The 57,671-nt window shown below is 53.8% G+C and carries 47 protein-coding genes, 1 other RNA gene and 1 other annotated feature (1 of these 49 running past the window's edge); of the genes, 27 read left to right on the forward strand and 21 right to left on the reverse strand.

Translation table 11 applies throughout. The annotated features are described in order from the left end of the window. Positions 1–249: 249 nt before the first annotated feature. From clpB to rluD, 3 genes are all read right to left on the reverse strand, one after another. Positions 250–2,823, reverse strand: a complete 2,574-nt coding sequence (clpB, locus tag OSH03_RS20485; RefSeq protein WP_041908644.1) for an ATP-dependent chaperone ClpB — start codon at positions 2,821–2,823, stop codon at positions 250–252. A gap of 129 nt (positions 2,824–2,952) precedes the next feature. Then, positions 2,953–3,684 carry a purine nucleoside phosphorylase YfiH gene (gene yfiH / locus OSH03_RS20490; protein WP_266179954.1) on the reverse strand — a complete coding sequence of 244 codons (732 nt, stop codon included), beginning with the start codon at positions 3,682–3,684 and terminating at the stop codon, positions 2,953–2,955. Then, on the reverse strand, positions 3,681–4,661 hold the full coding sequence (rluD, locus tag OSH03_RS20495; RefSeq protein ID WP_028014116.1) for a 23S rRNA pseudouridine(1911/1915/1917) synthase RluD: 981 nt from the start codon (positions 4,659–4,661) through the stop codon (positions 3,681–3,683). Before rluD ends, yfiH begins: the two co-directional genes overlap by 4 nt. A gap of 131 nt (positions 4,662–4,792) precedes the next feature. Between rluD and bamD the strand changes: the two genes are divergently transcribed. From bamD to pheA, 4 genes are all read left to right on the forward strand, one after another. After that, positions 4,793–5,530 (forward strand): outer membrane protein assembly factor BamD, encoded by a 738-nt coding sequence (gene bamD / locus OSH03_RS20500; protein WP_023308867.1) that lies wholly within the window; start codon positions 4,793–4,795, stop codon positions 5,528–5,530. Between the two features lie 268 nt (positions 5,531–5,798). Further along, positions 5,799–6,140, forward strand: coding sequence for a ribosome-associated translation inhibitor RaiA (gene raiA / locus OSH03_RS20505; protein ID WP_008502470.1), 342 nt, complete (start codon positions 5,799–5,801; stop codon positions 6,138–6,140). A gap of 103 nt (positions 6,141–6,243) precedes the next feature. Further along, positions 6,244–6,369, forward strand: a sequence feature (Phe leader region). Further along, the gene (pheL, locus tag OSH03_RS20510) at positions 6,245–6,292 is read left to right on the forward strand and encodes a pheA operon leader peptide PheL (RefSeq protein WP_100249759.1); all 48 of its coding nucleotides are present in this window, start codon (positions 6,245–6,247) and stop codon (positions 6,290–6,292) included. (Overlaps the previous feature by 48 nt.) Before the next feature lie 30 nt (positions 6,370–6,399). Beyond that, positions 6,400–7,560, forward strand: a complete 1,161-nt coding sequence (gene pheA / locus OSH03_RS20515) for a bifunctional chorismate mutase/prephenate dehydratase (RefSeq protein WP_061097350.1) — start codon at positions 6,400–6,402, stop codon at positions 7,558–7,560. On the opposite strand, the gene OSH03_RS20520 is transcribed toward pheA, so the two are convergent. From OSH03_RS20520 to aroF, 3 genes are read right to left on the reverse strand one after another with little or no spacing between them, the layout of a single operon-like run. Continuing rightward, the gene (locus OSH03_RS20520; protein ID WP_266179955.1) at positions 7,557–8,429 is read right to left on the reverse strand and encodes an SMP-30/gluconolactonase/LRE family protein; all 873 of its coding nucleotides are present in this window, start codon (positions 8,427–8,429) and stop codon (positions 7,557–7,559) included. The two genes, pheA and OSH03_RS20520, sit on opposite strands and share 4 nt — an antisense overlap. A gap of 60 nt (positions 8,430–8,489) precedes the next feature. Further along, positions 8,490–9,611: a bifunctional chorismate mutase/prephenate dehydrogenase gene (tyrA, locus tag OSH03_RS20525; RefSeq protein WP_028014119.1), complete on the reverse strand. Its 1,122-nt coding sequence runs from the start codon at positions 9,609–9,611 to the stop codon at positions 8,490–8,492. 10 nt (positions 9,612–9,621) lie between these two features. Further along, positions 9,622–10,692: a 3-deoxy-7-phosphoheptulonate synthase AroF gene (gene aroF, locus OSH03_RS20530; protein ID WP_266179956.1), complete on the reverse strand. Its 1,071-nt coding sequence runs from the start codon at positions 10,690–10,692 to the stop codon at positions 9,622–9,624. 213 nt (positions 10,693–10,905) lie between these two features. Here aroF and OSH03_RS20535 point away from each other — a divergent pair, with 213 nt between their 5' ends. The 4 genes from OSH03_RS20535 to OSH03_RS20550 all read left to right on the forward strand — a co-directional run bounded on the left by OSH03_RS20535 (position 10,906) and on the right by OSH03_RS20550 (position 13,681). Further along, on the forward strand, positions 10,906–11,280 hold the full coding sequence (locus OSH03_RS20535; protein ID WP_061097347.1) for a DUF2799 domain-containing protein: 375 nt from the start codon (positions 10,906–10,908) through the stop codon (positions 11,278–11,280). A gap of 228 nt (positions 11,281–11,508) precedes the next feature. Then, positions 11,509–11,970 carry a regulatory sequestration protein YfiR gene (yfiR, locus tag OSH03_RS20540; RefSeq protein WP_420909761.1) on the forward strand — a complete coding sequence of 154 codons (462 nt, stop codon included), beginning with the start codon at positions 11,509–11,511 and terminating at the stop codon, positions 11,968–11,970. Then, positions 11,963–13,183, forward strand: coding sequence for a diguanylate cyclase DgcN/YfiN (gene dgcN, locus OSH03_RS20545; protein WP_266179957.1), 1,221 nt, complete (start codon positions 11,963–11,965; stop codon positions 13,181–13,183). Before yfiR ends, dgcN begins: the two co-directional genes overlap by 8 nt. A 12-nt stretch (positions 13,184–13,195) precedes the next feature. After that, on the forward strand, positions 13,196–13,681 hold the full coding sequence (locus tag OSH03_RS20550) for an OmpA family protein (RefSeq protein WP_266179958.1): 486 nt from the start codon (positions 13,196–13,198) through the stop codon (positions 13,679–13,681). Between the two features lie 2 nt (positions 13,682–13,683). On the opposite strand, the gene OSH03_RS20555 is transcribed toward OSH03_RS20550, so the two are convergent. The 7 genes from OSH03_RS20555 to ffh all read right to left on the reverse strand — a co-directional run bounded on the left by OSH03_RS20555 (position 13,684) and on the right by ffh (position 19,102). Then, the gene (locus OSH03_RS20555) at positions 13,684–15,054 is read right to left on the reverse strand and encodes a PepSY-associated TM helix domain-containing protein (protein WP_266179959.1); all 1,371 of its coding nucleotides are present in this window, start codon (positions 15,052–15,054) and stop codon (positions 13,684–13,686) included. Between the two features lie 39 nt (positions 15,055–15,093). Further along, positions 15,094–15,498 (reverse strand): DUF2946 domain-containing protein, encoded by a 405-nt coding sequence (locus tag OSH03_RS20560; RefSeq protein ID WP_266179960.1) that lies wholly within the window; start codon positions 15,496–15,498, stop codon positions 15,094–15,096. 132 nt (positions 15,499–15,630) lie between these two features. Continuing rightward, on the reverse strand, positions 15,631–15,978 hold the full coding sequence (rplS, locus tag OSH03_RS20565; RefSeq protein WP_002914145.1) for a 50S ribosomal protein L19: 348 nt from the start codon (positions 15,976–15,978) through the stop codon (positions 15,631–15,633). A 43-nt stretch (positions 15,979–16,021) separates the two neighbouring features. Continuing rightward, positions 16,022–16,789 carry a tRNA (guanosine(37)-N1)-methyltransferase TrmD gene (gene trmD / locus OSH03_RS20570; RefSeq protein ID WP_014832949.1) on the reverse strand — a complete coding sequence of 256 codons (768 nt, stop codon included), beginning with the start codon at positions 16,787–16,789 and terminating at the stop codon, positions 16,022–16,024. Positions 16,790–16,820: 31 nt separating this feature from the next. Next, entirely contained in the window at positions 16,821–17,360 is a 540-nt protein-coding gene (gene rimM / locus OSH03_RS20575) for a ribosome maturation factor RimM (RefSeq protein ID WP_003863136.1), read from the reverse strand. 15 nt (positions 17,361–17,375) lie between these two features. Next, positions 17,376–17,624, reverse strand: a complete 249-nt coding sequence (gene rpsP, locus OSH03_RS20580; RefSeq protein WP_022649067.1) for a 30S ribosomal protein S16 — start codon at positions 17,622–17,624, stop codon at positions 17,376–17,378. 116 nt (positions 17,625–17,740) lie between these two features. After that, complete coding sequence (gene ffh, locus OSH03_RS20585; protein ID WP_003863132.1) at positions 17,741–19,102, reverse strand: signal recognition particle protein; 1,362 nt, start codon at positions 19,100–19,102, stop codon at positions 17,741–17,743. A gap of 166 nt (positions 19,103–19,268) precedes the next feature. On the opposite strand from ffh, the gene OSH03_RS20590 reads away from it, so the two are divergent. Further along, positions 19,269–20,060, forward strand: coding sequence for a cytochrome C assembly family protein (locus tag OSH03_RS20590; protein ID WP_061099630.1), 792 nt, complete (start codon positions 19,269–19,271; stop codon positions 20,058–20,060). A 19-nt stretch (positions 20,061–20,079) separates the two neighbouring features. Further along, the gene (locus tag OSH03_RS20595; protein ID WP_266180007.1) at positions 20,080–21,366 is read left to right on the forward strand and encodes an HlyC/CorC family transporter; all 1,287 of its coding nucleotides are present in this window, start codon (positions 20,080–20,082) and stop codon (positions 21,364–21,366) included. A 51-nt stretch (positions 21,367–21,417) separates the two neighbouring features. Here the strand turns inward: OSH03_RS20595 and grpE are convergent, their stop codons facing one another. Then, a complete protein-coding gene (gene grpE / locus OSH03_RS20600) occupies positions 21,418–22,011 on the reverse strand; it encodes a nucleotide exchange factor GrpE (RefSeq protein WP_032644906.1) in 594 nt (197 codons plus the stop codon). Between the two features lie 122 nt (positions 22,012–22,133). Here grpE and nadK point away from each other — a divergent pair, with 122 nt between their 5' ends. From nadK to bamE, 3 genes are all read left to right on the forward strand, one after another. Next, on the forward strand, positions 22,134–23,012 hold the full coding sequence (nadK, locus tag OSH03_RS20605) for an NAD(+) kinase (protein WP_008502500.1): 879 nt from the start codon (positions 22,134–22,136) through the stop codon (positions 23,010–23,012). 85 nt (positions 23,013–23,097) lie between these two features. Further along, on the forward strand, positions 23,098–24,759 hold the full coding sequence (gene recN, locus OSH03_RS20610; RefSeq protein WP_266179961.1) for a DNA repair protein RecN: 1,662 nt from the start codon (positions 23,098–23,100) through the stop codon (positions 24,757–24,759). Positions 24,760–24,897: 138 nt separating this feature from the next. Continuing rightward, positions 24,898–25,236: an outer membrane protein assembly factor BamE gene (gene bamE, locus OSH03_RS20615; RefSeq protein ID WP_028014132.1), complete on the forward strand. Its 339-nt coding sequence runs from the start codon at positions 24,898–24,900 to the stop codon at positions 25,234–25,236. A 102-nt stretch (positions 25,237–25,338) separates the two neighbouring features. On the opposite strand, the gene OSH03_RS20620 is transcribed toward bamE, so the two are convergent. Together OSH03_RS20620 and OSH03_RS20625 are read right to left on the reverse strand one after the other, a co-directional pair. Beyond that, complete coding sequence (locus OSH03_RS20620; protein WP_061097338.1) at positions 25,339–25,626, reverse strand: RnfH family protein; 288 nt, start codon at positions 25,624–25,626, stop codon at positions 25,339–25,341. Then, the gene (locus OSH03_RS20625; protein ID WP_008502504.1) at positions 25,616–26,053 is read right to left on the reverse strand and encodes a type II toxin-antitoxin system RatA family toxin; all 438 of its coding nucleotides are present in this window, start codon (positions 26,051–26,053) and stop codon (positions 25,616–25,618) included. The genes OSH03_RS20620 and OSH03_RS20625 overlap by 11 nt, the downstream gene beginning before the upstream one ends. A 156-nt stretch (positions 26,054–26,209) precedes the next feature. Between OSH03_RS20625 and smpB the strand changes: the two genes are divergently transcribed. From smpB to OSH03_RS20640, 3 genes are all read left to right on the forward strand, one after another. Further along, positions 26,210–26,692 carry an SsrA-binding protein SmpB gene (gene smpB / locus OSH03_RS20630; RefSeq protein WP_008502505.1) on the forward strand — a complete coding sequence of 161 codons (483 nt, stop codon included), beginning with the start codon at positions 26,210–26,212 and terminating at the stop codon, positions 26,690–26,692. 89 nt (positions 26,693–26,781) lie between these two features. Continuing rightward, positions 26,782–27,145: a transfer-messenger RNA gene (gene ssrA, locus OSH03_RS20635) on the forward strand. 202 nt (positions 27,146–27,347) lie between these two features. Further along, complete coding sequence (locus tag OSH03_RS20640) at positions 27,348–28,547, forward strand: integrase domain-containing protein (RefSeq protein WP_266179962.1); 1,200 nt, start codon at positions 27,348–27,350, stop codon at positions 28,545–28,547. On the opposite strand, the gene OSH03_RS20645 is transcribed toward OSH03_RS20640, so the two are convergent. Continuing rightward, positions 28,522–29,696 (reverse strand): IS3 family transposase gene (locus OSH03_RS20645; RefSeq protein ID WP_266179963.1). Its coding sequence is split into 2 segments (ribosomal slippage): positions 28,522–29,429 and positions 29,429–29,696, totalling 1,176 coding nucleotides; the frame shifts between segments, so codons are not numbered across the junction. The genes OSH03_RS20640 and OSH03_RS20645 overlap by 26 nt on opposite strands. Positions 29,697–30,091: 395 nt before the next feature. Here OSH03_RS20645 and OSH03_RS20650 point away from each other — a divergent pair. The 3 genes from OSH03_RS20650 to OSH03_RS20660 are packed head-to-tail and all read left to right on the forward strand — an operon-like array spanning position 30,092 to position 34,999. Further along, on the forward strand, positions 30,092–33,355 hold the full coding sequence (locus OSH03_RS20650) for an ATP-binding protein (RefSeq protein ID WP_266179964.1): 3,264 nt from the start codon (positions 30,092–30,094) through the stop codon (positions 33,353–33,355). Then, complete coding sequence (locus OSH03_RS20655; protein WP_115808112.1) at positions 33,348–33,818, forward strand: PleD family two-component system response regulator; 471 nt, start codon at positions 33,348–33,350, stop codon at positions 33,816–33,818. Before OSH03_RS20650 ends, OSH03_RS20655 begins: the two co-directional genes overlap by 8 nt. 8 nt (positions 33,819–33,826) lie before the next feature. Further along, positions 33,827–34,999, forward strand: a complete 1,173-nt coding sequence (locus OSH03_RS20660) for a response regulator (RefSeq protein ID WP_266179965.1) — start codon at positions 33,827–33,829, stop codon at positions 34,997–34,999. 385 nt (positions 35,000–35,384) lie between these two features. Here the strand turns inward: OSH03_RS20660 and OSH03_RS20665 are convergent, their stop codons facing one another. The 3 genes from OSH03_RS20665 to OSH03_RS20675 form a co-directional block, all read right to left on the reverse strand. Continuing rightward, positions 35,385–36,431 (reverse strand): bifunctional transcriptional activator/DNA repair enzyme AdaA, encoded by a 1,047-nt coding sequence (locus tag OSH03_RS20665; RefSeq protein ID WP_266179966.1) that lies wholly within the window; start codon positions 36,429–36,431, stop codon positions 35,385–35,387. Continuing rightward, complete coding sequence (locus tag OSH03_RS20670) at positions 36,415–37,191, reverse strand: isocitrate lyase/PEP mutase family protein (protein ID WP_266179967.1); 777 nt, start codon at positions 37,189–37,191, stop codon at positions 36,415–36,417. The genes OSH03_RS20665 and OSH03_RS20670 overlap by 17 nt, the downstream gene beginning before the upstream one ends. 111 nt (positions 37,192–37,302) lie before the next feature. Then, positions 37,303–38,208 carry a LysR family transcriptional regulator gene (locus tag OSH03_RS20675; protein ID WP_338148600.1) on the reverse strand — a complete coding sequence of 302 codons (906 nt, stop codon included), beginning with the start codon at positions 38,206–38,208 and terminating at the stop codon, positions 37,303–37,305. A 59-nt stretch (positions 38,209–38,267) separates the two neighbouring features. On the opposite strand from OSH03_RS20675, the gene OSH03_RS20680 reads away from it, so the two are divergent. From OSH03_RS20680 to OSH03_RS20690, 3 genes are all read left to right on the forward strand, one after another. Beyond that, entirely contained in the window at positions 38,268–38,933 is a 666-nt protein-coding gene (locus OSH03_RS20680) for an NADPH-dependent F420 reductase (RefSeq protein WP_266180008.1), read from the forward strand. A gap of 18 nt (positions 38,934–38,951) precedes the next feature. Continuing rightward, positions 38,952–39,833 (forward strand): helix-turn-helix domain-containing protein, encoded by an 882-nt coding sequence (locus OSH03_RS20685; RefSeq protein WP_061097332.1) that lies wholly within the window; start codon positions 38,952–38,954, stop codon positions 39,831–39,833. 101 nt (positions 39,834–39,934) lie between these two features. Further along, on the forward strand, positions 39,935–40,681 hold the full coding sequence (locus tag OSH03_RS20690; protein WP_266179969.1) for an SDR family oxidoreductase: 747 nt from the start codon (positions 39,935–39,937) through the stop codon (positions 40,679–40,681). 52 nt (positions 40,682–40,733) lie between these two features. Here OSH03_RS20690 and OSH03_RS20695 read toward each other — a convergent pair whose 3' ends face one another. Then, the gene (locus OSH03_RS20695) at positions 40,734–41,456 is read right to left on the reverse strand and encodes an SDR family oxidoreductase (protein WP_266179970.1); all 723 of its coding nucleotides are present in this window, start codon (positions 41,454–41,456) and stop codon (positions 40,734–40,736) included. 98 nt (positions 41,457–41,554) lie between these two features. Here OSH03_RS20695 and OSH03_RS20700 point away from each other — a divergent pair, with 98 nt between their 5' ends. The 5 genes from OSH03_RS20700 to OSH03_RS20720 all read left to right on the forward strand — a co-directional run. After that, entirely contained in the window at positions 41,555–42,472 is a 918-nt protein-coding gene (locus OSH03_RS20700; RefSeq protein ID WP_266179971.1) for a LysR family transcriptional regulator, read from the forward strand. A 404-nt stretch (positions 42,473–42,876) separates the two neighbouring features. Further along, positions 42,877–43,233, forward strand: coding sequence for a hypothetical protein (locus OSH03_RS20705; RefSeq protein ID WP_028014145.1), 357 nt, complete (start codon positions 42,877–42,879; stop codon positions 43,231–43,233). A 766-nt stretch (positions 43,234–43,999) separates the two neighbouring features. After that, the gene (locus OSH03_RS20710) at positions 44,000–54,106 is read left to right on the forward strand and encodes a BapA/Bap/LapF family large adhesin (RefSeq protein WP_266179972.1); all 10,107 of its coding nucleotides are present in this window, start codon (positions 44,000–44,002) and stop codon (positions 54,104–54,106) included. A gap of 82 nt (positions 54,107–54,188) precedes the next feature. After that, a complete protein-coding gene (locus tag OSH03_RS20715) occupies positions 54,189–55,592 on the forward strand; it encodes a TolC family outer membrane protein (RefSeq protein WP_266179973.1) in 1,404 nt (467 codons plus the stop codon). Continuing rightward, on the forward strand, positions 55,589–57,671 hold the 5' portion of the coding sequence (locus OSH03_RS20720; RefSeq protein ID WP_266179974.1) for a type I secretion system permease/ATPase. It continues 113 nt past the right edge of the window; only the first 2,083 of its 2,196 coding nucleotides appear in the window; the start codon lies at positions 55,589–55,591; its stop codon lies beyond the right edge, outside the window. The genes OSH03_RS20715 and OSH03_RS20720 overlap by 4 nt, the downstream gene beginning before the upstream one ends.

Genomic DNA, 57,671 nt, shown 5'->3' on the forward strand with positions numbered 1-57,671 from the left:
GCATATTACGCCTTCCCGCTTCAGAGTCAAGCGTTTATTTTGCTTTTCTCTGCTAACCCGGCGGCGCGTGTGCCGTTGTTCCGTGTCAGTGGAGGCGCATTATAGGGAGTAATTCCGAAGCTGCAAGGATAAAGTGAAAATTATTTACTGACTGCTCACTTTCCAGGCAAAATGCATCCCAGACCTCAATTCTCGCCTGGTTTTTAAACAAAAACGAGCCGCAAGCGGCTCGTTTTTGCGTTTTGTGACTTACTGCACTGCCACAATGCGATCGTCGTTGGCTTCCAGACGGATAACTTTGCCCGGAATAAGCTCACCGGAGAGGATCTGCTGCGCCAGCGGGTTTTCGATCTGCTGCTGGATAGCACGTTTCAGTGGACGCGCACCGTAAACCGGATCGTAACCATTCTCGCTCAGTAGCTTCAGCGCATCGTCGGAGATGTGAATTTCATATCCACGCTCTTCCAGACGTTTGTACAGACGCTGCAGCTGGATTTGCGCAATCGACGCAATGTGTTTCTCACCCAGAGGATGGAATACCACCACTTCGTCAATACGGTTAATGAACTCCGGACGGAAGTTATGGCTCACCACACCGAGCACCAGATCCTTCATATGGCTATAGTCCAGTTCACCGAAACGTTCCTGAATCAAATCGGAACCCAGGTTCGAGGTCATGATGACGACCGTATTACGGAAATCGACCGTTCTCCCCTGCCCGTCGGTCAGACGACCATCATCCAGCACCTGAAGCAGGATGTTGAACACATCCGGATGCGCTTTTTCTACCTCATCCAGCAGGATGACCGAATAAGGACGACGGCGCACCGCTTCGGTCAGGTAACCGCCCTCTTCATAACCAACATATCCCGGAGGCGCACCGACCAGACGCGAGACGGAGTGTTTCTCCATAAACTCGGACATGTCGATACGCACCATCGCATCGTCGCTGTCGAACATAAAGTTAGCCAGCGCTTTACACAGTTCGGTTTTACCGACACCGGTCGGCCCCAGGAACAGGAACGAACCGATCGGGCGATTCGGATCGGAAAGCCCAGCACGGCTACGGCGAATAGCGTTGGAGACCGCTTCAACCGCCTCGTCCTGACCAATCACGCGCTGATGCAGATCCTGCTCCATACGCAGCAGCTTATCGCGTTCGCTTTCCATCATCCGCGCTACCGGGATGCCGGTCCAGCGAGCAAGCACTTCGGCAATTTCTGCATCGGTCACTTTATTACGTAACAGACGCATGGTTTTGCCTTCAGACTGCGTGGCTATCTCAAGCTGTTTCTCCAGCTCAGGAATTTTGCCGTACTGCAGTTCAGACATACGTGCCAGGTCGCCCACACGGCGAGCCTGCTCAATGGCAATTTTGGCCTGTTCAAGTTCTGCTTTAATGGTTTGCGTGCCAGAGAGGGAGGCTTTCTCGGCTTTCCACTCTTCTTCCAGCTCGGAATACTGGCGCTCTTTATCGTCCAGCTCTTCATTGAGCATATCCAGGCGTTTCTTACTGGCTTCATCAGACTCTTTTTTCAGCGCCTGCTGTTCCAGCTTGAGCTGAATAATGCGGCGGTCGAGTCGGTCCAGTTCTTCCGGCTTCGAGTCAATCTGCATACGAATGCTCGACGCAGCTTCATCGATCAGGTCAATTGCTTTATCCGGCAACTGACGATCGGCGATATACCGATGCGAAAGCGTCGCCGCCGCAACGATGGCTGGGTCAGTAATCTGCACGTGGTGGTGCAGCTCATAGCGCTCTTTCAGACCACGCAGGATCGCGATGGTATCTTCAACGCTTGGCTCGGCAACAAACACTTTCTGGAAGCGACGTTCCAGAGCGGCATCTTTCTCAATGTACTGACGATACTCATCAAGCGTAGTGGCACCGACGCAGTGAAGTTCACCGCGCGCCAGCGCAGGTTTCAGCATATTCCCGGCATCCATCGCGCCGTCGGCCTTACCGGCACCTACCATGGTGTGCAGTTCGTCGATGAACAGAATGACGTTGCCTTCCTGTTTCGCCAGGTCGTTAAGCACGCCTTTCAAACGCTCTTCAAATTCACCGCGGTATTTCGCACCGGCCACCAGCGCGCCCATATCCAGCGCCAGCACGCGGCGGCCTTTCAACCCTTCCGGCACTTCACCGTTTACGATACGCTGCGCAAGCCCTTCAACGATGGCGGTTTTACCAACACCAGGCTCACCAATCAGCACCGGGTTGTTTTTGGTACGGCGTTGCAGTACCTGAATCGTACGGCGGATCTCTTCGTCACGGCCGATAACCGGGTCAAGTTTGCCCTGCTCGGCACGTTCGGTCAGATCGACCGTAAATTTCTTCAAAGCCTGACGCTGGTCTTCGGCTCCCTGATCGTTCACGCTTTCACCTCCGCGCATTTTCTCAATCGCCTGAGTCACATTGGCGGTGGTTGCACCGGCAGATTTCAGCAGGTCGGTCAAGGTACCGCGTGATTCAAGCGCCGCCAGAACAAACAGCTCCGACGAAATAAAGTTGTCCCCACGTTTTTGCGCCAGCTTGTCGCAAAGGTTCAGCACGCGCACCAGATCCTGAGACGGCTGCACGTCGCCGCCGGTACCTTCTACCTGCGGTAAACGGCTCAGCGCCTGATCGATAGCGGTGCGTAACTGGCCAGCATTAATGCCAGCGGACGTTAATAAAGGACGTACCGATCCCCCTTCCTGATTCAGCAAGGCGCTCATTAAATGAAGAGGTTCGATGAATTGGTTGTCGTGCCCCAGTGCGAGAGACTGGGCATCGGCGAGAGCAAGCTGGAATTTATTAGTAAGACGATCCAGACGCATAACTCCTCCCATAACAGGTCAAATTTGCTACTGGAGATTAAATGAGGTCATCCCTCAATTATTCAAGGTTAATGACCTGAATTATGTGAAAAGAAAACGGCACGTGCCGGATCGTCTTGATTCTTTAGGTTATATCAGCCAAATGAAACTTGCCATACGACCCGTCGTCTTGTCGCGGCGATAGGAGAAAAAATCACCCTTTTCGGTGAACGTACAGCGATCGCCGCCGAAGATCTGCGTTATGCCAATATTATTCAGGCGCTGGCGGGCGAGCTGGTAAATATCCGCCAGATATTTTTCCCCGGCAGGCAGGAAGGCCTCAATGGCTTGCGGATCTTTTTCCATAAAGGCTTCGCGAACCTCTGGCCCCACTTCAAAAGCGCGAGGGCCAATCGCCGGACCAAGCCAGGCCATGATATTAGCGGGATCATCATTAAAGCAGGCGACGGTCTCTTCCAGCACGCCCTCGCACAGGCCACGCCAGCCCGCATGCGCGGCAGCCACTTCAGTGCCCGCGCGGTTACAGAACAGAACCGGAAGACAATCGGCAGTCATTACGGCACAAACCGTGCCCGGCGTATTACTGTAAGAGGCATCGGCGCGTTTAGAAGCGTAAGGTTCTCCCGTCAGCTTCAGTACCGCTTTACCGTGAACCTGCTCCAGCCAGACCGGTTTCGAGGGCAGATTTCCCGCAGCAAACAGGCGCGTGCGGTTCTCTTCAACATGTTCCAGGTTGTCGCCGCAGTGCGCGCCGAGATTTAAAGACTCCCACGCGCCCTGGCTCACGCCGCCAATACGGGTCGAACTACAGGCGGCCACGCCTGCAGGCAGCGGCCACTCCGGGACAATCAGTTTGGTCATAACCAGTCCACTTGATCCTTATGTTCTTCGAAATCGGCACGCATGGCGTCAATAAGTTCCACCATATCCTGTGGGATAGGCGCATGCCATTCCATCTGGATACCGCTGATGGGGTGATAAAGACGCAGCATGGTCGCGTGCAGCGCCTGACGATCGAATTTACGCAATACGCTGATGAACTCATCCGATGCGCCTTTCGGCGGACGCGGACGACCTCCGTACACCTGATCCCCCACCAGCGGATGGGTAATGTGCGCCATATGTACGCGGATCTGGTGAGTACGGCCGGTTTCCAGGCGCAGGCGCAGGCGCGTATGAATACGGAAGTGCTCCATAATGCGATAGTGCGTCACCGCCGGTTTACCCATCGGATGCACCGACATATGGGTACGTTTCGTCGGGTGACGGCTGATCGGCTCTTCTACCGTGCCGCCAGCGGTCATGTGCCCAATGGCTACCGCTTCATATTCGCGGGTGATTTCACGCAGCTGCAGCGATTCCACCAGACGGGTTTGAGCGGGAACGGTCTTCGCCACCACCATCAACCCGGTGGTGTCTTTATCCAGACGGTGAACGATGCCCGCACGTGGGACATCCGCAATCGGCGGATAATAATGAAGAAGTGCGTTAAGTACCGTACCGTCAGGATTACCCGCGCCCGGATGAACAACCAGGTCGCGCGGCTTGTTGATCACCAGAATGTCATCATCTTCATAGACGATGTCCAGTGGGATATCCTGCGGCTCGAAGCGGATTTCCTCTTCGATTTCAGCATTGATGGCAACAGCTTCCCCACCAAACACTTTCTCTTTTGGTTTGTCCCAGATCTTGCCGTTTACCAGCACGCGCTGGTCAAGGATCCATTCTTTTATGCGTGAACGCGAATAATCAGGGAACAATTCGGCCAAAGCCTGATCTAAGCGTTGACCGAGCTGATTTTCGGAGACTGTTGCGGTGAGTTCTACTCGTTGTGCCATAAACTGCTTCTTTGTTTAACGTTGGGTTTTACGGCTTTGCCGTTTAATATAGTGTGCTATTGTAGCTGGTCTTAATCGGGAGCAGGAACAGAGTTTCTCCCGGACAAACATTTGAGGAAAGTCAAAACGTCATGACGCGCATGAAATATCTGGTGGCAGCGGCCACGTTGAGCCTGGCTTTGGTGGGCTGCTCCGGTTCGAATGAACAGGTCCCTGACAATCCGCCGAATGAAATCTATGCGACTGCACAACAAAAGTTGCAGGACGGTAACTGGAAACAGGCGATAACGCAACTGGAAGCGTTGGATAATCGCTATCCATTTGGTCCGTATTCGCAGCAGGTACAGTTGGATCTTATCTACGCCTACTACAAAAATGCCGATCTGCCGCTGGCTCAGGCAACTATCGATCGTTTCATGCGTCTGAACCCGACTCATCCTAACATCGATTACGTTATGTACATGCGCGGTCTGACCAACATGGCGCTGGACGACAGTGCTCTGCAGGGCTTCTTTGGCGTAGATCGCTCCGACCGTGATCCGCAGCATGCGCGCGATGCCTTCAATGACTTCTCCAAGCTGGTGCGCGGCTATCCGAACAGTCAGTACGTCACAGACGCGACCAAACGTCTGGTGTTCCTGAAAGATCGTCTGGCGAAGTATGAATACTCCGTTGCGGAATACTATACCCGCCGTGGCGCATGGGTTGCTGTGGTTAACCGCGTAGAAGGTATGCTGCGTGATTATCCGGATACTCAGGCAACGCGTGACGGCCTGAAGCTGATGGAAAATGCTTACCGTCAGATGCAGATGACCGCTCAGGCTGAAAAAGTGGCGAAAATCATCGCCGCGAACAGCAGCAACACCTGATATCGCTTTAATGCAAAACGGCAGCCCGAAGGCTGCCGTTGTTTTATTCATTTCAGACATCCGCTGAAGCGCTTTAGCCCCAACACATCCCGTCAACTATGACCGCAATTCGAGCCTTCCACAAGGTAAATCTCACCTCTTCCTGCCCTGCCTCACAAAAAAGATTCCCTGACAAAAACCGACAAAATAACGTGATCTAAATCACACATTTTGACATTAGGTCGGGTATGCTGGAATCACCAAGACGGAAAGACAAGAGGTAAAATTTATGACAATGAACATTACCAGTAAACAAATGGAAATTACTCCGGCAATTCGCCAGCACGTCGCAGACCGTCTCGCCAAATTGGATAAATGGCAAACACACTTGATTAATCCACATATCATCCTGTCCAAGGAGCCCCAGGGTTTCATCGCTGACGCAACTATCAATACTCCAAACGGCCATCTGGTCGCCAGCGCAAAACATGAGGATATGTACACCGCAATTAACGATTTGATCAACAAGCTGGAACGGCAGCTCAATAAAGTGCAACACAAAGGTGAAGCCCGTCGCGCCACAACATCGGTGAAAGACGCCAGCTTCGCGGAAGAAGTTGAAGAAGAGTAATCCTTTAAATTGAGTGTACCGCCAACGCGCCTTCGGGCGCGTTTTTTATTGACAGGGTGAAAACAGTACGGGTACTTTAACGGTATCAATCACAGGATGACTTTATGAAACTTACGCCGTTCTTCTTCGCATTCTTTTTTACCTTCCCCTAAACGGGAGGCGTTTCGTCGTGTGATAAAGAATGCGAAGACGAACAACAAGGCCTCCCACACCGGGGGGCCTTTTTTATTGATAACGATAAAATGAGACAGGCAACACTATGACACCGGAAAACCCGTTACTGGATCTGCGAGTAAAAATCAGCGCGCTGGATGAAAAATTACTGGCGCTGCTGGCCGAACGCCGCGCGCTCGCCATTGAAGTGGGCAAAGCCAAGCTGGACTCCCATCGCCCGGTGCGTGATATCGACCGCGAGCGCGATCTGCTGGAGCGTCTGATCCAGCTCGGTAAAGCGCATCACCTCGATGCCCATTACATCACCCGGCTGTTCCAGCTCATCATTGAAGACTCTGTACTCACCCAGCAAGCGTTACTCCAGCAGCATCTGAACAAAACCAACCCGCACTCGGCGCGCATCGCCTTCCTCGGGCCTAAAGGCTCCTACTCTCACCTGGCCGCACGTCAGTATGCCGCGCGCCATTTCGAAGAGTTTATTGAAAGCGGCTGCGCAAAATTCGCCGATATTTTTAACCAGGTTGAGACCGGCCAGGCGGATTACGCCGTCGTGCCGATTGAAAACACGAGCTCCGGTGCCATTAACGACGTCTATGATTTGCTGCAGCATACCAGCCTGTCTCTGGTCGGCGAACTGACGATCCCTATCGATCACTGCGTGCTGGTCTCCGGCTCAACCGACCTGAGCACGATCGAAACCGTGTACAGCCATCCGCAACCGTTCCAGCAGTGCAGCCAGTTCCTGAACCGCTATCCGAACTGGAAAATCGAGTACACCGAAAGCACCTCGGCGGCAATGGAAAAAGTGGCGCAGGCCAACTCCCCAACCGTTGCGGCGCTCGGCAGCGAAGCGGGCGGCGCGCTGTATGGCTTACAGGTTCTGGAACGCAATCTTGCTAACCAGACGCAAAACATCACCCGCTTCGTGGTGCTGGCCCGCAAGGCAATCAACGTATCAGACCAGGTGCCGGCGAAAACCACGCTGCTGATGGCGACCGGCCAGCAGGCGGGCGCGCTGGTAGAAGCCCTGCTGGTGCTGCGCAACCATAATCTGATCATGACCAGGCTTGAATCACGCCCAATCCACGGTAATCCATGGGAAGAGATGTTTTACCTCGATATCCAGGCCAACCTGGAATCTGCATCCATGCAGAAAGCCCTGCGCGAACTGGGTGAAATTACCCGTTCAATGAAAGTGCTGGGCTGCTATCCGAGCGAAAACGTCGTGCCGGTCGATCCAAGCTAGCATTCAATAAAACGGCTTTTCTTCATCCCTGCCACATTAACCGGCAGGGTGAAGACGGCACCGGAAAGCGGGTACTTCGCCACCTCCTCCGCATCCATATTTTCCCGCGTGGTGGTAATAAACAGCGTTTTCATGTCATCGCCGCCAAAGCAGACCATCGTCGGGCAACGCACCGGCATGCGGTATTCTTCCAGTTGCTCCCCCTGCGGTGAAAAACGCGCGATACGCCAGCCGTCAAACAGCGCGCTCCAGTAGCAGCCTTCCACATCCATCGCCGCGCCGTCGGGTATCCCTTCTCCCGCTTTAAACTGACGAAACACCTCGCGCCTGCCGGGTTCACCCTTTTCATCAACTGGCGTGCGGTATATAACGCCGTTTGGCGTATCAGAGGTAAACATCCATCGCTTATCCGGGCTAAACGCTAAGCCGTTATGCCCGTGAATATCACACTGGATCACTTTCGGCGTCAGGTTGTTGTCGATGCGCATCAGCAGCGCGCCGTTGTAATCTCCCGGCCCCCAAAACGTGCCCGCATAGAAGCGTCCCTGATGGTCAGTACCCCCATCATTAAAACGCGCGAGCTGCGGGTTTGAGGGGTTATCGCACACCTTGCGCTGCAGGAGCCCATGCTTATCGGCAAGCCAGATGCCGTTGCGCATAGCGACGATAAAGCCGCCTCGCTTGCGCAGGGCAAAGCAGCCCACCTCTTCATGGAAGGAAAGCACGGTATGTTCCGCCGTCGGCAGATGGTAGCGGTGGATCTCCCCTTCCAGAATATCCGCCCAGTAAAGCGCATTTTCTTCTGCGCTCCACGTCGGGCATTCGGGCAGATGCCCGGTGTAGTTCAACAGCAGCTGCGGTTCAGCCATGACAGTTCCCCAAAATGAAAAAAGCCAGCAATGCTGGCTTTCAGTATATACATCATTGGATTACTGGCGACTGTCATTTGCCTGGCGCAACAGCGTGCGGCTTTCACTCTGGAAACGCGTAGCGTAATCGCCGAACCAGTGCTCCACTTTGCGGAAGCTGTCGATAAACGCCTGCTTGTCTCCGTGCTCCAGCAGCGTAATGGCTTCGCCAAAGCGCTGATAGTAGCGCTTGATCAGCGCCAGGTTATTTTCAGACGACATAATGATGTCGGCGTAAAGCTGGGGATCCTGCGCAAACAGACGCCCGACCATCGCCAGCTCAAGACGATAGATTGGTGAAGAGAGCGCCAGCAGCTGTTCAAGCTGCACATTCTCTTCCGCCAGATGCAGGCCATAGGCAAAGGTCGCAAAGTGGCGCAGCGCCTGAATGAACGCCATGTTCTGATCGTGCTCGACCGCGCTGATGCGGTGCAGCCTCGCACCCCAGACCTGAATCTGTTCCAGGAACCACTGGTAGGCTTCCGGCTGGCGGCCGTCGCAGTAAACCACCACCTGCTTCGCCAGGCTGCCGCTGTCCGGGCCAAACATCGGGTGCAGGCCCAGCACCGGGCCCGTATGCGCAGCCAGCATCGCCTGCAGCGGACCGTTTTTAACGGAGGCGAGATCCACCAGAATGCAATCTTTCGGTAAAGGCGGAAGCTTCCCGATGATCTGCTCCGTCACGTGGATCGGCACGCTGACGATAACCATTCCGGCATCTTTCATCAGTTCCGGTGCTTGCGCCCAGTCCTCTTTTTCCAGAATGCGCACCTGATAGCCAGAAAGCGTCAGCATTTTCTCGAACAGACGCCCCATCTGTCCTGCTCCGCCAACAATCACCACCGGACGCAGGGACGGACAGAGGGTTTTAAAGCCCTTGTCGTTTTCGCTGGAGTAGGATTCCCGCATCACGCGGCGCAGAACATCTTCAATCAAATCCGGCGAAACGCCCAGCGCCTGGGCCTCTTTACGACGGGAGGCCAGCATTGAGGCTTCGCGCTCCGGGACGTAAATTGGCAGGCCGTATTTGCTTTTCACCTCACCGACTTCGGCAACCAGCGCCATGCGGCGCGCCAGCAGGTCCAGCAGCGCCTTATCCACTTCATCAATTTGATCGCGCAGTGCGGTCAATTCAGCAACCATAACTACCCTCTTAAGCCAGACGCGTCGCCAGCTGGCCGCTTAAATCTTTATGGATCTCACGCAGCAGCGTATCAGTGGTTTCCCAGCTGATACAGGCATCCGTCACGGAGACGCCGTGCTTCATCGCGCTGCGCGGCTGTTCTGATGACTGATTGCCTTCATGAATGTTGCTCTCAATCATCAGGCCGATAATTGAACGGTTTCCGTCTTTAATCTGTGCGACCACGGATTCCGCAACCGCTGGCTGGCGACGGTAATCTTTATTCGAATTACCATGACTGCAATCTACCATCAGTGCCGGACGCAGTCCCGCCTGTTCCATCTCTTTTTCACACTGCGCCACGTCCGCCGGGCTGTAGTTTGGCGCTTTACCGCCGCGCAGGATCACATGGCCGTCCGGGTTGCCCTGCGTTTGCAGCAGGCACACCTGGCCCGCCTGGTTGATACCGACAAAGCGGTGCGGCATGGCGGCAGCGCGCATGGCGTTGATCGCCGTCGCCAGGCTGCCATCGGTACCGTTTTTAAAGCCAACCGGCATCGACAGGCCAGACGCCATCTCGCGGTGGGTTTGCGATTCCGTCGTACGCGCACCAATCGCGGACCAGCTGAACAGATCGCCCAGGTATTGCGGGCTGTTCGGATCCAGCGCTTCGGTTGCCAGAGGCAGCCCCATGCTGACCAGCTCCACCAGCAGGCGACGCGCAATCTTCAGGCCTGCTTCCACATCAAACGAGCCATCCATGTGCGGATCGTTAATCAACCCTTTCCAGCCGACGGTCGTACGTGGCTTCTCAAAATAGACGCGCATTACCAGATAGAGGCTATCGCTGACCTCCTCCGCTAATGCTTTAAATCGACGAGCATACTCAATGGCGGTTTCAGGATCGTGAATAGAGCAAGGACCACATACCACCAGCAGGCGCGGATCGCGGCCGGCGATAATGTCAGAAATGGTCTGGCGAGAATGCTCGATCTGAGCCTCCTGCGCGGCGCTCAGCGGAAACTCCGCTTTCAGTTGATCCGGGGTAATCAAAACCTGTTCGTCAGTGATATGTACGTTGTTCAGCGCGTCTTTTTGCATGATAGCGATCCTGTAAAGCTCGTTTGCGATAGTTGTTTTCCTCAGTGAGGTGAAACCACGATACCATAAAAAGTAAACATTTCAATCCAAAATACGTACACAATAGTTTACACAGTCGAATTAAATGCAAAAATAAGCCATCAAAACCGTAAAGTTTAAATTACACACTAATTTTCTCCCGCCAGGCTATGCTGAAGAAAAAGGAGAAGGATTATGCGATCGATTGCTTTCGTCCTGCTGTCGCTGTTTTTATCGGGCTGCCAGATTAATCCTTACACTTTCCAGCCCAACTGGACGAGCCCGGACTGGTTCACTGCGGGTAAAGAAGACGCCATGAATGGCCTGCCGGTTAAAGATAACCAGACCCTGGCCGATAGTCTTAACGACCCCAACATCGATCGGAGTGAATATCTTCGTGGCTATGCTGATGGTCAGAAGAAAGTATGCGAAGAAGGCTTTATTCATGCCTGGGGATTAGCGGGCAAATCTTATCCAGCCAGTTGTGATACCGTTGAAAATGCAGCGAAACTGCATGCGTCATGGCAAAAAGGAATGGATGAAAGTATGCGTTCCAGCAGGCTTAATTAAGTCTGCTTTTATTCTTTGAAAAATAAACAACTGTAGGATTTAGCTTAGGTCAGCCATGGGCTATTTCTGACATAATGACGGTTCTGATAAACAATGGTATTCTGCCCGCAACTCTTAAGGACATCTATTTCCGGAGCGGTACGGCGGATTCTGGTGAGAAATTTATACTTGAACTCTTTGTTCCGACTCACTCTGGTGCTAATGCTGTTCCTTATGGTGGGCCCGGCGATGGCAGGCGCGCTCACGGAGACAGATAAATCGGTACGTTCTATTGTCTCAGGCATAGTGAGCTATACGCGATGGCCGTCGCTTTCCGGTCAGCCTAAACTCTGCATCTATGCCACTTCTCACTATAAGCACGCGCTCAGCGGAGACCAGGGGCATAACGAGTTACCCTATACCCCCGTTATTGTACGTAACGATCGGGAAGCCCTGGCCGCGACATGCGATGCTGTTTATTTCGGGACTGAACCACCTGCGAAACAACTTGAATTAATAAGTCAATATCAGGGCAGAGCATTGCTATTAATCTCAGAGCAAAATCCGGAATGTGTTATTGGCAGTGCTTTTTGCCTGATAATCGATCGTGGCCAGGTGCGGTTTTCCGTCAATCTGGATGCGTTGACGCGCAGTGGCGTCAGGGTCAGCCCGGATGTATTAATGCTTGCACGGAATAAGCAGCATGGATAAAGATTTCACCTCGACGCCGCGTCCGACGTTTAAAAGAACGCTGAGGCGAAACAGCATGATAAGCGTCATCATCACGATGACGTTAATATGGCTGTTGCTCTGTTTTGCCTCGGTCGTAACATTAAAACAATACGCGCAAAAAAATCTTGAATTAACCGGCGCCACAATGAGCCACAGCCTTGAAGCCTCGCTGGTTTTCAACGATTCACTAGCAGCCAACGAAACGCTTGCTGCGCTGGGTAAGCAGGGGCAGTTTGCCGTTGCAGAAGTCATCAACGGGCATAAAAAGCGCTTTGCCTACTGGTCCTGGAACCCAAAGGATAATAACGACACGCTGGGTGCGCTGGTGAGCCGCTGGCTTTTCCCCGTTCCAGTTGCGCAGCCAATCATGCATAACGGCGCGGCAATCGGCGAAATTCGCCTTACCGCGCGTGACAGTCTTATCAGTCATTTCATCTGGATGTCGTTTGCCGTCCTCACCGGCTGTATTCTTTTTGCAACCGTCGTCGCGCTCACCATTACCCACTCTCTGCACCGCGGCATGGTAACGGCGCTGCAAAATATCACCGACGTTGTGCATGACGTGCGCACAAACCGCAACTTCTCCCGCCGGGTGAAAGATGGCCGTATCGAAGAATTCCATCAGTTTGGTGAAGACTTCAACTGCCTGCTGGATGAGATGGAAGAGTGGCAGCTTAAGCTCCAGGCGAAAAACGCTCAGCTGCTGCGTACCGCCATGCACGACCCGCTTACCGGTCTTGCCAACCGCGCGGCGTTCCGTAACAGCATTGCGGCGTTAATGAATGACCCTTCCGCAAGAACAAACTCGGCCCTGCTCTTCCTCGACGGTGACAATTTTAAGTTTATCAACGACACCTGGGGTCACGCGGCAGGAGACTGCGTGCTGATTGAAGTCGCCAGCAGGATGATGGAGTTTGGCGATAAACGCCATCAGTCCTACCGCCTTGGCGGTGACGAATTTGCCATGGTGCTCTACGGCGTGCATTCTGAGACTGAGGTTCAACACATTTGTGCTGCGCTAGCGCAGCAGTTTATCCGTCCGTTTGATCTGCATAACGGACTAAAAGCATCGATGTCACTCAGCATTGGCTTTGCTCTGGCGTGGGAAAATGCGTCCGTTGAAGCATTACTGGAGAAAGCCGACCGCAATATGTACCAGGTTAAAAACCAGCGTACAAAAACAATAAGTTAGAAAGGAAATTCTATGTTAAAACGATACTTCGCGCCGTTAGTTATGGCCTCACTGGTTCTGGCTGGCTGCCAGTCGCCGCCCCAGGGCAAATTCACACCTGAGCAAATCGCGGCGATGAAGTCTTACGGTTTTAACGAACTGAACGGCGACTGGTCTCTGGGGCTGTCGGATACCATCCTCTTTGATAAGAATGACGCCAGACTGCGCCCGGAAAGTGAAACCCAGATCCAATCCATGGCCTCTCGTCTGGCGAAAACTGGCCTGAATCACGCGCGAATGGACGGTCATACGGATAACTACGGTGAAGAAAGTTACAACGAAGCCCTGTCGTTAAAACGCGCCGATGCCGTTGCCGACGCGTGGGCGAAGGGCGCGAATATCCCGCGCACTAATCTCACCACCCGGGGATTAGGAAAAAAATACCCGATTGCAAGCAACAGCACTGCGCAAGGGCGCGCTGAAAACCGCCGGGTGTCAGTGGTTATCAGCACGCCATAGGATTATTTAGCGGATGATTCGGTGAGCGACACGCCTGTTGCCGCTCGCCAGCGCAGCCAGTCAATCAGGACAAACAGCGCCAGACTCACGCCCATCACCGGCAAAGCCAGCCCCAGCAGCGCGCTGATGATCACAGTAACTCCTCTTCCCCACCCTGACAGCGCCAGCCAGCTCTGAGAAAGCGTCTGCACCGGATTCATTGCCGACTGTGCCGGACGACGCATCCACCACATCCGGTATCCCCAGATGATAAGCACGCACAGGGCAAGGCCGAAGGCAACGAGCAGCAGCTGATTCACCAGCCCGAATAAGATCCCCATATGGAAATCCACGCCCCAGCGGGTCAGTTTTGCCATGAGCGGGAAATCCTCGAATCGGGTTCTGTCCAGGATCTGCATCGTACCGGGATCAACCGCAACGGCGTCCACCTGAGTGGGCCAGCTGCGGTCGATTTCCGTCACTGTCCATGCGCGATCCATCGTTTTTGCCGGGCGGATCTCCAGCCTGTTGGCATCAATCCCCGCCTTACGCGCCGCGCTTAACACGCCATCAAACTGCGTCAGATCCATCGCCATTTCCGGCATCACCATTCCGCCATGATGGCCACGGTGTTCGACGTGCTCATCCACGCTCTCCGCCACGCCGGAGAGCGTCGTGTTCACCTGCGGGGTGAGCCAGTTCATCTCAGCGCGCAGCTTATCAACGTTCCCCCCCGCCCACTGGGACCAGGTCAGGCCGGTTGCAGAGAAGAGCAGCATGCCCCCCAGTAATAACCAGCCGAGCGTCACATGCACCCGACGACGGTTCTGGAAGCGATTGTTAATCCGCCGTTTTGGTCGGGTATAAAACCACAGGGCAATCCCTCCCAACGCGGCCACCCACATCCAGGAAGCGGCCAGTTCGCTATAGAGCCGCCCGATATCGCCCAGCATCAGAGAGGTATGCAGATAATCAATGGTCTGACGCAGCGGTAAAATCCCGCTGGTGCCGTACACCGTCATATCCCCGAGCACCGCCAGGCTTACCGGATCGATAAAGATCGCCCGGTTTTCCGATGGGCCAAGCGCAGGGTCAGCAAACATCACGCGGGTGGTTTCACCCTCAACCAGCCCCGGACGAACGGCGTGTAAACGCAAATCTGAGCCAACGGCTTTTTCCGCCATGGCGATTTGTTCCGCCAGCGGCTTCGGCTCGCCCACGGAATCCGTATGGAGCGCGTGCCGGTAGAGCGCATTCTCGAGCTGCGGGGTCGCCACGTACAGCGTGCCGGTCAGCGCGGCGAAGAAGATAAACGGGCCGACAAACAGCCCGACGTAGAAATGGAGGCGACGCAGCAGGTTTCCCCATGCCGCGCGCGGCGTGCAGGTAGTCATACTTTTCCTTTTTAAGGCAAAAAGTTATCGATTTAGTTTTTAAAGGGAAAAAGCAGACTGCCGCGGCGGCGCGCGGGTATCGGGGTAAAGCCAGGGGAAAAAGTGCCAGTAGCTGACCGCCTGACGCGGCGGCTTCACGCGCTGCCTTTGCAGCACGATACTGAGCAGCACAATCAGCGCGAGCATCACGCCCGGCACGTGGGCTAACAGCACGCAGTAGCCGCACGCTTCCGCATGGTCGACAGGCATGGAATGCGGCATATCGCTATGATGCTCGTCCATCGACATCATGCTCATGTCATGATGCATACCCGGCATGGCGCTCATAGGGTCTTTCTGCAGCGAGACGGAGATAAGCGGCGCAATCACGATCAGCAGGATCGCAAACAGCGCGGTCAATGCCGCTGCGCGTTTCCGTTTAGGCTGATGCAGTACGTTATCCACTTACCCTCCACCGAAGAGGCAAGCATTGTAAATGATTTATGACGAAAGGGTTAACGCGAGAGGTGCGATGGGATAAAAAAAGGGCCAGCCTTTCGGCCAGCCCTTTCTAACAGGATGTCGCTTAAGCGAATCTTAGTTCAGACGCTCTTTAATACGAGCAGACTTACCAGTACGCTCACGCAGGTAGTACAGTTTAGCTTTACGTACAGCACCACGACGTTTAACAGCAATGCTGTCAACTACCGGAGAGTGAGTCTGGAAGACACGCTCAACGCCTTCGCCGTTGGAAATTTTACGAACAGTGAATGCAGAGTGCAGACCGCGGTTACGAATAGCGATAACCACGCCCTCGAATGCCTGCAGACGTTTTTTGGAACCTTCAACAACCCATACTTTCACTTCCACGGTGTCACCTGGACGGAAGGAAGGTACGTCCTGCTTCATCTGCTCTTGTTCAAGTTGCTTAATAATGTTGCTCATAATTTAATCTCTTATCCTGGGTAAACTGATATTCGGGAGCGTATTACGCATTCCCATCATGTTCATGCTGCTGGTGCGCGTGTTCAGTTTTGAACTCGGCCAGCAACTTTGCTTGCTCTTCAGTCAGAGCCAGGTTTTCCAGAAGTTCAGGTCTTCTAAGCCAGGTTCGGCCCAGCGACTGCTTCAAACGCCAGCGACGTATCTCGGCATGGTTTCCTGACAGTAACACTGCCGGTACTTCCATCCCTTCTAACACTTCAGGACGAGTATAGTGTGGACAGTCCAGCAACCCATCGGCAAAGGAATCTTCCGTTGCCGAAGCTTCATGGCCCAGAACCCCCGGAATGAACCGGGCGACGGAGTCAATCAGCGTCATTGCCGGTAACTCACCACCGCTGAGAACGTAATCGCCGATAGACCATTCTTCGTCAATCTCGGTTTGAATTACGCGCTCATCTATCCCTTCGTAGCGCCCACAGACCAGAATCAGCTTTTGATTCGTCGCCAGTTCGCTCACGCCCGCTTGATCAAGCTTGCGTCCCTGAGGTGACAGATAAATCACCTTTGCGCCTTCACCTGCCGCGGCTTTTGCTGTGTGAATGGCGTCCCGTAAGGGTTGCACCATCATTAGCATCCCCGGTCCGCCGCCGTAAGGACGATCGTCCACGGTACGGTGCCGGTCATGAGTAAAGTCACGAGGACTCCAGCTCTGGATGCTCAGCAGGCCATTCTTTACTGCCCGGCCAGTTACCCCGTAATCGGTAATCGCGCGGAACATTTCAGGAAACAGGCTAATTATGCCAATCCACATAGCGCCGTCTTTTACCGTTTATCCGGAGAATTTAAAAACCAGGATCCCAATCTACTTCAATGGTTTGAGTAGTGAGATCGACTTTCTTGATAACCTGTCCATCGAGGAACGGAACCAACCGCTCCTTGATGCCAAATGCATCTTTCAGGTTTGCCTTAATGACGAGAACGTCATTTGACCCGGTTTCCATCATATCGATGACTTTCCCCAGGCTGTAACCTTCAGTGGTGACTACCTGGCAACCCATAAGGTCTTTCCAGTAATAGTCGCCCTCTTCCAGCTGTGGCAACTGCGACGAATCCACGACAATTTCACAATTAGTCAGCGCATTCGCGGCATCACGATCGTCAATGCCTTTCAGCTTGATGATGATGTCCTGATTGTGGTGACGCCAGCTTTCCAGCTCGACCTCTTCCCACTTACCGGCTTTCTGGATGAACCAGGGCTGGTAATCAAAAATGCTATCAGCGTCTTCAGTGGAGGAAAACACTCTGAGCCAACCACGGATACCGTAGCAAGAACCCATTTTTCCCAATACGATCGGTTCAACAGGTGCTTTATTGCTCATCATGACCACCGTGACAGATTAAGCTGCTTTGTTTGCTGCTTTGATCAGCGTAGCAACGCGATCGGAAACAGTAGCGCCCTGGCCAACCCAGTGAGCGATACGATCCAGATCCAGACGGGTTTCTTCTTCTGCGCCAGAGGCCAGTGGGTTGAAGAAACCAACGCGCTCGATGAAGCGACCGTTGCGTGCATTACGGCTGTCAGTCACAACAACCTGGTAGAACGGACGCTTTTTAGCGCCGTGACGTGCTAAACGAATAGTTACCATAACATCCTCTTGTGTGAATAAAACAACCGGGCCCCATCGAGGAACGGAGCCCGGGTGTCATATTAAAAGCCCGAAAATTTTACTCATTTTCGGGCAAAAAGCAATCTCAAAAGCGATTAACGCCCAGGAAAACCAGGGGGCATCATCCCTTTCATGCCGCGCATCATCTTCGCCATGCCGCCTTTCTTCATTTTCTTCATCATTCGCTGCATGTCGTCGAACTGTTTCAGAAGGCGGTTAACGTCCTGCACCTGCATGCCGCAGCCGGCTGCGATACGGCGCTTACGGGAACCTTTGATGATCTCTGGCTTGGCGCGTTCTTTCAGCGTCATGGAGTTAATGATCGCCTCCATACGCACCAGCACTTTGTCATCCATCTGGGATTTGACGTTGTCAGGGATCTGGCCCATCCCCGGCAGTTTGCCCATCAGGCTTGCCATGCCACCCATGTTTTTCATCTGACGCAGCTGCTCAAGGAAGTCGGTCAGATCGAAACCATCGCCTTTTTTCAGCTTGCTGGCCAGCTTCTCGGCCTGCGCGCGGTCAACCTTGCTCTCGATATCTTCGATCAGCGACAGCACGTCGCCCATGCCGAGGATACGGGAGGCAATACGGTCCGGGTGGAACGGCTCCAGCGCTTCGGTTTTCTCGCCCACGCCGAGGAATTTAATCGGCTTACCGGTGATATGACGAATCGAAAGCGCCGCACCGCCGCGGGCGTCACCGTCCACTTTGGTTAGCACCACGCCGGTTAACGGCAGCGCTTCGTTAAACGCTTTCGCGGTATTCGCCGCATCCTGACCGGTCATGGCGTCAACAACAAACAGGGTCTCTACCGGGTTGATAGAGGCATGCACCTGCTTGATCTCGTCCATCATCGCTTCGTCGACGTGCAGACGACCAGCGGTATCCACCAGCAGCACGTCGTAGAACTTCAGCTTCGCTTCTTTCAGCGCGGCGTTAACGATGTCAACAGGCTTCTGGGCAACGTCGGACGGGAAGAAATCCACGCCGACCTGCTCAGCCAGGGTTTCCAACTGCTTGATCGCCGCCGGGCGATAGACGTCCGCAGAAACCACCAGCACTTTCTTCTTGTGCTTTTCGCGCAGGAATTTACCCAGCTTACCGACGCTGGTGGTTTTACCCGCACCCTGCAGGCCCGCCATCAGCACCACGGCCGGCGGCTGAGCCGCCAGGTTAAGCACCTGGTTCTCTTCGCCCATCGCCGAAACCAGTTCGTTACGAACGATTTTGACGAACTCCTGACCCGGGGTCAGGCTCTTGTTAACTTCATGACCAACCGCCTTCTCTTTTACGCGGTTGATAAAATCACGAACAACCGGCAACGCCACGTCTGCTTCCAGCAGCGCCATGCGCACTTCGCGCAGCGTTTCCTTGATGTTCTCTTCAGTAAGGCGTCCGCGGCCGCTGATGTTGCGCAGCGTGCGCGACAAACGATCGGTTAAATTATCAAACATTGTCTCTCGCCTGAGTAGAAACGTTGGGCCGCATTGAGCGACACATACACAGAATTTTGCCGGAGTATAACATGAAGGCGCCTTTGTTGTTATGCAACGGTTGGAGCAGGCGTCACGTAACGTTATACTGCTTCTCTTTCTTATTAAGACAACTGTCGATGCCCATATGCCTGTTTTCGCACTGATCGCCCTTGTTGCCTACTCTGTCAGCCTCGCGCTGATTATTCCCGGACTGCTGCAAAAAAACAGCGGCTGGCGGCGCATGGCTATCCTTTCGGCGGTCATCGCACTGATAAGCCACGCCTTTGCGCTGGAATCACGCATCATTCCCGGCGACGGCAGCGTACAAAATCTGAGCGCCCTCAACGTCGGCTCGCTGGTCAGCCTGATGATCTGTACGGTCATGACCATCGTCGCGTCTAAAAATCGCGGCTGGCTGCTGCTGCCTATTGTCTATACCTTCGCGCTGATCAATCTGGCTTTAGCCACCTTTATGCCTAATGAGTTCATTACGCATCTTGAAGCGACGCCGGGGATGCTGGTGCATATCGGCCTGTCGCTGTTTGCCTACGCGACGCTGATTATCGCCGCGCTTTACGCCATGCAGCTCGCCTGGATTGACTACCAGTTGAAAAACAAAAAGCTGGCGTTCAACCATGAAATGCCGCCGCTGATGGTCATTGAGCGTAAGATGTTCCACATCACCCAGATAGGCGTGGTGCTGCTGACGCTCACGCTCTGCACGGGCCTGTTTTACATGAAGAACCTGTTCAGCGTGGAGAATATCGATAAAGCAGTGCTCTCCATCATCGCGTGGTTTGTCTATATTGTCCTGTTGTGGGGCCATTATCATGAAGGCTGGCGCGGTCGTCGCGTCGTCTGGTTCAACGTCGCGGGTGCGGGCATTCTCACCCTTGCCTATTTTGGCAGCCGCTTCATACAGCAATTTGCTGGCTAAGTTATAAAAGGAGTTCCCCCTGGAACACATCTCTACCACCACGCTGATCGTTATCCTGATCGTCATGGTGGTCATCTCCGCCTATTTCTCCGGCTCGGAAACCGGCATGATGACCTTAAACCGTTACCGGTTGCGCCATCGTGCTAAACAGGGTAACCGTGCCGCCCGTCGCGTTGAAAAACTGCTCCGCAAGCCGGATCGGCTGATAAGCCTGGTGCTTATCGGCAACAACCTTGTCAACATTCTGGCCTCTGCCCTCGGCACCATCGTCGGGATGCGCCTGTACGGCAACGCCGGGGTGGCGATTGCCACCGGCGTGCTGACGTTTGTGGTGCTGGTATTTGCCGAAGTACTGCCAAAAACCATCGCCGCGCTTTACCCGGAAAAGGTGGCCTACCCGAGCAGCTTCCTGCTGGCGCCGCTGCAGATCCTGATGATGCCGCTGGTCTGGCTGTTGAACATGGTCACGCGCGTTTTGATGCGGATGGTGGGGATTAAAGCCGACGTCACTATCAGCAGCGCGCTCAGCAAAGAAGAGCTGCGCACCATCGTGAACGAATCCCGCTCGCAGATCTCCAGGCGCAATCAGGACATGCTCCTGTCGGTGCTGGATCTGGAAAAGGTGAGCGTGAACGACATCATGGTGCCGCGTAACGAAATCGTCGGTATCGACATCAATGACGACTGGAAAGCCATTGTCCGCCAGCTGACGCACTCCCCGCACGGGCGTATCGTGCTCTATCGCGACTCGCTGGATGACGCGATCAGCATGCTGCGCGTGCGCGAAGCCTACCGTCTGATGACCGAGAAAAAAGAGTTCACCAAAGAGGTGATGCTGCGCGCCGCCGACGAGATTTACTACGTGCCGGAAGGAACGCCGCTCAGCATCCAACTGGTTAAATTCCAGCGCAACAAAAAGAAAGTCGGCCTGGTGGTCAACGAGTACGGCGATATTCAGGGCCTGGTGACGGTCGAAGATATTCTGGAAGAGATTGTCGGGGACTTTACCACGTCGATGTCGCCTTCACTTGCGGAAGAGGTGACCCCGCAAAACGACGGTTCGGTGCTGATTGACGGCAGCGCGAACATTCGGGAACTCAACAAAGCCTTTAACTGGCATTTGCCGGAAGATGAAGCTCGTACCATGAACGGGATGATTCTGGAAGCGCTGGAAGAGATCCCGGCGGCGGGCACGCGGGTGCGCATTGAGCAGTACGATATTGATATCCTGGACGTGCAGGACAATATGATTAAGCAGGTGAAGGTGCTGCCCGTCACGCCAATTCGGGAAAGTATTGCCGAATAAAACGTAGGCCGGGTAAGGCGAATGCCGCCACCCGGCACTACAGGTAGCAAATTACGCTTTCGCTTTCGCTACGGTCACCATCGCAGCGCGAATGGTACGGCCGTTCAGGGTGTAACCTTTCTGCATCACGCCCAGCACTTTACCGGCTTCAATCTCTTCAGATTCAACCATCGCAATGGCCTGGTGAACGTTTGGATCCAGCGGCACATCGGTATCCGCAATCACTTCCACGCCAAACTTACGCACGACGTCAAGCATGGATTTCAGCGTCAGTTCAATACCTTCGATCATCGCCGCGTTGTCCGGATTCGCTTTATCAGCCACTTCCAGCGCGCGGTCGAGGCTGTCGATCACCGGCAGCAGTTCGTTGACGAATTTCTCCAGCGCAAATTTATGCGCCTTCTCAACGTCCTGCTCGGTACGACGACGCAGGTTTTCCATTTCCGCCTTGATGCGCAGAACGGTGTCGCGTTCGCGATTCTGTGCTTCTACCAGTTGGGCTTCCAGATTCGCAATTTTTTCATCGCGCGGGTCCACCTGCTCAGCAGATGCGTCTGGCTCTACAGCCTCAACTTCATCGTGCTGTTCCGTGATAATTTCTTCAGGGGCTTGCCCCTCAGGCGTTTTCTGTTCTTTACTACTCATGAATTTCTCCGCGTTTTTCTGCATTCATCTCGCTAACTTCGCTTATTATGGGGATCAGTTTCCTGGATTCAAGGGAACAAGAGAGATTGTCATCATTCATCAGGCACAAGGACCTCCAGAAAATGAATAATCATTTCAGGTGTATTGGGATCGTCGGGCATCCGCGTCACCCTACCGCATTGACGACACATGAAATGTTGTATCGCTGGTTGTGTAGCAAAGGCTATGAAGTGATGGTCGAGCAGCAGATTGCGCAGGAGCTGCAGCTGAAGAGCGTCAAAACCGGCACGCTGGCGGAAATTGGCCAACAGGCCGATCTCGCCGTGGTGGTGGGCGGCGACGGCAACATGCTCGGCGCGGCACGCACGCTGGCGCGTTATGACATTAAGGTCATCGGTATCAACCGCGGCAATCTCGGCTTTTTAACCGACCTCGACCCGGACAACGCGCAGCAGCAGCTGGCCGACGTGCTGGAAGGTCACTATATCAGCGAAAAACGCTTTTTACTGGAAGCCCAGGTGTGCCAGCAGGACTGTCAGAAGCGCATCAGCACCGCGATTAACGAGGTGGTGCTTCATCCCGGTAAAGTGGCGCACATGATCGAGTTCGAAGTTTATATCGACGAGATTTTTGCCTTCTCCCAGCGTTCTGACGGGCTGATTATCTCCACCCCAACCGGCTCAACCGCCTACTCGCTTTCTGCGGGCGGCCCGATTCTGACGCCCTCTCTGGATGCTATTACCCTGGTGCCGATGTTCCCGCACACGCTCTCCGCCCGCCCGCTGGTGATTAACGGCGACAGCACGATACGTCTGCGCTTCTCGCACCGCCGTAACGACCTGGAGATCAGCTGCGACAGCCAGATCGCGCTGCCGATCCAGGAAGGTGAAGATGTTCTTATTCGCCGGTGTGATTACCACCTGAATCTGATTCACCCGAAAGATTACAGCTATTTCAATACATTAAGCTCGAAGCTTGGCTGGTCAAAAAAATTGTTCTGATTTTGCATCCAGTACTTTACTGTATAAAAAACCAGTTTATACTGTATGAAAACACAGTTATGGTTTTTCATACAGGAAAACAATTATGCTGGCACAACTGACCATCAGCAACTTTGCCATTGTTCGTGAGCTTGAGATCGATTTCCACAGCGGCATGACGGCGATCACCGGGGAAACCGGTGCGGGTAAATCCATTGCCATTGATGCCCTCGGCTTGTGCCTTGGCGGCCGTGCAGAGGGCGACATGGTGCGCATGGGCGCAAACCGTGCCGATCTTTGCGCACGTTTCTCCCTGAAAGACACCCCTGCTGCCCTGCGCTGGCTGGAACAGAACCAGCTTGAAGATGGACGTGAGTGTTTACTTCGCCGCGTGATCAGCAGCGACGGACGCTCGCGTGGCTTTATCAACGGCACGGCGGTTCCACTCTCCCAGCTCCGCGAACTCGGCCAGCTGCTTATCCAGATCCACGGTCAGCATGCGCATCAGCAACTCGTTAAACCAGAGCAGCAGAAAGCGCTGCTTGATGGCTATGCGGGTGAGTATGCGCTTACTCAGCTTATGGCAGAGCACTATCGCCAGTGGCATCAAAGCTGCCGCGAGCTTGCCCAGCACCAGCAGCAAAGCCAGGAGCGCGCCGCGCGTGCGGAGCTGCTGGCATACCAGCTAAAAGAGCTGAACGAATTCAATCCGCAGCCGGGTGAGTTTGAGCAAATCGATGAAGAGTACAAGCGCCTGGCGAACAGCGGCCAACTGCTCTCAACCAGCCAGAATGCGCTCAACATGCTCGCAGATGGCGAAGACGTAAACCTGCAGAGCCAGCTTTATAATGTCCGTCAACTGGTCACCGAACTGGCCGGCATGGACAGTAAACTTTCTGGCGTACTGGATATGCTGGAAGAGGCCGCGATTCAAATCTCAGAAGCCAGTGACGAACTGCGTCACTACTGTGAGCGGCTGGACCTCGACCCGAACCGTCTGTTTGAGCTGGAGCAGCGCCTTTCTCGTCAAATTTCACTGGCGCGCAAGCACCATGTTACGCCGGAAGAACTGCCTGGTTACTATCAGTCTCTGCTCGAAGAACAGCAGCAGCTTGACGATCAGGCGGATTCGCAGGAAACCCTCTCTCTGGCCGTGAACCTGCATCATCAGCAGGCGCTGACCACGGCGAAAAAACTGCATGAGATCCGTCAGCATTATGCTCAGGAACTCGGCCAGCACATCACCGACAGCATGCACACGCTGGCGATGCCGCACGGTGTGTTCACCATTGATGTCCGTTTTGAAGAGAACCACCTGACGGCAGAAGGGGCGGACCGCATCGAGTTCCGCGTCACCACCAACCCGGGGCAGCCGCTGCAGGCAATCTCCAAAGTGGCATCCGGCGGTGAACTGTCGCGTATTGCGCTGGCGATTCAGGTGATTACCGCGCGTAAAATGGAAACCCCGGCGCTGATTTTCGATGAAGTGGATGTCGGCATCAGCGGCCCAACGGCGGCAGTGGTGGGTAAACTTCTGCGTCAGCTAGGTGAATCAACGCAGGTGATGTGTGTCACCCACCTGCCGCAGGTCGCGGGCTGTGGTCATCATCACTTTATTGTCAGCAAAGAAACCGACGGCGAAATGACCGAAACGCACATGAAGCCGCTGGATAAACGTGCCCGTCTGCAGGAGCTGGCGCGCCTGCTCGGCGGCAGTGAAGTCACGCGTAATACGCTCGCGAACGCGAAAGAACTGCTGGCGGCATAAACTTTTTCGGGATCTCAGGGTCATACAGAACAACAAAAACGCCGCCAGACCGGTTTCAAAGTGGGGCAAGGTCTATTATCATCGGCATATTACATATGAGCCGCGTTCTGCTCGGGCCCGAAAAGGAATCAAATCACTATGCGTTGTAAAATGCTGACCGCTGCCGCAGCGGTTCTTCTGATGTTGACCGCAGGCTGTTCCACTCTGGAGAAAGTGGTTTACCGTCCTGACATCAACCAGGGGAACTACCTTACCCCTAACGATGTGTCCAAAATCCGCGTGGGGATGACACAACAGCAGGTCGCTTATGCACTGGGAACCCCGATGATGACCGATCCGTTCGGCACTAACACCTGGTTTTATGTATTCCGTCAGCAGCCAGGCCACGAAAGCGTGACCCAGCAGACCCTGACGCTGACCTTCAGCAGCGCCGGTGTGTTGACCAACATCGACAACAAACCTGCTCTGACCAAATAATCAGAAGCCAAAAATGCAAAAAGGTGCTCAATGAGCACCTTTTTTGTTTTTCTTTATCCATTCGCCCCTTTGGGAAGAGGGACAGGGTAAGGGGGAAACACGCTACTTAGCCGCCTTCTCCGCGCGCTGGCGACGCAGCTCTTTCGGGTCAGCAATCAGAGGACGATAAATCTCCACCCGGTCGCCCTCTCTCAACACGTCGCCCAGCTTCACCGGACGGCTGTAAATCCCGACCTTATTCTTCGCCAGGTCGATATCGCTGCGAAGCTCAAGAATGCCGGACGCGCGGATAGCCGCCTCTACGGTTGCCCCCTCTTCCAGCATTACGCGCTGCAGGTACTGCTTTTCCGGCAGCGCGTACACCACTTCCACAGCGATCTTATGCGACACTGTAAACCTCTTTGGCGCGGGTGGTGAACGCCTGAACCATATTTGACGCCAGCTCTTTAAAGATGCGGCCAAACGCCAGCTCAATCAGCTTATTGGTGAACTCAAAGTCCAGGTGGAACTCAATGCGGCAGGCGTCAGCGCTCAGGGGCGTAAACTTCCAGCCACCCATCAGGGTCTTAAATGGACCATCCACAAGATGCATCAAAATACTCTGATTGTTGGTCAGCGTATTGCGGGTGGTGAACGTCTTGCTGATCCCCGCTTTGGAGACATCCACCGCCGCAGTCATCTGCGTCGGGCCTGACTCCAGAACGCGGCTCCCGGTACATCCCGGGATAAATTCTGGATAAGACTGAACATCGTTCACTAACTGATACATTTGTTCCGCGCTGTAAGGAACGAGCGCAGTACGGCTAATCTGAGGCATAGCATTTTCCATGGTCACACAACGGACAAATAATAACATTTATCACCTGTTAAAAAAACGCTAAGCCTCATCTCGTGCTAAGATAGCGCGTTAGACCTCACAGGACGCAATGAGGTGACTTTTTGAAATCAGATTACCGACGGCTTTACGACACTTATGACGAAGAAAAAAGCACATAAACCAGGCTCGGCGACCATTGCGCTCAACAAGCGTGCTCGCCACGAGTATTTTATTGAAGAAGAATTCGAAGCTGGCCTTGCGCTGCAGGGCTGGGAAGTAAAATCGCTGCGCGCCGGGAAAGCCAACATCGGCGACAGCTACGTGATCCTGAAAGACGGCGAAGCCTTCCTGTTCGGCGCGAACTTTACGCCGCTGACCGTCGCCTCGTCGCACTACGTGTGTGACCCAACGCGCACCCGCAAGCTGCTGCTGAACAAGCGTGAGCTGGAATCCCTCTACGGACGCATCAACCGTGAAGGTTTCACCGTGGTCGCCCTGTCGCTGTACTGGAAAAACGCCTGGTGCAAAGTGAAAGTTGGCGTCGCCAAAGGTAAAAAACAGCACGACAAGCGTACTGACCTGAAAGAGCGCGAGTGGCAGCTCGACAAAGCGCGCATCATGAAAAACGCAGGACGTTGATTCTGCACACTTATTGTACTATTCAATAAGTTAGCGTTCCGGGCTGGTATCCAGGAAGTGAAATCTGGTATACTGAGTTCAACACTATTGGGGCTGATTCTGGATTCGACGGGATTTGCGAAACCCAAGGTGCATGCCGAGGGGCGGTTTGCCTCGTTAAAAGCCGCAAAAAAATAGTCGCAAACGACGAAAACTACGCTTTAGCAGCTTAATAACCTGCTCTGAGCCCTCTCTCCCTAGCTTCCGCTCTTAAGACGGGGATCAAAGAGAGGTCAAACCCAAAAGAGATCGCGTGGAAGCCCTGCCTGGGGTTGAAGCGTTAAAACTAATCAGGCTAGTTCGTTAGTGGCGTGTCTGTCCGCAGCTGGCGTGCGAATGTAAAGACAAACTAAGCATGTAGTACCGAGGATGTAGAAATTTCGGACGCGGGTTCAACTCCCGCCAGCTCCACCAAAATTCTCCATCGGCGATCACCAGAGTCGACTGATGAAGTCCTGAAAGCCCGCATGGCGCAAGCCCTGCGGGCTTTTTTGTGCGTGCAATTTGTCCCGCAAAGTCTGAAGAGAACTAATTAAATCCGAACCTTTTAGGCCCATTGATAGGCCCAACGAAAAGCTCTATTGTTTTCGTTGGGCCTAAACGCATGGAGACTCCCATGGCAAGAAAAACCAAGCCGTTAACCGATACGGAAATCAAAGCCGCCAAACCTAAAGATGCCGATTACCAGCTGTATGATGGTGACGGGCTTACTCTGTTAATCAAGTCCAGCGGTAGTAAGCTCTGGCAGTTCCGTTACTATCGACCTCTGACAAAGCAGCGAACCAAGCAGAGCTTCGGTGCCTACCCTGCTGTCTCACTTTCTGATGCGCGTAAACTCAGAGCCGAATCTCGAGTTTTATTGTCAAAAGATATTTATCCTCAGGAACACCAGAAAGAACAGGTGAGGAATTCACAAGAGGCCAAAATCAACACCTTCTTGTTAGTTGCCGAGCGTTGGTGGAATGTGAAGAAAGCCAGCGTAACAGAGGACTATGCCGACGATATCTGGCGTTCGCTTGAGAGAGATGTTTTCCCAGCAATCGGTGATATCAGCGTCACTGAGATTAAGGCTCATACTCTGGTTAAAGCTGTTCAGCCGGTTCAGGCCAGAGGTGCATTAGAGACTGTTCGCCGCCTTTGTCAGCGTATTAACGAAGTCATGATTTATGCGCAGAACACAGGCCTGATTGATGCGGTTCCCAGCGTGAACATCGGGAAAGCATTCGAGAAACCGCAAAAGAAGTACATGCCAAGCATCCGCCCGGACCAACTTCCGCAGCTAATGCAGACCATGCGTACTGCAAGTATCAGTGTGTCCACGCGGTGTCTGTTCATGTGGCAGCTTCTCACCATTACCCGTCCTGCCGAAGCCGCGGAGGCTCGATGGGATGAGATCGATTTTGATGCTAACGAATGGAAAATTCCTGCTGCTCGAATGAAGATGAACCGGGACCATACGGTTCCACTATCCGATGAGGCTCTCTCTATTCTGGAAATGATGAAGTCACTCAGTGGTGGCCGAGAGTTTATCTTTCCCAGTCGCATCAAACCAACCCAGCCGATGAACAGCCAGACTGTGAATGCGGCACTCAAGCGCGCTGGTTTAGGAGGCGTACTCGTATCTCACGGTTTGCGTTCTATCGCCAGTACGGCACTCAATGAAGAAGGATTTCCCCCTGATGTTATTGAGGCAGCACTGGCTCATGTAGACAAAAATGAGGTACGTCGCGCTTATAACCGTAGTGATTATCTTGAGCAACGGCGACCGATGATGCAATGGTGTGTAGTGGTCAAGCAAAACTGGCCACGGCTTTAGAGTTTTTCCAGAACAATCGTTCTGATTCATTCGGCGTCAAGCCACCATTATATTGATGGGGTCTGAGCTGGCTGTAATATCCCATTATGTAATTCGTTATCGCTGTGCTGGCTTCGCTAAAATTAGCGTATCCATTATCCGGCACCCATTCTGTTTTCAGACTTCTAAAAAAACGTTCCATCGGGCTGTTATCCCAGCAATTCCCCCGGCGACTCAGGCTTTGCTTTTTCTGATATCTCCACAGTAACTGCCTGAAATTCCTGCTGGTATAGTGGCTACCTTGATCCGAGTGATACAGCAGATTAGCTGGCTTTCCTCGCGCTTCCCAGGCCATGGACAACGCTTTCGCTGTCAATGCAGAGTCCGGGAAAAATGACATCGCCCAGCCAACCGGTTTACGTGAAAACAGATCAAGCACTACGGCCAAATAAGCCCAGCGTTTACCCGTCCAGATATAAGTCACATCACCACACCAGACCTGATTAGGCTCTGTTACAGCAAACTGGCGTTCCAGATAATTAGGGATCTCAACGTGTTCTTTAGACGCCTTTTTATATCGATGACCTGGCTGCTGACAGCTTATGAGACGAAGCTCTTTCATCAGTTTTGTTGCCCGCCAGCGGCTAAGTTTTACACCTTTGTTCGTGACCATCGCGGCAATATTACGAGCACCTGCTGAACCATTACTTTCGCGATAGCATTCACGGACAAGACTGAGTAATACCACGCGTGTGGCATCAGGCTTCTTTGGCTGCCGCCAGTATTTATAGCTGCTGCGGTGAACCCCAAACACGTTGCACACGACGGCAACGGGAAACCGCGCCCTGAGTTTCTCAACTAATGAGAACTGTTCAGGGAGTCTGACATCAAAAGCGCGGTAGCCTTTTTTAATATATCTCTTTCCATTTCAACGCGTTGAAGTCTTTTCTTTAGCTCGCGTATTTCAATCTGCTCAGGTGTCATGGGTGAAGCTATGGGTGATTTTCCCGATCGTTCTTCTTTTAACTGGCGGACCCACTTATCCATCGTGGATTTGCCGACATTCATTGCCGTGGCAGCGGCGGCAACGGTGTAATGCTGATCGAGTACAAGCTGGGCAGCTTCAAGGCGAAACTCGGGGCTAAAATTGCGTCTGTTACGTCCGGTCATAATGTCACCTGTTTTTGACTATGAGGCGATGATATCACCTCTATTCAGGTGGCCAAATTTAGTGTGCCACTACAAATGGTAACCTCCTGCTGTGGAACAGCCCATGTGCCAACCAAAGAAGTTTGAAACGTTAGGCAAAAATTGACATGTCAAACTCTGCTTCCTATAAGAACTCCTTATCCAAAAACAATGACGCTTAGTAGCAGAGGCAATATATTGAAAGTTATTATAAAAATGGTTACTATCCATTTTTATAAACCACCTTATCAGATCCCCTCTGAGGGCGGTAGCGTTCCTCAATAAAATATTAAATCAGAGTGATTAATTTAAATATGAAGCATTCTTCGATATCCAAAAAAAAAGAAATTGATATTCATAACATCAGAAAAGTCCTCATGCCTCATATTGAACTAAGCGATAAAAGCGAGGCTGTTTTTAAATATCTAAATCAATGTCGCAATAAAAACATTGATGCTTCTTATTATTCTTATGAAAATTTCCTTGAAATACCTGAAGCAAAGGAAATTATGGACTTCCGGTATAAGACTGAAGACTATGACGTAGCAGATGTTACTTCCTATGGTACAAAAGAAAGTACTATTGAAGTTTACATTAACTGGGTTACAATCACTTTAAAGTATTACATTGATGACATTAATAAATTCATTATAAAAAGAAATGAGTTTACTAATAATCTTCTATCATCTAATTACGATAAGGCAAAAGAAAACATCAAAGAAATTGAGTCATTCACAGGAAAATCTCTTTGGTCGATTACAAACCATTTAAGCATACTGTATTTTAATCAGGAAATTCAAGAGTACAACAAACTTAGCAAAAATTTTCTTTCCATCTCTGATGAATTATCGAGATCATATTTAAATTATGAATCAATAAGATGTAACAACTCAATCTCTCCTGAGCGCTATCATTTTTTTATTGGGAAAATGATAGAAGAATTGCGTCTTTCTGGAGATGCTGACGCCGAAAGCTTATTACTCTACAGACATTCCTTTGACCCTTCATTTGACTATCTAGATGCCCCTCAAATATATAAGCAAACATATGAGCAAAGATTGGTAGATCTTTACTGCTCATTTATTAAAATCCTTTCATATATTGAAGTTAAAGGTATTAATATTGATAAATGCCAACAAAGGATCATTTCCTTGTCTTCATTATTGGAAGATAGAGAATTTAAAATACTATCAAGTAGATTATTTCCACGAGAAAAAATCACCACTGATGATTTACAAAGAGTATATGATATTATTTCAGATCATTACTTGACCGAAAATTATGACAGTGTCATCTCAACCTCTGAAAAAACACTTACAAAAACACCAACTTTCTCAGTGATATACATTCCGTATATCAAGTCTCTTCTCGTTAAAGGTGAGAAATCAAACCTAAAAGGGCTAATAGGTAACATAACCAATAGCATTCTTAACTTATATCAAGAAGACAATTTCGAACAAAGAATTGAGGATATCAACAAATGCTATCATGTATTATTACACAACCCTTGGGCTCAAATTTTCTCGTGCATTATTTCAGAGTTCGATGGTTCTGATTGTTCAAACATACCTACAAAATTCAACTATGTGGACAATACATCCCTCTATTATAACAAATTTTCTCTTAGAGAGAATAACCAAGATTACTATCAGAAAAGCAATATTCCAGAATGGAGGAAAAATAAATACCTCGCAGAACTAAACTACTATAAAAAGGATTACTCTACAAGCTTAAATTTTTATGAATCAATTAACTCCAAACACAATGAACAAGTCAAATCTAAAATAATACAGTGTTTGTTTCACTTAGATCAAAAAGACCATGCGATAGAGAAATCATGCATTGAATTGCTAAATGGTAAAAACCCTAAATCGCTCCCTCTTGTATTATTAGCAAGGCATATTTATACTGACAGCAAATACTCCACAGATAACAAAGCATTACTAAACAAAGCAATAATTCTACACTACTATAATACTTATTATAATAATGAATATGTACAGACGCTTTCAAATATATGTGAAAACTATTTAGAGAATTTAGATATATATGAAGTTGACCAAATAACTCACCTATCTAATATTGATACTTTCATGTTAGAAAAAATACTCACCTTAGATGTTTTAGATGGTATAAGCAGTATCATTGAAAATGACGTTGATCTTTTGAAGTGTCGACTTCAAATCAATAGAGAAATATTAAACAATAAGTCTAATCATACCAAAGATGAGCTAAACAAAGCAATAGAAGAGATACGATACCTCTTTTATAAAACAGTTGTTGAAGTGTGTTCTATCGAGGCTGGTGAGGGTAAAATTCATGTTGATAAAGCAGCATTAAAGAACAAGATATTAGGTGATCTCAGTAAACTATTCAATAACATTACGTCAGAAGAAGATAGAGAAATTGAATTTGATATTAATGAAGATGTTACTATTGCTGATAGTAATGAAACTTTGAGTTATTATACTTCTGATAAGTCTTTTATTAATAAAACATTAGATTTGTTATATTTCTTATTTAGTTCTTATTCTATAGACAAATTGTATGGATTAGATCAATCTTTGAACATGGGGATTCGTCATGGTGGATTAGTTAATCTACTATGGTCGCCGCTAAAAAACAATAATCTAGCCGCATTAAAATCTAATGATAATGCCTTCCAACCGAACCCAATCTGGCGAAATTTATTTGGCTACCACAAAGAATCTGTGCTTGTAAAAGTAGATAGTGCTTTAGTTGACTTTAATAAAAGAATGCATAAATTAATCAACAGCATAAAGAGCAAAGTCAATGTAAACATGGGGGAGTTTGAAAGTTCAGATAAATGGTTTAACTACATTCCAGATTTTGACTTACAACTATCAATAGCTACAAAGATAGATTCATATACTCCAGAAACGCTACTGGATGAAATATTTATGTATCTTGATGAACATAGCGACTCAATTTTGGAAAACATAAGAGCTAATTACATACCTGAACTTGAAAATCTCATTATGAATGAAATCGAACAACTAGAGAGTGAATTAAATAGCTTAAAGATTAATTTCATTAATTTAAAAAGAGCCATTTCTAAATCAAAAGTTGATATGAAAGATTCTTTAGATATATTATACAAGTGGTTTACTTGGTCAGGTGAATCCAAGACTTCTTTTGATATGAAAGCAGCAATGGATAAGGCAATCTCAGCAGTCGAACAATTTCATTCGTGGATGAATATAACGCTTATTCAAAAAAATGAATCTGATACTCAGTTTAAGGGTAAATATTTCACTGACACAGTAATGATATTAACATTACTATTTGAAAATGCTGTTAAGCACTCTAACTTCAAAGACTCTTGTCATATCAACATCCACGTGTACGAGTCAGGAGCAAAAATAAACATTAATGTAAGCAATAAAATAAACGAACCACTTAATAGCGATGAACAGAAAATAATATATGATATCAATGAAGATTTAGAGAGGAATATTATTGACAATTCAACCAAAGATAATGGTAGCGGACTCTATAAAGTAAAAAAAATACTAACCCATCATTTGAAAACAGATAGCAAAGTTTATATTTCATGTAAAGACACGGATTTTAATGTTTTTATTTCATTTTCAAAAACCGGCAATATAATTCATGAATAACAACTCTATATTAATCGCAGATGACCAACTGGAAAAACAACGTTCTTTAAAAAATTTTTTAGAAAATAACTTCAATGAATACACACTAGATAGCTCTTATTCATTTCGAAGCACACGAGAAAAAATAATAAAAAATAAATATAGCTTGATTTTACTAGATATGACAATGCCTTCCTCTGATAGCAAAACACATTCCGATTTTGTATCCGATGGTAAAGGAAGAGCATTGGCTGGAAGTGATATTATTCAGACCATGCATTATAGGATGATGGATACACCGGTTATTATTGTCACTCAATTTGATGTTTTTGGTAGGCATAATCAGTTAACTTCAATCGAAGAGATTACCAGTGAACTGCTTTCAAATTACCCATCTATTGTCAAAGGCTTTGTTTTATGGGATTATCAAAGCGATAACTGGAATAACATTCTGTTAAATTTAATAAATGGATGTCTCAAATGATAAAAGTCATGATCGTTGAAGATGATATAATAAAGCGAAATGACATTATATCCTTCTTTAATTTGCATGGAATCATGCCACCAGCAATTTATTCAGTCGATAATGTTGCAGATGCATTGCTTAATTTACGAAAAATAAAATTTGATATTGTAGTACTCGATCTGAATCTTCCATTGAGGAGAAATGCCCCTTCTCCAACAAAAGATGGTGGAAAAAAAATACTTTATTCATTACCAAACAAGAGATATATTGCGCCGACTTATCTTTTAGGTTTAACTCAATTTGATGATTACCAAATTGCAAACGAACCTGATTTTCGTCAGTTCGACTTTAACATCTATAGCTATAACAATGATTCTTGGAAAAAAATTTTAGAAAACAAAATAAATTGGTTGCTTAAAAACGTCACGGTTACAAATGATAGAACCACGGATCAAAAGATTTTAATTCTTACCCACGGCATAATGACATCAGGAAGCTGGACAAAGAAAGTCGAAGATACTATTCTAGATTCCAACATTAAAGTTATTAAGTATCAATACCCCCATTTTTCTGCTCTTAAAATAATTTTACCTTGGACAAGGCAGAAAATACTAAAAGGATATAAGGTATTCATTGAGAACATACTCATTAGTAATCCTGAATGTGAGTTGAATTTCATCTCTCATAGCTTTGGAACTTTCATGACAATAAAATCACTGGATGAAAGTGATATTTCTTACATGCCAAACATTAATAATGTATTACTATGCGGTAGTGTTTTACGCTCAGATTATGACATCAATCAGTTCATCTCAAAATTTAATATAAAGAATCTTGTAAATGAATGTGGAGTAAATGACCTTCCCTTGCTGATCTGTAATTTAACATGTTATGGATTGGGCCATGCAGGAAGAATCGGTTTTCAAGGCTATAATGAAGCATTATCAAACCGTTATTATAATGGAGGGCATAGTGATTTCTTTGACAAGGAATATATACTCTCTGATTGGAAGTCGATAATTGAATCCGAAAAAGTAAAATGCATTGATGAGAGGAAAAACAGTACTTATTATGATAATTTTGAATCAACAATGAATTTGATATCACCATTTACAAAATTGTTAGTTATAATAACAATGATTATTATCACTATTTATGTATTACCTTTAGGATTGCTACGATTGTTCTCATATATTTAGTTAACAATTTACTCAATGGTAAATGTTCTCGACCACAATGATTACAAGATAACTAACGCCCCATCCACGCTTGTAGTGAACATTTATTGATGTGTTGCAATTTTTCTCGCTTAGAGTGAACCAAAATCTCATGAACCACAATTATTTGGCTTTATGGTTCCACTTTAGGACTCATTACAAAAGAAATTTTTAATAAAGAGATATTTATCAAATAAATAGAAAGCAAAGCACATAGACGCCAACCAAATTCTCCATCGGTGATTACCAGAGTCATCCGATGAAGTCCTAAGAGCCCGCATGGCGCAAGCCCTGCGGGCTTTTTTGTGCCTGCAATTTCCCCCGCGAAGTTCGTAAAATATCCCGGCTACACTGGAACATTACGCTATCAAACATTGTTTCGCTCATGTTCAATAAGCCACTCTTTGCGCGAAATACCGCCGCCGTAACCCGTCATCTTTCCATCTTTACCAATTATCCTGTGGCAAGGGATCACAATGGCAATCCGGTTTGCACCATTTGCAGCAGCGACGGCGCGTACAGCATTGGGCTTATTCATCCTTAGCGAAATGGCCTGATAGTGCGAGGTCTGTCCGTAGGGAACTGCACGCAGCTCATGCCAGACGGATTGCTGAAAATCACTGCCCGGGGCGTCCACAGAGAGATCAAACTGTCGGCGAGTGCCAGCAAAATACTCGCTGATTTCTTTTACTGTCTGCCGGGTATGGCTGTTTTCTCCGGTGACAATTCTGGCGTTAAATAAACGCTGGATATCGCGGAATTCTGTTTCTAACATCCGGCGATCGGTAAACTCCAGCAGACAGACTCCCCGCTCTGTCGCACAGACAAACATAGGCCCAAGCGTAGTGGTAAACCGATGAATGACAATCACCTCGGTTGCCTGAGTCGGCGCTGCGCCAGTAAGCCGCTTGTAGGTGTAACCAAACCCGCTCAGTGATTCATAGCCATTGTCCAGCGCAACGTCAGTAGCCGCTCGCCCGCTTTTCAACTCCTGCAGGGCAACGTTCACCCGCTGCATTCGCTGGAAAGCCTGAAAAGTGATGCCGTGATGTTGCAGGAACCAACGCCTTACCCGCTCCGGACCGATCCCCTGCTGACGAAGCTCCGCGTCTGTTACGCGGGATTTTATATCGCGCCTGACAAGCGCAAGCGCCTGTTCAACATATAATGGCGCGCTGTGCGCATTTTCAGCGGGTCTGCAGACCTTACAGGGACGAAACCCGGCCGCCAGAGCAGATTTGGCATCTTTATAAAATTCAACATTTTCGCGCCTGGGCTTTCGTGCCCGGCATACCGAAATGCAGAATACGCCAGTGGTTTTGACGCCAACAAAAAATACGCCGGTATATTCTGCATCTCGTTCGAGTAATGCCTGATACCAGATATCACACAAATTCTTATCGGTTATTTTCATCGCTAAAAAGTCCTGCAAACGTCTGACGAGTTCGAATCGCATGCATTACATCACTCAGCGTTGACTGCATGGCTGAATGAACAAAATTGCCCATTGAAATGCGGTTTACCCCGGCCCGTTTCAGCCTGTCGAACGACGGAAGATCGGGCATACACATGACGTTCAGGGGCAGACCCGTTGCCTCTGCAATGAGGCTGATGTCTTTCTCTGACGTCAGACACGGAACAAAAAGGCCATCGGCACCTGCAGCTTTATAGCGCTGACCCCGCAATATCGTCTGCTGCAATGCATCTTCATGCCCGAGCAGGTAAGCGTCAGTCCGGATGTTCAGAAACAGGCTGCAGTTTTCTCTTCTCAGCGCATTGCTTACTGTTCTCAGATTACGGGAAAAATCAGAGACATCGTCAAGCTGACGCCCCCCGTTAATGACTCTGCTGTCTTCGAGGTTGACGCCTGATACGCCTGTCTGAGCAAGGCGTCTGAGATGGGCGACTATCTCTTCGGCTGAATCACCATATCCTGCTTCCATATCAACGCTCAATGGCAGGCTGCTGACAGCCCGGATACGGGTGACCACATAAAATAATTCGTTAAACGGCATTCCCTGCCCGTCTTCATATCCCAGCGTGGACGCTATTGCCGCGCTGGACGTTCCCAGTGCCTGATAGCCTGCTTCTTGCGCTGCGACAGCGCTGGCGGCGTCCCAAACGTTGGCGATCAGCAGGGGCTCATGCTGGTTGTGGAGTTCTGCAAAATTCATATTCATTTCCTCTCAACAGATTGAAAATGAATCTAAGCATTCAGTAAGAACGTCACAACCGAAATTCAGACGACCATTTTTTAGCAAGCGTAGTCTGGATTCGCAGACCGGTCAGCTCTGTTGTAAACCAGACGCGCCAACCTGCATTTTGAGCTTATTAATGAACCAGCGTCCGGCCGGACCCGGAGGATGTTCTTCTAAATGCACGGCCTGCATGGCAAAACCCGGTCCGACGTCAGGCTGCATCTGCAAATTCAACGCGACCAGCTTACCCGTCGCAAGGTCCTCCTCCACCACTGGCAGCGGCATATAGCCCCAACCAAGCCCGGCGCGCAGGAAGGCGTGCTTCGCGCCCATATCGGCCAAATGCCAGGTTTTTGACGACATCACGCCAAAGCTCCGGCCCACGGTAAGCGACGAGCGATCGGCCAGCACCAGCTGAACGTGTTCCGCTAAAAGCGAGCGGAGGATCGGCCCTGGCAGGTTAGCCAGCGGATGTTCAGGTGAGACAACGGCCACGGCCGGCACGCTGAGAAGAAATTCTGAGGTGCATCCAGCCGGAATATGCGGCAGCGAGCCGATAATCGCCACCCGACAGTGGCCGTCCAGCAGAGGCTGGAGCACCGCCCCTAACGCTTCCACATACAAACGCAGCGGCGTGTCGGGAAAGGCCTGATGAAACGCCTGCACCGCAGCGGTGAGCTCCGCAACAGGAAACATCACATCGACGGAGACCGCGAGTTCAGGCTCCAGGCCTTCGGCTAAGGTGCGCGCCTTAGCCTTAAAGGCATCCATTCCGGCAGCGGCAAGGCGCGCCGCTTCCAGCATCGCGGCGCCCGCCTCCGTCAGTTTCGGATATCGCCCGGAGCGATCGAATAATGGGAATCCGACCTGCGCCTCAAGATTGGCCAGCGTCGCGCTGACAACCGACTGCGCGCGCCGCAGTTTACGCCCGGCGGCCGAAAAACTTCCCTCATCAACGGCGGCAATGAATGTGCGCAGTTGATCAACAGACATACCGTCCAGCATGTATCGCTCCGGCAGATGGAACCCATCTAATTATATAGGCTATTCAGATAGGTCGAAGATTACTACTCTCTACGCATGTTCACTACTCTTCCAGAAGGAAATTAAGCATGAAAACAAAAACTGTAGGTATTATCGGCGCTGGTGCAATCGGGCAAGCCTTTGCGAAACAGCTGGTAAATGCGGGCATGAACGTTATTCTGAGCAACAGCCGCGGGCCGGAAAGCCTGTCTGACGTGGTTGAAGGATTGGGCCGCGGGGCTCGCGCCGGCACCGCACAGCAGGCCGCTGAAGCCGACATCGTTTTTGTCAGCACTAACTGGGACAAAACCGAAGCCGCGTTAAGCGGAATTACCTGGAATGGACGCATCCTGATTGACGCCACAAACCCGGTACTTTTGCCAGGCTATAAGCTGGCAGAACTGGGCGGAAAAAACTCAAGCCAGGTGGTGACCCAGTGGGCACCGGGGGCTCGCGTCGTCAAAGCCTTCAATACCCTTCTTGCAGGGGTGCTGGCTCAGGATCCGGCGCAAGCGGGTGGCCGTCGTGTCGTCTTTATCTCCGGAGACGATGCAGATGCGAAGGCGGAAGTGAAAGCGTTAGCCGGGCAGCTGGGCTTCGCAAGCATTGATTTAGGCAGTCTTGAGATCGGCGGGACGCTCCAACAATTCCCCGGAGGGCCTCTTCCGGCGGTTAATCTGGTGCAACTGGCATAGCAAAAGGCAACGATAACGATGACTCAGCGAACTTCCGCAGAGACGTTTGAAGAATACCTTCCCGGCAAGCTGCTCCGGGAGCATCGGGCACAATCTTCCCGGGATGTATTCGTTCAAATTCTGGCCCGCAGACAAGTCCAGGAAAACGTCATTATTCCGGCGGTTCCGGAGCCCTTTATCGTCTGGATCCTCTCTGGTCAAGCCGTTGTTGAGGAGCGTTCCCCCGGCGAGGCGTGGTTAGCAAACCGCGTTACCGCAGGCGATTTCTTTCTCACGACGGCGCCCTCTCCCACTGAAATGCGGTGGCAAGCCGAGCCAGATATACCGTTCATCGTCATGCATGTGTATATCGGCGTGGCCATGATGCAGGAGTGTGAACTGCGGGAGGTCTCCGGCGCGCGCGACGAAACGCTATCTGCCCTGCTGGAACAGATACGCCAAGAGCTGTATCTGCATACTCCCCCAAGCGGCCCCTTTATCCAGGGGATTGCCCAGGCGCTGGCGGTACACCTGGTTCGCACCTACGGCACGCATACGAAACGACACCGTGGTGGGCTACAGGCATTTAAACTGCACCGGGTCTTCACGGCAATGCGAGAAGGGTTGGCCCAGCCGTTTGACCTGGCACGGCTGGCTAAGCTGACCGATCTCAGCGAATACCATTTTAGCCGTGCCTTCAAACAGTCGACCGGGCTTTCGCCCTCCCACTATTTTATCCGGCTACGCATGGAGGAAGCGCGCCGCATGCTGTCGGAAACCAATGATTCCATTATCAATATTGCCCTGAACGTGGGATACACCAGCCCCAGCCACTTTGCTGCCGTCTTCCTCAGGCATAACGGCGTGACGCCCTCGCACTATCGCAGCGATATCGTTCGCAGCAAAAGTCCGACAGTTTGAGCAAAAGCCCGCGCGAAGCCACCGCCTGAAACATCCATTATTGACCCGTACTTCAGACGTTCTTTCTGAAGCGTTGAAATTAACTCTCACGAGGATCAGTTATGGAACTTAAAGATAAAGTCGCTCTCATCACCGGTGCTTCAAGCGGGATTGGTGCCGCCACGGCAAAAAAATTAGCGGAACAGGGCGTCAGGGTCGGTCTCGCCGCTCGCCGCCTGGATCGCCTGCAGGCGCTGGTCTCTGAAATTGAGGCTGACGGCGGTGAAGCCATGGCGCTGGTTATGGACGTCACTGACCCGGCCTCGGTTAATGAAGGGGTCGCGACACTGCACAAACGCTATGGCCATATTGATATAGCCTTCAATAACGCCGGGCTGATGCCGATCTCGGATATTGCCAGCCTCAAAGTCGATGAATGGCACCGAATGGTAGACGTGAACGTAAAAGGCCTGTTTAACACCGTAGCGGCCGTGCTGCCGATTATGCAGTCGCAGCGGTCTGGTCACATCATCAATACCTCGTCGATCGCCGGGCGCAAAACGTTCCCCGGGCTTGGGGTGTACTGTGCAACGAAGCACGCCGTTGCCGCCTTCTCGGATATTTTGCGTATGGAGCTGGCGCCGCAGTTCAACATTCGCGTCACCTCACTCCAGCCGGGAGCCGTAGAAAGTGAATTATTCGAGCATATCAGTGACGACAATTATCGCGCGCAGATGGAACAGCTGAAGGAGAAGATGACGTTCCTGAAAGCCGACGATATCGCCGACTCGATTGTTTACGTGCTGCAGGCACCGGAACATGTGGACGTGGCAGAGCTGTTTATTATGCCGACCGAGCAGCCCTGGTAAGAAAGTAAAGCGGGTCAGGCAATGCCTGACCCGCTAATTTTCATCCGCGACGTTAGTTCGCAGATGCCGTCGGTCTGATCGTGATTTCTGTTGTATCGACACTCTCAGGCGCCTCGATGATGTGGCGCACGGCGCGGGCAATATCAGCAGGTTTGAGGGCAATAGCACGATACGCGTCCATCGCCGCCATGGTTTCCGGGTGCGTAATGGTCGAGGCCAGTTCGCTTTCCACTACCCCAGGGTTAACGCAGGTCACGCGGATGTTCGAACTTTCCTGACGTAAACCATCCGAAATCGCCCGTACGGCGAATTTGGTCGCACAGTAGACGGCAGCCGTGGGCACAACGGACAAGGCACCAATCGAGCCGATATTAATGATTTGTCCCGAGCCCTGGGCTTCCATAATCGGCAGAACGGCGCCTATTCCCCACAGCACGCCCTTGATATTGACGTCAATGGTGCGCTCCCACTCATCCTGCTTCCCTGCCGAAAGCGGAGAAAGAGGCATGATGCCCGCGTTGTTAATCAGCACGTCAATGCGGCCCCATTTTTCACGCGCTGTCTGCACGAAGTCAGCCATCGACTGGCGGCTGGTAACGTCTAAGACTGCGGCCTGTGCTTCCCCCCCTGCACTGCGGATTTCAGCAGCCAGGGCGTTGATGCGATCCAGCCTGCGAGCGCCCAGGAAAACCTTCGCGCCTGCCTTGCCCAGCTCTCTGGCAATACCTTCTCCGATACCGCTTGATGCACCGGTAATTAAAATGACTTTGTTCATATTTTGCTCCTTCAGTTGAGTTCAACGTGATAATAGATACTCATCATTGTTTCTTGTATCCTGCCTTTACTGGACTCACTGGTTAGCAATGTTAAACAATGAAAATCGATCTCAATCTGTTACCCGTTTTTCTGGCGGTCGCCGAGGAGCGCAGCTTCAGCGCTGCCGCCGTGCGGCTGGGCATAACCCGCTCCGCTGTCAGTCAGGGGATTAGACGTCTTGAAGATGGTTTTCAAACCCTGCTGGTGATGCGCACCACGCGCTCGGTAAGCCTCACTGAAGCAGGTGAACGGCTGCGTAAATCGTTGCAGGGCCCCGTCGCCAATATTGAAGCGGCCTTTGAAAACGTCGCGTCGGACACCACACCGCGCGGCCAGCTCAGAATCGCGGTCACCTCAATTGCGGAAGCGTTTCTCTCTGGCCCGCTGCTCGCGTCGTTTGCGGCTGCGCATCCTGCGGTATCGCTTGATATCTTCGTGTCGGATGAGGAGTTCGATATCGTGGCGGCGGGCTATGACGCCGGGGTAAGGCTGGGTGAAGTTATCGAAAAAGACATGATCGCCGTTCCCCTTACGGGCCAGCAGCGTGAGAGGGTGGTGGCTTCGCCGTCCTATCTGGCGGCTCACGGCATACCTGAGCACCCCCGCGAGCTGGTTACTCACCGGTGTATCGGCTGGCGCCCTGCCCCGGACGTTGCCCCCTATCGTTGGGAATTTGTGGAGGCGGGCGTTCCCTTCGATGTGGCGATTGAACCGCAGATCACCACCAACGATCTGCGCCTCATGCTCAGCCTGGCACTGGCCGGCGGCGGCATAACCCTGGCCACGGAGGATACATTCACACCGTATATTGAATCGGGGGAGCTTGTTGCCCTGCTGGATACGTTTCTTCCCTCTTTTCCCGGCTTTTATCTCTATTTCCCCCAGCGTCACAATATGGCCCCCAAGCTAAGAGCCCTGATCGAGCACGTCCGCCAGTGGCGACAGCCAGCGGCAGCGCAAACTGTTCAACGCTAACAGGGCGCAGACCCTTTCATGCAGATTTTCCTTACCCTGCCGCCGCCCTTTGATAAACATCAACGACACCGCCCTCCCCCCATGGAAAAGTAAAAACGGACACACTTCACTCAGGGGATATGTCGCGCCGGGGATGGCTTAACGATGTATCCCGTACGCTGGACAAGACATCACACAAGGATGGAGCCTTAAAAAATGTACAGACCCATGGTCGTTATTTTCTTTATTCTGCTGACCCTTGCGGCCCTCGTTGAAATGGGGTTTTTATCCTTCGGGTGATCCTCAAGCCAGGGGGCGCTCGCCAGCAGACTTTGATCTCATTACAGTTTTTTCCTAAAGCCACCCCGCTTCGTCTGTGCCATGCTGAATCACGCTCATAACCGATAACGTTAAATGAGGATATTATGAAAAAAACAATTATCGCATTATCTGCCGTTCTGCTGGCTTCCCCAGTATTTGCTGCGACCACACATGCAACTGACGATACCGTCGCTGCGGCGAACGCAAACGCCAACGAAGCGAAGCAAAAACTGCACGAAGAGCAGAACAAAGGCGAAGAGCTGAAGCTGAAACAGCAGCATGCTGCGGAAGGCAAGAGCGAAAGCTTTGGCAGCAAAGTCAGCGAAGATTCCCAGAAAGCCTGGCATAAAACCAAAGAAGGCACCGAGAAAGGATGGGATGCCACTAAAGAAGGCGCTGAGAAAGGCTGGAACAAAACCAAAGAAGGTGCCAGCGAGCTGGAAAAGAAAGTCACTGAATAACCGACACACTCACCTCAGGGCCGCGCTAGCGGCCCTTTTTATTGCTTCGAACAGAGGGTCTTAATGCAAACGTCCGGCTGCCGATCCCCATGTTCATATTTTTTCGACCTCAGTACCAGGTTAATGAATGAACCGCATTGAAAATAAAGCAGGTTATTATATTTCCGTTCGCAGTAGCAGAATTCCAACGCCCTATAAGAATATATTTTAAATCATCATTAATATAATATATCCTACATCAAAAATGTTACCCTAACTTAAACGACGTTTAAGCAGGTTTAAATAATAACATTTTTAATTACGTCAACAAACGTCACTACCAATTATTGAATTACATCTAATGCATAAATAAAAAACGTAAATTTAAAACAAAAAACCCAATAAAAACAACAGCACAATAAAAGCAATACATAACTCCCATCAATAAATTAATGCCCTCTTTACGACTTACCCCTTTATTTACGAAAGCTTAATTTGCACATTCACCGTTTTCTGGCTATATCATTTTTATATCCTCAAAACAAAATCCTCTATTAATTACAGGGTTTTATAAGGCACAAAATACGCATAGCAAACATTCTTTTTGATAAGTAATTACATTCGCTCTGATGTTGCCACTCTGAATCCTGGCGGGCATCGTTCGCTCTAAAAAAGACGGTGAGTACTGTTTAATAAACAGTAACTCCGCCGGGGGCGCCCTTTACCTTCTCCAGAGATGGCTCGTCTTGCTCGTCGTTCACGATAACTCTGCTGGAGTAATACCTAAATGAGCCAAATCTCTGTTATATCAAAACTCACTGGCGTGGAAACGACTACGGAAGGCACACAGGTTACGCTGAGCCATTCCTCTATCGTTGAGCTTCATGTAGAGCGAGCCGATGTCTCCCACTTCGCGCGAAGCGGTAACGATCTGGTGGTGACCCTGCACTCAGGGGAAGTGATCACTCTTAAAAATTTCTACGTCACCGATGCGCAGGGCGTAAGCCAGCTGGTGCTCCAGGAGAGTGACGGTGCGTTATGGTGGATTGAAGATCCTACCGGGGCCGCCACGTACGAGTCCATCGCGTCTACGGACGCGTTGCTGGCCGCATCCGGAAGCGATGCCGGGGGTGCCGCCATCTGGCCATGGGCGCTGGGCGGCATTGTCGCGGCTGGCGCCATCGCGGCGGTGGCGAGCTCCAGTGGCGGCGGCGGTGGGGATGACGACGACGATGGAGATAACAGCAGCCCTCCTCCCGGCACGCCGGTCGATCCGTCCAACCCGGATACAACACCGCCGAATGCACCATCCAGCCTTCAGTTCTCGTCGGATGGTAAAAGCGTCACCGGTACCGCCGAGCCGGGCAGTACCATCACGCTGAAAGACGCGAACGGCAACGTCATTGGCACCGGGAAAACCGGCAGTGACGGCAACTTTACCGTGTCTCTCGGCACTCCGCTGACTAACGGCGAACAGGTGACCGCCACCGCGACGGATGCGGCCGGGAATACCAGCCAGGGCACAACGATTACGGCGCCGGATCTCACCGCACCCGATGCTCCGACAATCGGCAGCGTGACGGACGATGTTGATCCTCAAACGGGTTCGGTCACTAACGGCGGCAGCACCAACGACCCACGCCCGCAGCTCAGCGGTACCGCGGAGGCGGGCTCCACCGTGACCATCTATGACGGCGGAGTCGCAATCGGTACGGCGCTCGTCGCCAGCAACGGCACCTGGACATTTACGCCGTCAGCTGACCTGACTGAAAGCACCCACCAGATTACCGTGCGGGCAACCGACGCCGCCGGCAACCTCGGACCGGCCTCGCCGGTATTTACCCTCACCGTGGATCTGACCCCGCCGACCACGCCAACCGCGATTGTGCTGACCGACGACACGGGTGCGATCAGAGGGACCATAACCGCAGGCACGCCTACCGACGCTTCAAAGCCAATCCTGGCGGGAACGGGCGAGCCAGGTGGCACAATCACTATCTACGATAACGGTGTGGTGGTTGGCACCACGACGGTGCTGCCGAACGGCACCTGGAGCGTCACGCCGAACGGCCCGCTCCCGGACGGGACGCACTCGATAACCGTCGTTGAAACCGATGCCGCCGGAAACCAGAGTGCGGCCTCAGAGCCGATCATCTTCACCGTGGACACCACGCCGCCGCTGGCCCCCGGCGACCTCGTCGTGTCGAACGATGGCGGCACCATCACCGGCACCGCCGAGCCTGGCAGCACGGTAACCATCCGTGAAGGCGACGCTATCCTGGGCACCCCGGTGGCCGACAGCGAGGGCAACTTTAGCCTGACGCTGACCCCGCCTAAGCTCAACGGCGAAGTCCTGACCGCAGACGCCACCGACGCGGCGGGCAACACGGGGCCATCAACCTCCGCGGCGGCGCCGGATGCCACCCCTCCGCAGGCTCCGGTTATCGTGTCGGTGATTGACGACGTGCTGAACACAACCGGTCCCGTGGACCAGAATGGGCTGACCAACGACCGGGCACCGACCCTGAACGGCACGGGCGAACCCGGTTCGACCATCACGATTTTCAACGGCAGCGATATTATCGGCACGGTGGCCGTCCCCTCATCCGGCCTGTGGAGCTTTACGCCGCCCTCACCGCTGGCCGATGGTACGTACGTGCTGACGGCGACGGCAACGGATGCCGCCGGTAACCCGAGCGGACAATCGAACGCGTGGACCATTATCGTCGACGGGACTGCGCCGGAAGCCCCGGTCATTACGCAGGTCGTTGACGATGTTCCCGGACGTACCGGCTCGCTCGACCTCAATGAGACCACCAACGATTCAACCCCGACGCTCAGCGGCACCGCCGCCGCAAATGCCACGGTGACCATCCGCGTGGACGGCGTTGATATTGGTACGACCGTCGCCGATGGCCTCGGCGCGTGGAGCTTTACTCCGGACGCTCCCATCGCCGAGGGCCCGCATACTCTGACCGCCGTCGCGACCGACGCGGCGGGCAACGTTAGCGGCGTCTCCAACAGCTGGGGCATCATCATTGACAGCGTTTCCCCGGATGCGCCAGTCATTACCCAGGTAGTGGATGATGTGCCAGAGCGCCTCGGCGCGCTCAATCCTGGCGACAGCACCAACGACACCACGCCGACGATCAACGGCACCGCTGAGCCGGGCTCAACCGTCACCATCCGCCAGGACGGCGTCGATCTCATCACGGTTCCGGTCGACAGCAACGGCACGTGGACCTTTACCCCCGCCACGCCGCTTGCTAACGGGACCTATACCTTTACCGCCGTCACCACCGACGGAGCGGGTAATACCAGCCAGGCATCAGGCAGCTTTACCCTTACCGTCGATACCACGCCGCCAGCGGCGGCCACTATCGCCACCGTAACCGATGACGTCGGCGGCGTTAACGGGCCGCTCACCAGCGGCGACACCACCGACGACACCCAGCCGCTGCTGCAGGGCACCGCGCCGGCAGATACGGTGATCACCGTCTATGACGGCACCACCCTGCTCGGCACCGCGACCCTCGACGGTAGCGGCGGCTGGAGCTTTACCCCCGTTATTCCGCTCACCGACGGCCAGCATACGCTGACGGTGCATGCCACGGATGCCGCGGGCAATACCACTATCTCAACGCCGTTTGAACTGACGGTGGATACTGTTCCGCCAGCCACGCCGGATATCCCGGCAATCACCGTCAATCCTGACGGCACAGAAACGCCGCTGAACCCGGGAGAAACCACCCGCGACACCACGCCAACCCTGAGCGGGACCGGCAATCCGGGCGATACCGTGACGATCTACAACGGCGGCACCAAGCTTGATGATGTGCTCGTGGACGGCAACGGCAACTGGACCTGGACGCCCGCCACCCCGCTGCCTAACGGCACCTATGACATTACCCTGACCGTCACTAACATGGACGGCACGGGCAACGAAAGCGCCCCGTCCCAGCCGGTCACCATCACCATTGATACCGATGCGCCAGTCGCACCTGCAGCACCGGTGATTACCGACAGCGTCAGCCAGATAACCGGCCCCGTTCCCGACGGCGGAACCACCAACGATCCGCGCCCGGTCCTCAGCGGCACCGGTACGGCGAATGACGTTATCAACATCACTGATACCGTTAACGGCACGCCGACTATCGTGGGCACCGTCACGGTAGACAGCAGCGGCAACTGGAGCTGGCGTCCTGAAAATGATATTGGCGATGGCAGCCACGTCTATACCGCCACCGCCACCGATGAAGCGGGCAACGTCTCTGACGCTTCACCGGCGATTACGATCACGGTGGATACCGTAGCGCCGAATGTCCCGGCGATTGTCGCCGTTGGCGGCGCGCCGGACGATGGCTATATCACAGATGCAACACCAACCGTCGGAGGAACCGGCACGACTGGCGATACGGTGATCGTCTACAACAACGGCGTCGAGCTGGGGCGCGTGGTTGTGGTTAACGGAGAATGGACCCTTACTCTCCCAACACAAACGGACGGCCCGCTGAACATTACCGTGGCGGGTGTTGACGCGGCGGGTAACGTCAGCGCGCTGAGCCCGGTCTTTACCGTCACGCTCGATACCGTTGCGCCTGAGATCCCCACTATTAGCGCCGTCGATAACAGCCTGCTGTCCAACAACGTGCTGTATACGAACGACGGCACGCCGACCCTCACCGGCACCGGTGAACCGGGAACTACCGTTATCGTCTCCGTAGACGGCACGCCATCTGCCGTGCCGGTAACGGTGCAGCCGGATGGCACCTGGAGCTGGACTGCCGACGCGACGCTGCCGGAGGGTCCGCATAGCTTCACCGTATCTTCCAGCGATCCGGCGGGTAATTCCTCCGGGGATTCAGCGCCGCTGAGCGTGACGGTCGATACCGTCGCACCGGCCGATCCGGGCAACATGAGCCTGCCTGAAACAGGAACACCGCTGACCGGTACCGGCGAAGAGGGAAGTACCATTACCGTTAAGGACAGCGGTGGCGCGGTCATTGGTACCGGCGTTGTCGGCAGCGACGGCAGCTTCTCCATTGCGCTGAGCCCGGCGCAGCTGGATCCAACCACGCTGACCGTGACCGCCACGGACGCCGCAGGCAATCCAAGCGCCGATGTGCCTTTTATCGTCACCGACTCGCCGCTTGAGCTGCCGCAGGTACCCGTCATCACGGCAATCGTCGATGACGTGGACCCGGTCATTGGCGATGTGAAAGGCAAAACCACCAACGACACCACGCCAACGCTTACCGGTACGGCCGAAGCGGGCAGCGTGATTACTATCTATCAGGACGGTAGCACGACGCCGTTGACAACGGTGACCGCCGACGGCAGCGGCAGCTGGAGCTATACGCCAGCCGCGCTTGGCGAAGGGCTGCACACCTTCGAGGTGACCGCGACCCTCAACGGTGCCACCAGCGGCCGCTCTCCGGCGGCCAGCGTCACCGTCGACCTTACCGCCCCGGGTACGCCAACCATTGGCTCGGTCATTGACGACGTTGGTCCTGTCACCGGGCCGCTGACCAGCGGCCAGACCACCAACGACAGCCAGCCGACCCTCTCCGGCACCGGCGCTGTGGGGGATACCATCTCCATCTACAACAACGGCGTGCTGCTGGACAGCGTGGTGGTCGGCAATACCGGCACCTGGAGCTACACCACGCCCGTCCTGCCAGAAGGCAATAACGTTCTGACCATCCGCGAGACCGATCCGGCGGGGAATCAGAGCGGTCCTTCGGCGGACTTCACCCTCGTGGTGGATTCCGTTTCCACCACGCCGGTCATCACCAGCGTAACGGATAATGTGGGCAATGCTGCGACCCCGGTAGCCAGCGGCAGCGAAACGAACGACGCCACGCCAACCCTTTCGGGGACGGCGGACGCGAACAGCGTGGTGACCATTTTCGATGGCGCTACCCAGATTGGCGTGGTTACGGCTGATGGCACCGGCGCGTGGAGCTTTACGCCAGAGACCGCTCTTGTCGAAGGCTCGCACAGCTTCACCGTCCTGGCGACCGACCCGCAGGGCAACGTCAGCGAAGCCTCAGCCCCGTGGAGCGTGGTGGTTGACCTGACGGCGCCGACGGTTCCAACGCTGGATACGGTGAGTGATAACGTCCCTGGCGGCGTCACGGGCAACCTCACCAGCGGGCAGGCGACCAACGACACTACCCCGACGATTAGCGGCACCGGACAGGCAGGCAGCACCATCTACATCATGAATAACGGTACGCAGTTAGGGACGGCGATCGTCGACGGAACCGGCAACTGGTCCTTCACCCCGACCACGCCGCTGGACGACGGCAGCTACTCCCTGCGCGCGTACGCAACGGATGCCGCGGGCAACGCCTCGGCTAACTCGTCGGTCTTCGCCTTCACCGTCGATACCGCAGGCCCCGGCGTGCCGGTGGTGACCAGCGTGATTGACGATGTCGCACCGACCACGGGGACGCTCACGTCGGGTAACAGCACCAACGACGCGCGTCCGACCTTCAACGGCACGGGCGACCTGGGCTCTACGGTGCACGTGATTGTTGATGGCAACGAAATTGGCACCGCCGTGGTCAATGCCCAGGGCATCTGGACCTTCACGCCGGGGACCGATCTGCCCGACGGACCGCACGCCATCACCTTCAACGCCACCGACGCGGCGGGCAACGCGGGCACCGCAACGGCACCGTTTAACCTGACGGTGGATACGGGCGTGCCGTCTGCGCCGGTCATTTCAGCCGCGGCAGATAACGTGGGCAGTATTCAAACCCCGCTCACTTCCGGGCAGAGCACCGACGACACCACGCCAACGCTGAGCGGCACCGCGACGGCCAACGCCACGGTCACTATCTATGAAAACGGTCAGCCGGTCGGCACCGCGCTGGCGGACGGTACTGGCGCATGGAGCTTTACCCCGTCCACACCGCTGGCCGCGGGCAGCCACACCTGGACCGCCACGGTGACCGATGAGGCAGGGAACATCAGCCCCGCCTCGCCGGGCTTTACGCTGGTTGTCGATACCACGGCCCCTACCGCGCCGGTTATCAGCCAGGCGATTGACGATGTGGGAACCCTTACCGGGCCGCTCACGTCCGGGCAGACGACCGACGACACCGTACCGCGGCTGGTCGGCACCAGCGAACCGTTTGCCACCGTGAATATCTATGAGGGAACCACGCTGGTCGGGACGGGCACCGCTGACGGCAGCGGCAGCTGGAATATCTTACTCAATACCGCGCTGACAGAGGGGGCGCACAGCTTCACCGCGCAGGCCACGGATGCCGCAGGCAACATCAGCGCGTCGTCCGCCAGCTTCAGCCTGACGATTGACACCGCGCCGCCAGCGCTGCCGGTGCTCACCAGCATCCTGGATGACGTCGGCAACGCGGCAACGCCAGTCGCCGACGGTGGAACAACCAACGACGCGCAGCCAACCCTCAGCGGTACGGCAGAAGCCGGATCGACGGTGAAAATCTTCGATAACGGGGTGCAGATTGGCAGCGTAATCGCCACCGGTGGGGCATGGAGCTTTACGCCTTCTCCGGCGCTGGGCAACGGCCCGCACACGTTGACCTTTACCGCCACCGATACCGCAGGCAACGCCAGCGCGCCAACCGCCGGGTACACGATTAACGTCGATACCCTTGCCCCGGCAGCGCCAGTCATTAGCTCGGTAATTGATGATGTCGGCAGCGTCATCGGCCCGGTAACCGGCGCCAACCCGACCAACGACACGCGTCCAGCGCTGAGCGGAACCGCCGAAGCGAATGCGACGGTACGGATCTACGATGGCATCACGCTGGTGGGCACCGTCACCGCCGATGCCAACGGCAACTGGACGCTGCCGGAAACCACCACGCTGACGCAGGGTACCCACAACTTCACCGCCACGGCCACCGATGCCGCAGGCAATACCAGCCCGGCATCGGCCGTAACGACGATTATCGTCGATCTTACCGCCCCAACGGCCCCGACCGGGACCTTTAACGCCGACGGTAGCGTATTAACCGGCAATGCTGAAGCGGGCAGCACCGTCACTATCCGCCTCGCGGACGGCTCGACGGTGACCACCACAGCGGGCAGCAACGGCACGTACAGCTACACCTTCGTTAACAAGCAGACCGAAGGCCAGACGCTGCAAATCACCGCCACCGACGCGGCGGGCAACGTCTCGCTGCCCGGCTCGGCGCTCGCGCCGGTGGTGCCGCTCTCCGCCAGCAATAACGTCGAAGAGCTGGAACTCGGCACCACGGCCACCGTCACCAACAGCCAGTACAGCGACTACGGCTTCCTGCTGGTCGGCGCCGTGGGCAACGTCCTGACGCTGCTCGGTAATGACACCGCTCAGGTGAACTTCACCGTGGGCAGCGGCGGCAGCGCGGATATTGTCGTGAACGCCAACGCCACGGGGGCCGTGCTCTCTCTGCTCAACACCCTTGAGCTGGTGGTACAGCGCTTTGACACCGTGAACAACACCTGGACTACCGTAGTCGATACCGGGCAACCGCAGTTTGCCGACCTGCTGACCCTGGGGGCGACTGGCGTTTCGCTGAACCTGACCGGGCTGGCGGACGGCAACTACCGCGTGCTGAGCTATAACACCAACCTGCTGGCGACCGGCTCCTACACCAGCCTCGACGTGGCGGTGAAAGAGACCGGCCCGGGCACCGTCACGGGTGACACCAGCCTTGACGGTAACGTGATCACCGACGTTGACCCAACCGCGGGCAGCGACAACGCTCCGGCCGGGGCAACGGTCACGGCCGTCACTAACGCGCAGGGTGTCACCACCAGCGTCACTGCCGACGGCACGGTGATCCAGGGCCAGTACGGTACGCTGACCATTAACCGCGACGGCAGTTACACCTACGATCTGACCAACACCAGCGCAGCGGTGATTGGCCGGACGGAGAGCTTCAGCTACACCATCACCCATAACGGCGTCAGCGCGTCGGCAAACCTGGTGCTGGCGCTGGGCACCGGTACCGCCACCAGCGGTATTGTCGCGGTTGACGACACGAACTCGCTGACCTTCGATACCACCGTCAACGCGATTAACAACGGTACGTCCTCCCAGGGCGGCTTTACCCTGGTGGGAATCAATCTCGGCAACACGCTGGGGCTGAACCTGCTGGACGATATGACCAACCCCATCATCTATAACGTGGAGGAAGGCACCACCCGCACCATGACCATCCAGGCTTCCGTTGGCGGCGTGGCCCTGGCATCGGTGTTCGACCTGTACATCTACAAGTTCAACAACGCGACGCAGACCTTCGAGCAGATGCGCGTTGAACCAGGCTGGCTGCGCGCGCCGCTGCTGGGCGGCACCTCGCCTCAGCTGACGCTGCAGCTGCCGGCCGGTGAGTACCTGTTCCTGCTGAATACGGCTGCGGGGATCACCGCCCTGACGGCCTACACGCTGGACGTGCTGCAGGATCATGTCTACAGCGTAGCGAGCGTCAGCGCGAGCACCACCGGAGATGTTCTGACGGATGATATTGCGCCAGTCGGCACGCTGGTGACCGAAGTTAACGGCGTAGCGGTGAACAGCAGCGGTCTGACGAACATTACCGGCGAGTACGGTACGCTGAGCATCAACGCGGCCGGGGAGTACACCTACACCCTGAACAGCGGCGTCGGCGTTGACCACATCAGCACGCCGGATACCTTCGTCTACACCATTACCGCGCCGGACGGCACGAAAGACACGGCTTCGCTCAACATCACCCCAACCGCGAAGCCGATGGATGCGGTGAATGATGTCAGCACCGCGATGGACGTGACGTCGGTACACCACACCGCTGCGTACTCGGATACTACCGTCGGGTCGGCGAGCTGGAACGCCGCGCTGCTCACTTCTACGCAGGGCTCCGGCACCGGTACCTTCGTGGTGGATGCCAATACCGCGCTGCACAACGTGGTGCTGTCGTTTAACGTCGCCTCGTTGCTGACGCTGACAGGGTTGACGGTTGACTGGACGCTGACCAACGGCGCCACCACCGTCAGAACCGGCTCGTTCAACGGCGGGCTGCTGCTGGGCGGCACGGCAACGGTCAACCTGACGGGTCTCGACCTGGAGGCGGGGACCTACACCCTGAGCTATACCGGCAGAATGGGGCCGCTGGGAGTAGGAAATATCACCATCACCCCAAGCGTTACCGGCACCAGCTACTCGCTGTCGCAGTTCGACGCCACGGGCACCCACACCGTTGACGGCAACATTTTCGACGGCACCGATTCCGCAGGGACACTGGATCAGCTGCACTCGGTCGATACCCGCGTGAGCATTACCGGCTACGACGGCGTCACCACTACGCTGGATCCGTACACCGGCAGCACGCAGGTGAACATTACGGGCCACTACGGCACGCTGGCGATTGCCGCAGACGGCAGCTACACCTACACGCTCAACCCGGGGATATCGCTCTCTACCATTACCACGAAGGAGGTCTTTAACTACACCCTGACCGATGCCAACGGCACCACGGACTCCGCGTCGCTGACCATCAACATGGCGCCGAAATTTATCAGTTCGGAGCATAACGATGTGATTAGCGGTACGGCCTACGGCGACACGCTGATTTATCAGGTGCTGAACAGCACGGCGGGCAACGCGACGGGGGGCAACATCACCACCGCCGGCGGCGACCACTGGACAAACTTCTCCCTGGCGCAGGGAGACAAGATCGACATTGGCGATCTGCTGGTGGGCTGGGACGGAAATACCGCCTCGCTGGGGAATTATATCAATGTCACGCAAAGCGGTAGCAACACTGTGATCTCCATCGACCGTGACGGTGCAGGGAGCACCTACACTAATACTGCACTCGTTACGCTTGATAACGTGCAAACCACCTACGACGAGCTTGTGAACCAGCAACACATCATTACCTGATAGCACCTGTAGTACCTAACCCGGGCGCGCACAGCGCCCGGGCATAAATAATAAAGCTGTACTTTTTTATTAGGGACAAGACATGGGAATAAAGATGCCTTACTGGTGGCTCTCGTGCTGCCTGATATCTGTACCCGCCATCGCGGCAAACCCGGCGGCAACCATCAATACCGGACAGCTCCGCGAAACGCAGGAACTCCCCTCACTGAATGGCCGCGTCGCCCCGCTGACAGGCAAAGCCGCTCCCGGTTCACTACAGCTTGGCGAGGCCGTCAACCGCGCCGTCACCTGGCACCCGGCGATCGCGGAAGCCGTGGGCAAACTCTACGAACAGAACGAAGAGGTCGACGTCGCAAAATCGAAATACTATCCGCAAATTAACGCCGGCATGGACAACGGGTATTCCCACGATGGCGATCAGAACGGCTTCACGCCGTCGCTGGTGCTCTCTCTTTCACAGATGCTCTACGACTTCGGCAAAGTGGCAAGCCAGGTGCGGGCCGAAAACGCCGGGGTCGCCCAGCAGCAGGCCAACGTGCTGGTCAGCATCGACACCATCGCCCACGATACCGCCATCGCTATGGTGCAGGTGCAAACCCTGCAGCAGATGGTCGACACCGCCAAAGAGCAGCTCGACGCCCTCTCCTCAATTGGCAAGCTGACCCGCCTGCGTAACGACGAAGGGGCCACCTCGCTCTCTGACGTGGTGCAAACCGACGCGCGCATTGAAGGCGCGCGCGCCCAGCTGATGCAGTATCAGGCCAGCCTCGACAGCGCCCGCGCCACGCTAATGAGCTTTCTCGGCTGGAACAGCCTGAACGAAATCAGCAATGATTTTCCGCAGAAGCTGGCCCGCAGCTGCGATATCGCCGAGCCGGACGATCGTCTGGTGCCTGCGGTCCTCGCCGCCAGGGCACAGGCGAACGTCGCGCAGGCCAACCTCGACTACGCCGACGCGCAGATGACGCCAACCGTCTCGCTGGAGCCGGAAGTCCGTCACTACCTGAACGATAGCTACGCGGGCAACGAAACGCGGGATCGCACCCAGTATTCCGCCTGGGTGAAAGTCCAGATGCCGCTCTACCAGGGCGGCGGGCTCACCGCCCGACGCAACGCCGCCGGGCACGCGGTGGAAGCGGCGCAGTCGACCATTCAGCGCACGCGCCTCGATGTCCGCCAGAAGCTGCTGGAGGCCCGCAGCCAGGTGATGAGCCTGCAAAGCACGCTGCAAATTCAGGGCCGCCAGGAGGCGCTCAGCGCCCGCACCCGCGAGCTCTATCAGCAACAGTATCTCGATCTCGGCTCGCGCCCGCTGCTTGACGTGCTTAACGCCGAGCAGGAGGTCTATCAGGCACGCTTTACCCAGCAGCAGACCCTCGGTCAGCTGCACCAGCTGCAGCTCAACTGCCTCTATAACACCGGGCAATTGCGTCATGCGTTCGATCTTGATAACCGCACCATCCAGACCGTGGAGATCCAGCCATGAAGCAACGCGACATCCCGCAGGGGGAAACGATGACGGATGAGGCGCTGGAGCAGTGGGCTCAGGCGTTTGGCTTTGTCGCCACGCGCTACCGCGTTGCCTGTTCGCCAGGCTCGCTCGTCGCGGGCGCGCCGTGGCTGAAAGGCAAACCGATGGTCCCCGCCCTGACTCAGCTTGCCCGTGAAGCCGGGCTGACGTTCCAGCTGCTGACGGCCGATCAGCAGTCGATCAACAGCTGGCGTCTGCCGGTGGTGGTGGCGCTGAACGATGGAAAAATCGGCGTGATTGAAAATTTCGACGGAGAGGACACGCTTGAGGTCAGCTTTTTCGACGACAAGACGTACACCAACCGCCTGTCGATGAGCGCGATGTTGCCCGCCATCCGCCACGTCATCGCCCTGCGTCCGCTGGCGGCGCTCAAGGACAGCCGCGTGGACGCCTACATCTCAAAGTACCGCCCGGACTGGCTCTACCGGCTGGTGATGCGCGACCTGCGCCCCTACAGTTGGGTGATGCTGGCGGCGCTGTTTATCAACGTGCTCTCCCTCTCCGGCATCGTCTTTTCCATGCAGGTGTATGATCGGGTGATACCCGCCCAGTCCTACCCGACGCTCTACGTGCTGACCATCGGGGTGCTGATCGCCACCCTGTTTGGCTTTGTGCTGCGCGTCGCGCGCGGGCACATTATGGATCTGCTGGGCAAACGCTCGGATCTGCGCGTCTCGGATCGCGTGTTTGGGCACGCGTTGCGGCTGCGCCACAGCGCCATTCCGCGCTCCACCGGCAGCTTTATCTCCCAGCTGCGCGAGCTGGAGCAGATCCGCGAGATGGTCACCTCCTCCACCATCTCGACGATTGTCGATCTGCCCTTCTTCTTCCTGTTTGTGGTGGTGCTGGCGATCATCGCGCCGCAGCTGGCGTGGATCGCCCCGGTAGCGGCGGTAATCATGGTGCTGCCGGGCCTGCTGCTGCAAAAGAAGCTGGCGGAGCTGGCGAAGCAGTCGGCCCATGAATCAACCCTGCGCAACGCGGTGCTGGTGGAGAGCGTGCAGGGGCTGGAGGACATCAAGCTGATGCAGGCGGAGAACCGCTTTTTGCAGCAGTGGAACAGCTATATCCAGATCACCGCGGAATCCGGCCTGCGCACCCGCGAGCTGACGCAGAACCTGATCAGCTGGGGGATGACCGTCCAGAGCCTGGTCTACGCCGCCGTGATCGTGGTCGGCGCGCCGATGGTGATTGACGGCACCTTAACCACCGGTTCGGTAGTGGCCGCCTCAATGCTGGCCTCGCGGATGATCGCGCCAATGGCGACGCTGTGCGGCGTGCTGGCCCGCTGGCAGCAGGTAAAGGCCGCCAAAGAGGGGCTGGACAGCATTATGCAGCTGCCGACCGAGAACCAGCGTGAAGAGACGCCGATCCGCCAGGACGTGCTGCGCGGACACTATCTCTTCGAGCAGGCGCAGTTCCGCTACCACCCGGAAGATCCGCGCATGGCGCTGCGCATTAACCGTCTGGAGATCAGGCCGGGCGAGAAAGTGGCGATCCTCGGGCGCAACGGCGCGGGCAAATCCACCCTGCTGCAGGCGATGGCGGGCGGAATGGATCTGGCGGGCGGCGAACTGCGGCTCGACAACCTCAGCCTGCCGCATCTCGACGTGGCGGACGTGCGGCGCAACGTCGGCTTTATGACCCAGAACGCGCGGCTGTTTTACGGCACCCTGCGCGAGAACATCACCCTCGGCATGCCGCGCGCCACCGATGAAGAGATCTTCGAAGTGCTGGAGATGTGCGGTGCGGCCAGCTTTGTGCAGAAGCTGCCGAAGGGGCTGGACTACCCGATTATGGAGAACGGCGTGGGATTGTCCGGCGGGCAGCGGCAGTCAATCCTGCTGGCGCGAATGCTGCTGCGCGATCCGAATATCGTGCTGATGGACGAGCCGACCGCCTCCCTTGATGAGCACACCGAGCGGGAATTTATCCAGCGCCTGGGGGCGTGGCTCGGCAACCGGACGCTGGTTGTCGCCACCCACCGCGTGCCGGTGCTGGAGCTGGTGGAGCGCGTGGTCGTGCTGAAAGATG

This window comes from Enterobacter nematophilus, assembly GCF_026344075.1.
GTDB lineage: Bacteria > Pseudomonadota > Gammaproteobacteria > Enterobacterales > Enterobacteriaceae > Enterobacter > Enterobacter nematophilus.

Excerpts from the sequence above, each read along its gene's own strand:
- clpB (WP_041908644.1), bottom strand. The coding sequence starts at position 2,823 with ATGCGTCTGGATCGTCTTACTAATAAATTCCAGCTTGCTCTCGCCGAT.
- yfiH (WP_266179954.1), bottom strand. The coding sequence starts at position 3,684 with ATGACCAAACTGATTGTCCCGGAGTGGCCGCTGCCTGCAGGCGTGGCC.
- rluD (WP_028014116.1), bottom strand. The coding sequence starts at position 4,661 with ATGGCACAACGAGTAGAACTCACCGCAACAGTCTCCGAAAATCAGCTC.
- bamD (WP_023308867.1), top strand. The coding sequence starts at position 4,793 with ATGACGCGCATGAAATATCTGGTGGCAGCGGCCACGTTGAGCCTGGCT.
- raiA (WP_008502470.1), top strand. The coding sequence starts at position 5,799 with ATGACAATGAACATTACCAGTAAACAAATGGAAATTACTCCGGCAATT.
- pheA (WP_061097350.1), top strand. The coding sequence starts at position 6,400 with ATGACACCGGAAAACCCGTTACTGGATCTGCGAGTAAAAATCAGCGCG.
- OSH03_RS20520 (WP_266179955.1), bottom strand. The coding sequence starts at position 8,429 with ATGGCTGAACCGCAGCTGCTGTTGAACTACACCGGGCATCTGCCCGAA.
- tyrA (WP_028014119.1), bottom strand. The coding sequence starts at position 9,611 with ATGGTTGCTGAATTGACCGCACTGCGCGATCAAATTGATGAAGTGGAT.
- aroF (WP_266179956.1), bottom strand. The coding sequence starts at position 10,692 with ATGCAAAAAGACGCGCTGAACAACGTACATATCACTGACGAACAGGTT.
- OSH03_RS20535 (WP_061097347.1), top strand. The coding sequence starts at position 10,906 with ATGCGATCGATTGCTTTCGTCCTGCTGTCGCTGTTTTTATCGGGCTGC.
- yfiR (WP_420909761.1), top strand. The coding sequence starts at position 11,509 with ATGGCAGGCGCGCTCACGGAGACAGATAAATCGGTACGTTCTATTGTC.
- dgcN (WP_266179957.1), top strand. The coding sequence starts at position 11,963 with ATGGATAAAGATTTCACCTCGACGCCGCGTCCGACGTTTAAAAGAACG.
- OSH03_RS20550 (WP_266179958.1), top strand. The coding sequence starts at position 13,196 with ATGTTAAAACGATACTTCGCGCCGTTAGTTATGGCCTCACTGGTTCTG.
- OSH03_RS20555 (WP_266179959.1), bottom strand. The coding sequence starts at position 15,054 with ATGACTACCTGCACGCCGCGCGCGGCATGGGGAAACCTGCTGCGTCGC.
- rplS (WP_002914145.1), bottom strand. The coding sequence starts at position 15,978 with ATGAGCAACATTATTAAGCAACTTGAACAAGAGCAGATGAAGCAGGAC.
- trmD (WP_014832949.1), bottom strand. The coding sequence starts at position 16,789 with ATGTGGATTGGCATAATTAGCCTGTTTCCTGAAATGTTCCGCGCGATT.
- rimM (WP_003863136.1), bottom strand. The coding sequence starts at position 17,360 with ATGATGAGCAATAAAGCACCTGTTGAACCGATCGTATTGGGAAAAATG.
- rpsP (WP_022649067.1), bottom strand. The coding sequence starts at position 17,624 with ATGGTAACTATTCGTTTAGCACGTCACGGCGCTAAAAAGCGTCCGTTC.
- ffh (WP_003863132.1), bottom strand. The coding sequence starts at position 19,102 with ATGTTTGATAATTTAACCGATCGTTTGTCGCGCACGCTGCGCAACATC.
- OSH03_RS20590 (WP_061099630.1), top strand. The coding sequence starts at position 19,269 with ATGCCTGTTTTCGCACTGATCGCCCTTGTTGCCTACTCTGTCAGCCTC.
- grpE (WP_032644906.1), bottom strand. The coding sequence starts at position 22,011 with ATGAGTAGTAAAGAACAGAAAACGCCTGAGGGGCAAGCCCCTGAAGAA.
- nadK (WP_008502500.1), top strand. The coding sequence starts at position 22,134 with ATGAATAATCATTTCAGGTGTATTGGGATCGTCGGGCATCCGCGTCAC.
- recN (WP_266179961.1), top strand. The coding sequence starts at position 23,098 with ATGCTGGCACAACTGACCATCAGCAACTTTGCCATTGTTCGTGAGCTT.
- bamE (WP_028014132.1), top strand. The coding sequence starts at position 24,898 with ATGCGTTGTAAAATGCTGACCGCTGCCGCAGCGGTTCTTCTGATGTTG.
- OSH03_RS20625 (WP_008502504.1), bottom strand. The coding sequence starts at position 26,053 with ATGCCTCAGATTAGCCGTACTGCGCTCGTTCCTTACAGCGCGGAACAA.
- smpB (WP_008502505.1), top strand. The coding sequence starts at position 26,210 with ATGACGAAGAAAAAAGCACATAAACCAGGCTCGGCGACCATTGCGCTC.
- OSH03_RS20640 (WP_266179962.1), top strand. The coding sequence starts at position 27,348 with ATGGCAAGAAAAACCAAGCCGTTAACCGATACGGAAATCAAAGCCGCC.
- OSH03_RS20650 (WP_266179964.1), top strand. The coding sequence starts at position 30,092 with ATGCCTCATATTGAACTAAGCGATAAAAGCGAGGCTGTTTTTAAATAT.
- OSH03_RS20655 (WP_115808112.1), top strand. The coding sequence starts at position 33,348 with ATGAATAACAACTCTATATTAATCGCAGATGACCAACTGGAAAAACAA.
- OSH03_RS20660 (WP_266179965.1), top strand. The coding sequence starts at position 33,827 with ATGATCGTTGAAGATGATATAATAAAGCGAAATGACATTATATCCTTC.
- OSH03_RS20665 (WP_266179966.1), bottom strand. The coding sequence starts at position 36,431 with ATGAAAATAACCGATAAGAATTTGTGTGATATCTGGTATCAGGCATTA.
- OSH03_RS20670 (WP_266179967.1), bottom strand. The coding sequence starts at position 37,191 with ATGAATTTTGCAGAACTCCACAACCAGCATGAGCCCCTGCTGATCGCC.
- OSH03_RS20675 (WP_338148600.1), bottom strand. The coding sequence starts at position 38,208 with ATGTCTGTTGATCAACTGCGCACATTCATTGCCGCCGTTGATGAGGGA.
- OSH03_RS20685 (WP_061097332.1), top strand. The coding sequence starts at position 38,952 with ATGACTCAGCGAACTTCCGCAGAGACGTTTGAAGAATACCTTCCCGGC.
- OSH03_RS20690 (WP_266179969.1), top strand. The coding sequence starts at position 39,935 with ATGGAACTTAAAGATAAAGTCGCTCTCATCACCGGTGCTTCAAGCGGG.
- OSH03_RS20695 (WP_266179970.1), bottom strand. The coding sequence starts at position 41,456 with ATGAACAAAGTCATTTTAATTACCGGTGCATCAAGCGGTATCGGAGAA.
- OSH03_RS20700 (WP_266179971.1), top strand. The coding sequence starts at position 41,555 with ATGAAAATCGATCTCAATCTGTTACCCGTTTTTCTGGCGGTCGCCGAG.
- OSH03_RS20705 (WP_028014145.1), top strand. The coding sequence starts at position 42,877 with ATGAAAAAAACAATTATCGCATTATCTGCCGTTCTGCTGGCTTCCCCA.
- OSH03_RS20710 (WP_266179972.1), top strand. The coding sequence starts at position 44,000 with ATGAGCCAAATCTCTGTTATATCAAAACTCACTGGCGTGGAAACGACT.
- OSH03_RS20715 (WP_266179973.1), top strand. The coding sequence starts at position 54,189 with ATGGGAATAAAGATGCCTTACTGGTGGCTCTCGTGCTGCCTGATATCT.